This window comes from Mesorhizobium sp. P2_D6 (genome assembly GCF_056404315.1).
In genome coordinates, this window is record NZ_JBFUEG010000006.1 from 224,035 (window position 1) to 278,926 (window position 54,892).

Here is a 54,892-nt window from a genome sequence, read left to right on the forward strand (position 1 = left end):
TGCCGAGGCGCGGGCGGAGCCGTCAGGCACGATTCGCATTTCGGCCCCGGTCGGCTTTAGCGGCCATTTCCTTATCGGCGCCGTCATCGACTTCCTCGCAATGTATCCAAAGACCAAGGTCGAGCTCCGCCTGACCGACGACAGGCTCAATCTGGTCGAGGACGGTATCGATCTCGCTTTCCGCACCGGCGCCCTCCAGGATTCGACGCTGATCGCCCGCAAGCTCGGCTCCACGCACAGGCTGCTCTGCGCCAGCCCGGACTATCTCGCGCAACACGGCGTGCCGGAAGAGCCGGTGGATCTCGCGCGCCATCAATGCGTGGTCGCAGGTCCCTCGGCTTCAGGCGCTCATTGGGTGCTGGATGGGCCGCGCGGCCAGGAGACGGTCGCGGTGGCTGGCCGCTTCGCCGCAAACGAGATGCAGTCGGTCATTGCAGCCGCGCTTGCGGGCTTCGGCATCGCCCAATTGCCCCACGTGCTTGCCGAGGGGTTGATCAATGAAGGGCGGTTGCTGCGCGTTCTCAAGGAGCACACGACACCGGCCGGCGGCCTCCACGTCCTCTATCCGAGCAGCCGCCACCTTTCGCCTCTGGTCAAGGCCTTCATCGAGCTGGCAGCCGTGCGAATCTCCAGTCAGGTAAACACGGCTTAAAGGCATGCGTGCTATCCAATCGACCAACAACCCTTGAGCACGAGACCCGAATGACCGAGCGGATTGTCAGTTTTGTCATGAGCGGCGGCGTCGGCTCGCGGCTTTGGCCGCTGTCGCGCGAGGACAATCCCAAGCAGTTCCACGATCTCTCCGGCGACGGCTCGATGCTCGCCAAGACGTTGCGGCGGTTGACGGACAGGCCTGATGGCGAAACGCCGATCTTCCTGATCGCCTCGGAACGGCATGCCGAGCGCGTCCGTGCCGACCTCGCCGGTATCGACCTGTCCGGCGGCGGCCCGTTGTTCGAGCCGACCGGTCGCAACACCGCCGCCGCCGTGGCGCTGGCCGCGCTGCGCACATTGTCGGAGTTCGGCGACAGCCTGGTTCTGGTGGTACCGTCCGACCACGAGATCGCCACGCCGAAACAGTTCTGGCAGAGCATCGAGGCGGGCAGCGAGGCAGCCCTTGCCGGCCGGCTGGTGGTCTTCGGCATCAGGCCGACGCAGCCCGAGACCGGCTACGGCTATATCGAAGTCGCGGCCCACAAGGATGGCGTCTTCGACGTCTCGCGCTTCGTCGAAAAGCCCGACCTCGCCACTGCGCAAAGCTACCTCGAGGCTGGCACCTTCTACTGGAACACCGGCATCTTTCTGTTTCGCGCCGGCGCCATGCGTGATGCCTTCACTGCCTTTCAGCCTGATATCTGGCAAGCCACCGAAGCGGCCTATAAGGCAGCGACATCGGACCTGTCCGGCCTCTATATGCCGCTGGAGCTTTACGCCGCCATCCCGTCGAACTCGATCGACTACGCCATCATGGAGCGTGCAAAAGACATCGCCATGGTGCCGGCCGGCTTCCGCTGGAACGATCTCGGCTCCTGGCAGTCGCTGCTCGATGTCGGTCCGTCGGACAGCGCGGGCAATGTCATCGTCGGCGACGTCGTCGCCATCGACTGCGAAAACTCCTACATCCGCAGCGACGGCAGGTTGCTGTCGGCCATCGGCATGAAGGACGTCGCCATCGTCTCGACCACCGACGCCACTTTCGTCGCTCCCGTCAGCCATAGCCAGCACGTCAAGAAGATCGTCGAGCAGCTGGAAAAATCCGGCCGGCTGGAGACACGGTTCACGCCGGCGCATGACCGCGTCATCGAGAGCGGCGCCTGGCGCCGCCGCGTCCGTCACTGGCTGTTTCAGGAGACCTTGCCACTCTGGTCGACGGTTGGCGTCGACGAGCGTCATGGCGGTTTCCACGAGGCTCTGGGCTTCGACGCCACGCCGCTGATGAAGCCCAAGCGCATGCGGACCCAAGCCCGTCAGATCTATGCCTTCGCCGTTGCCAAGGAACACGGCTGGGACGGTCCCGCCGACCGGCTGATCAGCCACGGCATCGACTTCATCGCCGGCAAGGGCCGCACGGGCAGGGGCGGCTGGGTGCGCACGCTCAATGTCGATGGCAGCGTCGCCGACGCCACGGAAGATGCCTACGATCATTCCTGCGTGCTGCTGGCGCTGGCGCACGCCCATCTCTCGGGCAATCCGGATGCGCTGTGGCTTGGTGAGGAAACCTTCTCCTTCCTCGACGCGCATCTCGAGGACAGCCGCATGACCGGCTTTCTCGAGACATCGGACGGTGAGGGCGAACGGCGCTCCAACCCGCACATGCATCTGCTCGAGGCCTTCCTGGCCTGGCATCAGGCGACCGGCGAGCGCACCTATCTGCGCCGCGCCGCTCGCATCATCGACCTGTTTCGCAGCCATTTCTTCGACCCGGAAAGCTGGACGCTCGGCGAATACTTTGACGCGGAATGGAAACCGGCGGCTGGCGAGAAGGGGGCCTGGACCGAGCCTGGCCACCATTTCGAATGGGCCTCGCTGCTTACGGATTTTGCCGCCCGCAGTGGCCAGAGCGAGTTGAGCAATTTTGCCCGCAAGCTCTATGCTTCGGCCATCGCCAACGGCCTCAACCGCGCCACCGGCCTTGCTTATGGTGCGGTCTCCCGGCAAGGCCTGCCGCTCGACCTGGTGTCGCGCAGCTGGCCGCAGGCGGAAGCGATCAAGGCGGCGATCGCGCTTGACGGTTCAGGTGGGCCTGATCTCAAGCCGGAAATCGAGGCGCGTGTCGGCCGCCTGTTCCGCTGGCACATCGACCCGGCCCCGCTCGGCCTCTGGATCGACCGCATCGACGAACGCGGCCGCTCGCTGGCATCGGACGTGCCGGCCAGCATCTTCTATCATCTGGTCTGCGCGCTGACGCAGTATCTTGATGGGACAGCGCAGAAGGGGTGAGGCCCTAATACGGGCTCGCCACGTCCCCGGTCTCGACATACACCGACTTCAACTGCGAATAGAGCGCCAGCGCCGCCAGCGAATTCTCGCGCCCGATACCGGACTGCTTCACCCCGCCGAACGGGATTTCCACCGGCGTCAGATTGTAGGCGTTGATCCAGCACGTGCCGGCCTGCAGCTCGGCGATCACCCGATGCGCACGCCGCAGGTCGCGAGTAAACACGCCGGCGGCAAGGCCGAATTCGGTGTCGTTGGCGCGGTCGATGACCTCGTCCTCGCCGTCGAACTTCAGCACGCTCATCACCGGGCCGAAAATCTCCTCACGCGCAATGCGCATGTTGTCCGTGACGCCGGTGAACACCGTCGGCTCGACAAAGAAGCCGCCATCAAAGCCTTGCAGCGACGGCACATTGCCGCCGAAGGCGAGCGTCGCGCCATCCTGCTGGCCGGCCTTGATGTAGGAGATCACCTTCTCCTGTTGCGCCTTGTTGACCAGCGGACCCATCTGCGTTTCCGGATCGAGCGGATCGCCGATGCGGATCTTCTTCGTCCGCTCGACCAGCCGGTCGACGAAGCGGTCGTGAATGCCGCTCTGCACGAAGACGCGTGTTCCATTCGAGCAGATCTGTCCGGTGGAGTAGAAATTACCGAGCATGGCGCCGCCAATGGCGTTTTCGAGATCGGCATCGTCGAAGACAATCAGCGGCGACTTGCCGCCGAGCTCCATAGTCGCGTGCTTCATCTTGGAGCCGGCGAGCGACAGCACCTTGCGGCCGGTCGGCACCGAGCCGGTCACCGAAACCTTGGCAACGACATCATGGCCGACAAGGCCGGCGCCGACATCGCCATAGCCCTGCACAACGTTGAACAGCCCGTCGGGCAGGCCAGCCTCTGAGTAGATTTCGGCCAGCGCCAGCGCCGACAGCGGGGTGTTCTCCGACGGCTTGAACACCATGGCATTGCCCATGGCGAGCGCCGGCGCGGATTTCCAGCCGGCGATCTGGATAGGATAGTTCCAGGCGCCGATGCCGACGCACACGCCAAGCGCCTCGCGGCGCGTATAGGCAAAGGGTCCGCCGAGATCGATGGCCTCGCCGTTGAAGGCAGCGACCGCGCCGCCGAAATATTCGAGGCAGTCGGCCGCCGACGGCGCGTCCGCCACCAGCGTTTCCTGGATCGCCTTGCCGGTATCCAGCGTCTCGATGCGCGCGAGATCGGCGTTGCGGGCGCGCAAAATGTCGGCGGCGCGGCGCAGGATGCGGCCGCGCTCAACCGGCTTCATCCGCGCCCAGGCCGGTTGTGCCGCGCGTGCGGCTTCGATCGCCAGCTCCTGCACGTTCGGCGTCGCCGAATACAAGGTGGCGATGATCTCGCCCGTCGCCGGATAGATCACTGGCAGCGGCGCACCACCTTCATCCTCGATGTAGCGGCCGTTGACATAGTGCGATGCCGTTGGCTGGGCGCGCATATGAAGTCTCCAATGATCTTCGCTGGACAATGCCCTATCGATCCGCGACCTGCCAGCGGGGATTGATCCAGGGTTCCAGGTTGGACGGCGCCAGCGGCGTGCGGCCGAGAATGTGGTCGGATGCCTTCTCGCCGGCCATGATCGACGGCGCGTTGAGATTGCCGTTGGTGACGCGCGGGAAGATCGATGAGTCCGCGACGCGCAACCCTTCGACGCCGATGACGCGGCATTCCGGATCGACCACGCTCATGATGTCGTCGGCGCGGCCCATCTTGCAGGTGCCGCACGGGTGGTAGGCGCTCTCGGCATGATCGCGGATGAAGGCATCGAGATCCTCGTCCGACTGGACGTGCGAGCCCGGCGAGATTTCCTTGCCTCGAAAACTGTCGAAAGCCTTTTGGCCGAAGATCTCGCGGGTCAGCCTGATGCAGTGGCGGAACTCCGTCCAGTCGTCTGGATGCGACATGTAGTTGAAGCGGATGACCGGCGTCGCTTTGGGGTCGGGCGAGCGCAGCGTCACCGAGCCGCGCGACTTCGAGCGCATCGGTCCGACATGCGCCTGGAAGCCATGCGCCTTGGCCGCCGCCTTGCCGTCATAGCGTACCGCCGCCGGGATAAAGTGGTACTGGATGTCGGGGTAGTCGACGCCGGCTTGCGAGCGCACGAAGGCCGCGGCCTCGAAATGGTTGGTGGCGCCGAGGCCGGTCTTGAAGAACAGCCACTGCGCCCCGATCAGCGCCTTGGAGAACGGGTTGAGCACCGAGTTCAGCGTGATTGGCTGCGTGGATTCCTGCTGGATGTAGAGCTCCATATGATCCTGCAGATTGCGGCCGACACCTGGCCGGTCGGCCACGACCTGGACGCCGTTTTCGGCGAGATGCGCTGCCGGGCCGATGCCGGACAGCATCAGGATCTTGGGCGAATTGATCGACGATGCGGCGACGATTACCTCACGTCGTGCCTTAACGACCTGAATCTGTTTGTGAGCTTCGATCTCGACGCCGACTGCGCGCTGATTCTCGATGATCACGCGGCGGGCGAAACCTTTGACCACACTGACATTTTGCCGTTTGAGAGCCGGCTTCAGATAGGCTGATGCCGCCGACCAGCGGCGACCGCCGCGGATGGTCTGCTCCATCGGCCCGAAGCCTTCTTGCTTCGAACCATTGTAGTCGTCGGTCAGCTCGAAGCCGGCCTGGCGGCCGGCCTCGACGAAAGCGCCGTAGAGCGGATTTTTGCGCGGGCCGCGCTGGACGTGCAGCGGCCCGCCATGGCCCCGCCAGCCATCCTCGCCGCCGTCATTGTCTTCCATCCGCTTGAAGTAGGGCAGCACGTCGGCGAAGCTCCAGCCAGTCGCGCCCTCTTCGGCCCAATGGTCGAAGTCGCGGGCATGGCCGCGCACGTAGACCATGCCGTTGATCGAGGACGAACCGCCGATCACCTTGCCGCGCGGCGTCGCCAGCACGCGGCCGCCGAGATGCGGCTCCGGCTCGCTGGCAAAGCCCCAGTCGTAAAGGCTCATGTTGAGCGGGATCGACAGCGCCGACGGCATCTGGATCAGCGGTCCGATATCGGTGCCGCCAAACTCGATGACGATGACCGAATGCTTGCCGTCTTCCGACAGCCGGTAGGCCATGGCCGAGCCGGCCGAGCCGGAGCCGATAATGACGAAATCTGCTTCAAGCATGGTTCATATGCGCCATGAAATCGGCGAGCGAGACATTGCCGCCAGTAGCCACAACCAGGACGGTCTTACCCGCCACATTCACCTTGCCGCCGAGCAGTGCCGCCAGCGACGCTGCGCCCGACGGTTCCAGCACCAGCTTCATCCGCTCGAAGGCGATCTTCATTGCCCGCCGCACAGATGCATCGTCGACGGTGATGCCGCGCACGCCGGCGGTCTTGACCGCCGCGAACGGCGCATCGCCCGGCCGCCGCGACATCAGCCCGTCGCAGATCGATTTCGGCGCGATCGGCATGGTCTCGATGGCGCCGTGATCCAGTGACGCTCCCATGCCGTTGAACCCTTCCGGCTCGACGCCGATGATCTCGGTCGCCGGCGACAAATAGTGGAAGGCGAGCGACACACCGCCGATCAGTCCGCCACCACCGACCGAGCAGAACAAGAGGTCGGCACTGGCGTCCTTTGCCTCAAGTTGTTCGAGCGCTTCGAGCCCGGCGCCGGCCTGGCCAGCAACGATCTCCGGATCGTCGAATGGATGCAGCAACGCCAGCCCTTCGGTCTCGGCAATCTCGCGCGCCTTGGCGGCCGCGACCTCTTCACGGGCGCGCTCGCCATGATCGGTCAGCACGACGCGCGCGCCATAGCCAGCGGTGGCATCCCGCTTGGCGGCCGGCGCATCGATCGGCATGACGATGGTGACGGGAATGCCGAGCGCCTGGCCGGCAGCCGCCAGCCCTTGCGCGAAATTGCCGGAGGAGTAGGCGACGACGCCTTTCGTGGCTTCGTCAGGCGACAGCCGCTTCAGCCGCCAATAGGCGCCGCGCACCTTGAAGGAGCCCGCCCATTGCAGCGATTCCGGCTTGATGAACACGCGCGCAGCACCGGTCTCCTTGGCGAGCGCCGCGGATTCCAGCAACGGCGTGATCTGCGTCGCCCTGGAGGTGACGGCATAGGCCTGCTTGAGATGATCGAGGGAGGGAACGAACGTTGTTGTCATCATTCGCCTCGCGGATACCTTTTGCTCTCTTCGAGATTGTCGAGATTCATGTGGTTGCGCATGTACCGCTCCGATGCTTTTTGCAGCGGCTGGAAATCCCACGGGTAATAGGCGCCATTGCGCAGCGCCGGGTAGACGACCCACCGGCGCGCCTGGCTCTCGCGCACCGCGGCGTCGAAGGCGACCATGTCCCAACGCGCCCGGACTGCTCTTGTGAAAGCTGTCACGAGAGCAGTGTGCGCCGGATCGTTGGCGAGGTTGTCGCGCTCGAGCGGGTCGGCTTCGAGATCGAACAGTTGCGGCGGGTCGAGCTCGCAATGGACGAATTTGTATTTGCTGTCGCGGATCGCCACCAGCGGCGCGTAGGAGCCTTCGGCTGCGTACTCGATCAACACGGGCGTGGTGCGCTGCCCGCCCTTGGCAAGCGGCAGCAGCGACTGGCCGTCGGTCCATGGCGCGATCGCCCCGATGTCGATTCCGGCGAGGTCGCAAAGCGTCGGCGTGACGTCGAGATTGGAAACCGGAGCCTCGATCAGCCCTGATGGCACGCCATTGCCGGCGATCATCAGCGGCACCCGCACCGAGCCCTCGAAGAAGCTCATCTTGAACCACAGGCCGCGCTCGCCCAGCATGTCGCCATGGTCCGAGCAGAACAGGATGGTGGTGTCGTCGAGCATGCGCGTGCGCTTGAGAACGTCCAGAAGCTCGCCAAGCTTGTCGTCGACATAGGAAATGTTGGCGAAATAGCCGCGCCGTGAACGACGCACCTGCTCACGGGTAATGTCGAAGGAGGGGTAGTCGGAGGCATGATAGAGACGCTGCGAATGCGCGTCCTGATCGTCACGCGCGATGAAGCCCGTTTCCGGGTCCAGCGCCTGGCTGTGTTCATAGAGATCCCAGTACTGCTTGCGCGCGACGTAGGGGTCGTGCGGGTGCGACAGCGAAACGGTAAGGCACCAGGGCCGATGCTCCGCATCGTCCTGCTCGCGCGAAAGCTGATAGAGCTTCTGCGTGGCGAGGAACACGACCTCGTCGTCATACTCCATCTGGTTAGTGGTCTCGGCGACACCGGCGCCGGTCACCGAGCCGAGATTATGGTACCACCATTCGATGCGCTCGCCGGGCTTGCGGTAATCCGGCGTCCAGCCGAAATCGGCCGGATAGATGTCGGTGGTCAGCCGCTCCTCGAAACCGTGCAACTGGTCGGGCCCGACGAAATGCATCTTGCCCGACAGGCAGGTGTAGTAGCCGGCGGCGCGCAGATGATGGGCGAAGGTCGGGATCGAGGAGGCGAACTCCGCCGCATTGTCGTAGACCCCGGTGCGCGACGGCAATTGCCCGCTCATGAATGAGGCGCGGCCGGGCGCACAGAGTGGCGAGGCCGTGTAATTGTTGGCAAAGCGAGCCGAGCGGGCGGCTAGCGCCTTCAGATGCGGCACATGCAGGAAGTCGGCCGGCCCGTCGGGGAACAGCGTGCCGTTGAGCTGATCGACCATGACGATCAGGAAATTGGGTCGCCTTGATGTCACTGAGGCTGTCACTGTGTCTGTCGCCCGCCGAGTTTGATTTCCAGATAGTCTTCGACCAGCGCGATCGCGGTCGCCGCGTCCGGCACGCCGTCCTTCAGCGCGCGCCTGATATAGAGGCCGTCGATCAGCGCTGCGGTTGCTTCCGCCGCACGGTCGGCTTCGTGCCTGGCCAAGATGCCGGTCAGGCCGCTCATCAGGTTCGAATGCAGCCGCCGCGCATAGACCCTGAGCAGCCGGCGCAAAGCCGATGATTTCTGCGCCTCGACATAGAAGGCGAGCCAGGCGGCGATGGTTTCCGGCTGGAACTGGATGTCGGAGAAGTTGACGGCTACCACGGCTGAGACGCGTTCGCGCGGCGTGGCGGCGGATTGAAGAGCACGCCGCATGTCGATCGTCAGCTCAGCCAATATGTGCCGCATCGTCGCCAGCAGCAGTTCGTCCTTGGCGCCGAAATAATGATGGGCAAGTGCTGATGAGACGCCGGCGCGGCCGGCGATCTCCGACATGGTCACGTCAAGCGAGCCGCGCTCGCCGATCGCCGAGATCGTCGCGTCGATGAGCGCCTTGCGGCGCAATGGCTCCATTCCGACTTTCGGCATTGTTGTTCCCGGCTCTTTGCCGCATGATTATTTTTTATTGATCCGTCAATCAACAAAAAATCGACTCGATTGCAGCCTGCACCAAGCGATTGTCGGCTTGCAGCCCTTTTCGATGCAGGAGGGATTGTTTATATTTGAACAATGAAGGCGAACTGCGCCATGAGCCCACATGCTAGGCTGGCGCCAAGGATGGAGACCGCCATGACCGCATGTATCGTTGGCTGGGCGCATTCGCGCTTCGGCAAGCTCGAAGGCGAGACGCTGGAAGGCCTGATCACCAAGGTCGCGGTCGACGCGCTCGACCATGCCGGGATCGGCCCGGACGAGGTCGACGAGATCGTGCTTGGCCACTTCAATGCCGGCTTCTCGCCGCAAGATTTTACCGCAAGCCTGGTGCTGCAGGCCGACGACCGGCTGCGCTTCAAGCCGGCGACCCGGGTCGAGAACGCCTGCGCAACCGGCTCCGCCGCGGTCCGGCAAGGGATCCGCGCCATCGACGCCAACGCCGCCCGCATCGTGCTGGTGGTCGGCGCTGAGCAGATGACGACGACGCCCGGTCCCGAGATCGGCAAGAACCTGCTCAAGGCGTCCTATCTGCCGGAGGACGGCGACACACCGGCGGGTTTCGCCGGCGTCTTCGGCAAGATCGCGCAGGCCTATTTCCAGCGTTATGGCGACCAGTCCGATGCGCTGGCGATGATCGCCGCCAAGAACCACAAGAACGGCGTCGACAATCCGTACGCGCAGATGCGCAAGGATTTCGGCTACGAGTTCTGCCGCCAGGAAAGCGAGAAGAACCCCTTCGTTGCCGGTCCGCTGAAGCGCACCGACTGTTCGCTGGTTTCCGACGGCGCGGCAGCCCTTGTGCTGACCGACACATCGACGGCGCTGAAGATGCGCCGCGCTGTCGCCTTCCGCGCCAACGAGCATGTTCAGGATTTCCTGCCGATGTCGAAGCGCGATATCCTGTCGTTCGAAGGCTGCGAGCAGGCCTGGAATCAGGCCTTGAAGAAGGCAGGCGTGACGCTCGACGACCTCTCCTTCGTCGAGACGCATGACTGCTTCACCATCGCCGAACTGATCGAATATGAAGCGATGGGCCTGGCCAAGCCGGGCGAGGGCGCCAAGCTCGCGCTGGACGGCACGACGGCCAAGGACGGCAGGCTGCCGGTCAATCCGTCCGGCGGGCTGAAGGCCAAGGGCCACCCGATCGGCGCCACCGGCGTGTCGATGCATGTGCTGTCAGCCATGCAGTTGACCGGCGAGGCCGGTGGCATCCAGGTGCCTGGCGCAAAGCTCGGCGGCATCTTCAACATGGGCGGCGCGGCGGTCGCCAACTACGTTTCCATTCTCGACCGGATCAGGTAGAAGCAGCCCGTATTTTCAGGGCGTAGTCATGACGAATCCGGTTCTGGTCGAAGTCTTGCGCGGGGCGATCGTCGAGAGCGCCCATCGCGGCGCTGTCGCGGTCTTCGATAGCGACGGCAAGCCTGTATGGGAAATCGGCGATACGGCGAAGCCGGTGTTTCCGCGCTCCGCGGTGAAGGCAATCCAGGCCTTGCCGCTGGTCGAAACGGGTACCGCTGACGCCTATGGCTTCGGTGACCGCGAACTGGCGCTCGCCTGCGCCTCGCATTCCGGCGAACCCGCGCACGTCGAATTGGCGCAGGCGATGCTGGCCAAGGCCGGCCTCGACAAATCAGCGCTGGAATGCGGCGCGCACTGGCCGTCCAGTCATGACGCGACCATCGCGCTGGCCCGCGCCGGCAATTCGCCGAACCCGCTGCACAACAATTGCTCCGGCAAGCATTCCGGCTTTCTCTGCACCTGTGTCCACGCGGGGATCGCCCACCAAGGCTACGTCAAGGCCGTCCACGGCCTGCAGGAGATGGTGCGTGCGGCGATGGAGACGGTGACCGGCGCCACCCACGATGCCGATGACCGGGCCATCGATGGCTGCTCGATCCCGACCTATGCCGTGCCGCTGAAAAGCTTTGCGCTGGGTTTTGCCCGCATGGCGACGGGCAGGAGCTTTGGCCCTGAGCGCGCGAAGGCTGCCAAACGTTTGCTGTCAGCTTGCATGGCCGAACCTTTCCTGGTTGCCGGCACCGGCAAGGCGGATGTCGCGCTGATGCAGGCCGCGCCCGGCCGCATCTTCGTCAAGACCGGCGCCGAAGGCGTCTATTGCGCGGCATTGCCTGAGCTCGGCCTCGGCATCGCGTTGAAATGCGACGACGGCGCCGGCCGCGCCGCCGAGGTGATGATAGCCACGGTGCTGGCAAAACTTCTCGGGGCTGACAAGGCGCTGGCGGCGAACCTTTTGGAACAGGCCAATCCGCCGATCGAAAGCCGCATCGGCGCCAAGGTCGGCGCGCTGCGGCCGACAGCGTCGCTCAGCTGACGCGGTTTCGCTCAACCGTCAGATGGGCATAGCCGGTATCGCTTGATTTGGCGAGATCGCCGGTTGCCGGCTCGGCCCAGCGCTGGCCGATGATGGCGCCGTTCCTGGCGCCGTCGATGACGTTGTCGGAAATGATGGCGTTTCCCGCCCCGTCGACCACCGTGACGGCAATGCCGGTTCCCGCGTTGCGGATGATGTTTCCGGTTGCCACCACATTGCGCATATAGGCGCCCCAGCCGATCTGCATGCCGTAGACCGGCGCGTTCTCGATGATGTTGCCGGTAACAGTGGTGTCGGCCTCGACGCTGATGCCGACGCCGAAGCCCGGCGCATCTGCGGGGTAGGGGCCTGTAGTCGACAAATTGCGCACGATGTTGTTCGAGCAGATGCCTATGCGGCCGCCTTCGTTGAAATTGACGATCGAGATGCCGTTGGCCGCACCATCGACGATATTGTTGGCGATAACAGCGCCCTCAAAGGAAAACTCCGAGTAGAGCGCCGTTTCGCCCGAGCGCGAGCAGGTATTGCCGGTCATCTGCAGATTGCTGGAACTGTTGGCGCGGATCGCCGAGAAGGCGCAGTCCGAGACGATGTTGCCGGAGATGGAGACATTGCCGGCGCGGAACGCGTTGATGCCGTTGCCGTTCTGACCGGTGCCGCCGCTGTGCGCACCAATCCGCTGAACGCGGTTGCCGCTGACGATGGTGCCGTCCTCGGCCTGCTGCCAGCGATGCACGAGAATGCCGCCATTGCCGCAGTCGGACACGGTGTTGTCCGATATCGCTAAACCGCCCGCCTCGACGGAGTAGATGCCGGCGTCCGCTGCTCCCGAAATATCCGAACGCTCGACGCGGCCGGATGCATGCTCCAACGCCAGCCCGTGCTTGCCGCTGCCGGTGATTATGCAGTTGTCGATGACCAGGTGGGCGACGCGGCGCAGGTCGAGCAACCCTTGCGCATCGTCGGCCAGAGAGCCGCTGGCTCCGTCGAAGACCAATGCGGTGAACTCGATATGCTCGGCCTGTTCGGCCGTGAGCAAACGGCCACCACCGCCGTAGATAATGCGTGAGGCGCCGGGCACGCCGGAAAGCCTGACACGGGCAGGCAAGCTCAGGTTGGATACGACATAGTTGCCCGGCGGCAGAAACACCGACGCGTTGCGCTCGCTCGCCTCGGCAAGCATCCTGTCGAAGGCTTTGCTCTGGTCGTCCGCTGCGTCCGGCTGCACGCCAAGCTCGGCGGCGTTGATCGAGCCGCGCGCTGCCGTCTTAGCCAAGGCGTTGTCCGACGAAAGACCGAGCACGGCAAAACCGGCCGTCCCCTTCAGAAGCGCTCGTCTGTTCAACATCGGCACATCCCTTGCGATCCCCGACTAACCGCAGGAATCATGCCAGCCGCAGCGGTCTTCGCTCGGCCCATAGTCCGGCCAATGACCGGGTCCGGCAAGTGGCTTGTACAGTCGCCGAAGCGGGCCTAAGTTTGTCCGATGAGCAGAGCTTTCACCCGTGAGGAAGACAGCGAAAACGCCATCGCCGGCATTGGCGAGCGGCCGATCAGCCCGCACCGCAATCTGGTGACGGAGCGCGGGCTGGCGCAGATCGAGGACAATCTGACCGATCTGCGCGACATATTGGCGAAAGCCGAGCGAAAAGCCGACCGCGAGCGTATCGCCGTCGTGTCGCGCGATCTGCGCTACTGGACCGCGCGCCGCGAAAGCGCCGAACTCTCGGTGCCGGAACCGGGCAGCGACCAGGTGCGCTTCGGCATGGGCGTCACGCTGGAAAGTGATGACGGCAAGAAGGTGCACTGGAAGATCGTCGGCGAGGACGAGGCCGATCCGTCAAAGGGCAGCATTTCCCACGTCTCGCCGATGGCGGTGGCGCTGTTCGGCAAGAAGGTCGGCGACGTCGCAAGCGTCAACGGCAAGGAATGGGAAATCGTCAAGCTGTCGGATGTCTGACGCCAGCTGACCCTATCTGCTCAGCCAGCTTTTGCAACGCGGGCTCATACTTGTCCATGACATCGCGAGCGGCACGCATTTGCCTTTCGAGATCGTCACACGGCACCGGCTTTAGAATGATGCCGTCATCGGTTTCGATGATCTGGAATTCATCGCCGACTTGCAGCCCCAAGCTGTCGAGCATCTCTCGCGGCAAGATTACAACGCCCGATCCGTCCTCAAGTCCGTGAATGATGGTGTCCATGTCTATACCGTAGGTTGCGCAATACACTATGACGCAACTCTGATAGGCACTGCAACTGTTTCGTTCAGCCCGCCAGCAGCCGGTCCAGCAGCCTATCCGCCGCCTCCGGAATAACCGTGCCCGGCGGGAAGATTTCCGCAGCACCTGCTTCCAGCACCGCATCATAATCCTGTGGTGGGATGACCCCCCCGGCGACGATCAATATGTCGGCGCGGCCGAGTTTCTTCAGCGCATCGCGCAGTTCGGGGATCAGCGTCAAATGTCCCGCCGCCAGTGACGAGGCGCCGATGATATGGACGTCCTGCGCGACCGCCAGTTTCGCGATCTCATCCGGTGTCTGGAACATCGCGCCGACGGTGACGTCGAAGCCGAGATCGGCGAAGGCTGTAGCAATGACTTTTTGGCCACGGTCGTGGCCGTCTTGGCCCATCTTGGCGACCAGGATGCGCGGCTTGCCGCCGGACTTCTTTTCGAAGGCTTCGAGCTTCTCCAAGAGCCGGTCGACCGTCAGATTGTCGCCAAGCGCGTTGCGATAGACGCCTGAGATCGTCTGCACCGAGGCGACGTGACGGCCAAAGACCTTTTCCAGCGCCAGCGAAATCTCGCCGACCGTGGCGTTGGCCCGCGCGGCGCGGATGGCGAATTCCAGCAGGTTTTCGTTACCTTGCGCCGCACGGGTCAGCGCATCGAGTGCGCTCTCGACCGCGCCGACATTGCGCGTGCCTTTGAGGTTCTGCAGCTTCGACAACTGCCGGGCTCGGACCTCGGCATTGTCGATCTTCAAGACGTCGACCTCGATGTCGTTCTCCGGCCGATGCGCGTTGACGCCGACCAGCATCTGCTCGCCGGAATCGATGCGAGCCTGCGTGCGCGCTGCCGCCTCTTCGATGCGTAGTTTCGGAATGCCCTGTTCGATCGCAGCGGCCATGCCACCAAGGCTCTCGACCTCTTCGATATGGGCAAGCGCGCGCGCCGCCAGATCATGAGTCAGCCGCTCCAGATAGGCCGAGCCACCCCACGGGTCGACAATGCGCGTGGTGCCGGATTCCTTTTGCAGGATGAGCTGCGTGTTGCGGGCGATACGGGCCGAATGGTCTGTCGGCAGCGCCATCGCCTCGTCGAAGGAATTGGTGTGCAGCGACTGCGTATGGCCTTGCGTCGCCGCCATCGCCTCGATCATGGTGCGGGTGATGTTGTTGTAGGGGTCCTGCGCCGTCAGTGACCAGCCGGAGGTCTGGCAATGGGTGCGCAGCGACAGCGAGCGCTCGTCCTTCGGCGCAAAATTCTTCTGCATCAGGCTCGACCACAGAAGCCGCGCGGCGCGGAGCTTGGCGACCTCCATGAAGAAGTTCATGCCGATCGCCCAGAAGAAGGAAAGCCGTGGCGCGAAACGGTCGATGTCGAGACCGGCAGCGACGCCGGCGCGGGCATATTCGATGCCGTCGGCAATGGTGTAGGCGAGCTCCAGGTCCGCCGTCGCGCCGGCCTCCTGCATGTGATAGCCGGAGATCGAGATCGAATTGAACTTCGGCATGTTCTTCGAGGTGTAGGAGAAGATGTCCGACACGATCCGCATCGAAGGCTTCGGCGGATAAATGTAGGTGTTGCGGACCATGAACTCCTTCAGAATGTCGTTCTGAATGGTGCCGGCGAGATCCTTCTGCGCAACGCCCTGTTCTTCAGCTGCCACGATGTAGAGCGCCATGATCGGCAGCACGGCGCCGTTCATGGTCATCGACACCGTCATTTCGTCGAGCGGGATGCCGTCGAACAATTGCCGCATGTCGAGGATGGAATCGATAGCCACGCCCGCCATGCCGACATCGCCGGCAACGCGCGGATGATCGCTGTCATAGCCGCGATGGGTGGGCAGATCGAAGGCGACCGATAGGCCCTTCTGGCCGGCGGCGAGATTGCGCCGGTAGAAGGCGTTGGATTCTTCGGCCGTCGAGAAGCCGGCATATTGCCGGATCGTCCACGGCTGCTGGACATACATGGTCGGGTAGGGGCCGCGCACAAAGGGCGGCATGCCCGGATAGGTGTCGAGATGGGTGAGGCCCTTGAGGTCGCCCTGACTATAGAGATGCTTGACGGCAATGCCTTCCGGCGTCAGCCGCTGGCCCTTGACCTCGACGGGTGCGCGCCGTGGCGCCGACCAGCCGAGCTCTGAGAAATCCGGGATCAAGGTGCGGCTCCGATCGACTGGTCGATGCGGACCGGAAACAGGGCCTCGCACACCGCCACGCCCTCGGTGAAAGGAGGCCGCCGCTCGGCCGCCAGCGTCTCGACCGGGGTCTCGCTTTTGAGCGGATAAAGCGTGGTGCCGATGATTGCCCGTTCACCCGACCGGTAGGCCTCGGCGCGGCGCTCGGATGCTGCCTTGACGCGCGCCTGGATATGGCCGTGCTGCAGGCTTGCCAGAACGCCGCCTTCCGCTTCGATCCTCTGGAATTCTGCCCACGCCGCTTCGCACAGGCCTAAGGTCAGCGCCTCGACCGCGCCCGAGCCATAGGTGGGGTCGGCGACGTGGTCGATATGGCTTTCATTGGCCATGATCAGCTGCGCGTTGCGGGCGACACGGCGGGCAAAAGGCGCCGGCAGGCCATGCGCGATCGTGTGCGGCAGGATGGAGATCGAATCGGCGCCCCCGGCGGCTGCGGCAAAACCGGCGATCGCAGTGCGTAGAATATTGGTCTCGGGGTCGGCTGCCGTCATCATGCGGAACGACGTCTCGGCATGGATATTGGCGGTCGCGGCCGGGATCGAGCACGTCTCCTGGATTCGCCCCCACAACCTGCGCAGCGCCCGAACCTTGGCCGTCGACAGGAATTGGTCCTGGTCGACGCTCAGGGCAAAGCCGATATGCGGTGCGGCGTAGACAAGCGGCTGGCGCGCGTCCTCGAACATTCTGAGATAGGAGACCGCGGAAGCGAGCATGGTGCCGAGCTCCTGCGCCTCGGTGGCGCCGGCATTGTGGAACACCCGCCCGTCCGCCTCGAGCAATACGCCCGGCACGCCAAGCGAGAAGAAATGTGCCAGCGATTGCGGCATCGATGCCTGCAAGGCCTCGATCGACATCCGCAACCGGCCGGTTCCGGCAAAGATTGCCGCCGGGTCGATGCCGAAGGAGAGGTTGAGTTTCGCCGGGTCGGAGCGGCGCTTGCTCAGGAACGCCACCAGCCAGTCGGCGACGGCGCGGCTCCAGGGATGGGCGTCGATGCGGATCTGCGTGCGGTTGAGCGGTATGCCGTCGAGCACCGTCTCCAGCGCCTGCGCCGTCCGCGGCAGGCCGTAGCCGAACGCATTCGGCGCGCCCTCGAAGACCAGCGACAGGCCCGTCGCGCCTTGCGCTACATCATCCAGAGCCTGGGCCTTGGCGCGGCCGATATCGGGATCGTCGATGCGCTGGCTGACGATCCAGGGCAGTTTGGGGTTGGCGCGCACAAGCGGTTCGGCCCCGCCGGCGCGCTCATAGAGCGGTTCGATGCGAATGGCGTCGTCGGTGTGCGACACCAGCCTGTCCTCGAAGGATGCGCCGGCCAACGCCTTTTCCGTCAAGGCCAGCCATCGCTGGCGCTCGACGTTTGTGGGTTCGACTTCCTTGGTCAAGGCTCCGGCGCCCATCCATTTTCCTCGTTCTTATGCGGCCGCACCAGCCTGGAGCGGTTCAGTCTACGGTCCCCTGTCCGATATCGCAATGCAATGCGCCTCCAGGGTCCGAACTCGATCCCTCTGATATAGGTCAGCCTGCGTGGACGAACCATGAACGATTGCCAAACACCGGCAAAATCCGCAAGCTCCAAAAGGCCGATTTGGAGCATTGGTCCAGTTTAGACAATTGGCCCATCTGAGGATTTGGATTGTCGCTGTGCAACGGCCTCACTATACGTGCGGCAAGGCCATTGGCTTAAGACCAGTTTGCGGAGACATGGACATATGGCTGACGAGACCAGCATTTTCCTCGGCGCCAGCCGCAAGCCCGACGACAGCTATCAGCGCGCCGAACAGCTTTTGCTGCAATATGGCAACCGCCACGGCCTGATTACCGGCGCCACTGGCACCGGCAAGACGGTCAGCCTGCAGATCCTGGCCGAAGGCTTTTCCAATGCCGGCGTGCCAGTGTTCTGCGCCGATATCAAGGGTGACCTGTCCGGCATCGCCATGATGGGCAAGGCGCAGGATTTTCTGGTCAGGCGAGCCGAACAGGTCAAGCTCGACCCTTACGACTTCCAGGAATTTCCGGTCATCTTCTGGGACCTGTTCGGTGAGCAGGGCCATCCGATCCGCGCCACCGTCTCGGAAATGGGACCGCTGCTTTTGTCGCGGCTGATGAACCTGTCCGAAGCGCAGGAGGGCATCATGAACATCGCCTTCCGCATCGCCGACGAGGACGGCTTGCTGCTGCTCGACATGAAGGATCTGCAGGCGCTGCTGGCCAACATCGCCGAACGTGCCGAGGAGATAAGCTCCCGTTACGGCAATGTCACCAAGCCGTCGGTCGGCGCCATCCAGCGCACGCTGCTGGTGCTGGAACAGCAGGGGGCGGCGAATTTCTTCGGCGAGCCGGCTTTGCGCATCGCCGACATCATGCGCACCACCCGCGACGGCCGCGGCGCCATCAGCGTGCTTGCCGCTGACAAACTGATGATGAACCCCAGGCTTTACGCCACCTTCCTGCTCTGGCTGATGTCGGAGCTGTTTGAGGAACTGCCCGAGGTCGGCGACCCCGACAAGCCGAAGCTGGTCTTCTTCTTCGACGAAGCGCATCTGCTTTTCGACGAAGCGCCGAAGGTGCTGATCGACCGCGTCGAGCAGGTGGTGCGGCTGATCCGCTCGAAGGGCGTCGGCGTCTATTTCGTCACGCAGAACCCCTTGGATATCCCTGAAAAGGTTCTCGCCCAGCTCGGCAATCGCGTGCAGCACGCGCTGCGCGCCTACACGCCACGTGAACAGCAGGCGGTGAGGACGGCGGCCGAAACGTTCCGGCCCAACCCGGATTTCGACTGCATGACCGCGATCACTCAACTCGGCACCGGCGAGGCGCTGGTCTCGACGCTGGAGGCCAAGGGCGTGCCGTCCATGGTGCAGCGAACGCTGATCCGGCCGCCGTCGTCCAGGCTTGGCCCGATCACAGTGGATGAGCGCCGCAAGCTGATCGACCAGAGCCCGGTAGCCGGCCAGTATGATCAGACCATCGACCGCGAATCGGCCTTCGAGATGCTGCAGAAGAAGGCCAAGGGAGCGCAGGAGGCGGATGAGCAGGCGCAGCAGGCCGGCAGTGGCCGCTCACGCTGGACCATTCCCGGCTTTGGCAACGATACGCCGCCGCAGTCCGGTGGCCGCCGCGCGCCGGCGCCGAGACCCTCCAACCGCCAGACCGTCGCCGAAGCCGCGATCAAAGCTGTCGTGCGCTCGGTCGGCTCGTCGGTCGGACGGGCGATCGTGCGCGGGATTCTGGGCAGCCTATCCAGGGGGCGGTAGGAAGAACCTAACCGAAGCGGTTGCTAGGTTGGCCTCGCTCCCCCGGTCGGAGCGCAAACAGTCCGCCCTCATGTGGGTGCGCGTCAAGGTGGCCGGTGGTCATGGTGAAGCGCGCCGAGGTGACGAAGAGCGTATCGAGATCGGCGCCGCCAAAGGTGCAGCTCGTCGGCCAGGAGCAGGGCACTTCGACGATCCGCTGCCGCGAAGCTGGGTGAACAACGCTTTCGACGGATGGGACCGCCGCGCCAGGATCACCAGGCCTAAGGACAGGATCACCATCTCGCTCACGGCCTCACGGGCGCTCGACGTCTTCATCCTCCATTCGCCGTCGCAGGACGCCGATTTCTTCTGCTTCGAGCCGGTGTCGCATTCCGTCGATGCCCATCACGGTGAGGGGCTGACCCCGCTTGAGCACGGTGCCATGTTGAGTGCAAACATGCGGCTTGATTGGAGTTCGATCGCTTTGGGTTGATGTGAAACAGGCCCGCACAACCGTTCTCCGCCCCCTTGGCGATCGGCTGGGTGAAAAAGCCCTTCAGCCCCAGCAGGGCCTCATGTACACACCCATTCGCGGATCTTGCATTTCTGTCCGCTTCGCTCGCAGACCTGCAGCGTCAGGTCTTCGGCCTCGCGGCGTGTCTGAGCCGTCTCCGATCCCCAGCTGGTCAGCCGTCCCTCCGCCTTCTCGCCCACCGCGAGCGCGCCGCAATGATTGTAGGGAAAGCCCGTGTTGTCGTCGTCGTTCCAGTGGCGATGATTGCGAAACACGCTCACCACGGCGCAGCTGTCGCCGCCAGCGTTCTGGCAATGCTTGAGGGCGATGTCCATCGCCTCCTGACGCTTGTCGGCGCCCCAGAAGAAGCCGTGCTTGCCGTCTGGGTTCGAATAAGCGATCGCCGCCCAGATTCCTTTCTCCTCCTGGGCCGGCGGCTCGGGTACGTCCGCCGCGGGGGCGAGGTCCGCCGCAGCGAGCCGCCCGGCGCAGGCCAACAGCATGCCGATTGCCGCAATGGTGGAATTCACCCTCATTGTACGCCTCCTTGTTTTCCTGCTGCCGAGGCCACGGAAATGACGACGCAGCTGTTGCCTGTCGGCAGCAGCATCGCGTTGCCCCCTCCATTGGCCAGTTCATAGACGCTGATTTGTCCAAGATTGTTGGCAAGCTTGCTGCCTTTCGGAAGCAGGGCCGGAACATCGGCGCAATTGGCCGCGAACGGCGCCACCCTGACCATCTTACCTTCGCAAACAGATGCGGTGGGTGCTGCGAACACCAGGCCCGCGGCCGGGCCGCTGTAGCCCTGCGTGGCGTAGTTCATGCCGACCAGGGCTTCCACGACGTGTTTGTCGGGGGCCTCGTTGTTCCAGATCGACTGGACGCTGTAGGTCGTGCCGGTCGTCAGCATCTGCCCAAGGGCCGGGAAAATGTTGGAACAAGACTGCAAGCCTGCCTGTTTGGCGTGTTGCAGAAATGGCGTGTCGGCCAAGGCCGGATCGGGCTCGTTGGTCTCCGCGACCGCCGGTTGCGGCAATAGATTGCGGACCAGGCCGTAGCGCATGGCTGCGAAGCCGGCCGCGGCGACGACGGCAATGGCGAGCAACGAGAAGACAGCGGTCTTCGCCAGGTTTCGTTTCGGTCTGCTCCGGTCATCGATGCCGACCTGAACAGCATCCTTTCCCTGGTTGCGGGACATTATCCGGTCATGGATCGATTGCTGGTTCATCGCAATGCCTTTGTCAATTGATCGCCTCGACGGCCGCGGCCAAGCCCTTGAGGGTTGCGGTCACGTTGATCGTTCTGCCATCCGTCGTCGGAAAGGAGATGACAGATGCCGCAGCCTTCGAAATCTGTTCGCGCATGATCGGACCAACCGGCAGCATGCCGACGCAGACGGCTTGATTGCATCCGTCGAGTTGAATTTTTATCGGCTCCTTGCGCCCCTCGAATGTCAGCGAGACAGGACTGTCGCTCTTGGCGATCGGCGGGGTGCGCAAGATCATGTAGGGGTTGCCTTCCTTGGTGGCGGCCAGCGACCAGCTGAACGCAACCTGTCCAGCCTGGTCTTCGATGATCTGGGTGACGTTGCAGACCTTTTGGCGCGCCTTCAGGTTCTCGTCGCAGATCAGCGTCCAGTTCTCGAACGGACGGGTGGTCCGTTGATATTCGCCAAGCTTCGCATCCGCAGGCACCGCGACGTCGGAAGGTTTTACCCTGTAGCCGGAAGGGATCGTTTCCTGCCCGGCCGCAAACGAGCCGGACAGGAGCATTGAAGTCATGGATATCGCGACAGCAAGGACTGCCTGCCTGATCATAGCCGGCCTCTAGTTCAGCGTAAGGCTGACGCCCGCGCCGACACCCCAGTTCCCGCCTGCTGTCGTGCCGGACAGGTTTGCTCGAACACGTCCCTCCTCGCTGGTGTAGCCGGCGCCGAAGGCGACGGCGCCTTCGCCGCGCCAATAGCCTCCGCCGGCCGCCACGCTCAGCTTGCCGGGACGGTCGTCATAGCGCAGCGAAGCGGCGGCCAGGCCGATCGCGGCGGCCTGGCGTGCTTCGCCCCGAACCTCGCCCATGTCCATGTTGAGCTGGCTGAGTTTGGAGTCCGCATATGCATTGGCCTGCTGCAGCGTCGTGGTCGCCACCTGGTTGGTATAGGTCTTGGAATCCGCCAGCGTGGTCGACAGGCTGTTGTTGAGCTGCTGCACGTTGACCGCATCAGTGTTGGCAACGCCCGCCCCGACATTGTGGATGACGACCGGCGTGTTGGGGTCGCCGCCGGCAAGCGTTATCGAGTTGGATTTGCTGCCGTCGCCGTTCTTGTCGTATTGGACGGCGAACTCGTTGAGATCGCCGACGCTCCCCTGCATGGCTTCGACGGCCTGGTTGGTCGCGTAGAGCTGGCTGCCGTTGATGGCGTCGGTGGAGGTGCCGCTGATCCTGCCCGCGGCGACATTGGTGACGGTGCGCTCCTTGCCGACGTCGCCGACGCTCACCGTGCTCGTCGGAGTTGTTCCGGCAAACGTGTAGTTGACGCCGTTGATCGTGGTGCCGGTGGTGGCGACCGCCGCCGCCGTCGTTGAGCCCGCGCCGAGCGCGACGCTGCCCGGCTCGTTGGCCGTCGCGCCTGCGCCGAGCGCCACTGCCTGCGCGCCATTGGTGGTCGAGTTGGTGCCGAGCGCGATGCTGTCGGCCTGGTTGACGGTCGAGTTCTGGCCGATCGCGATGCCCCCCGGCGCCGTCTGCTGCACGATGGCGCCGTTGCCGATGCCGATGCCGTTGTCGCCGTTGACGGTGGTGCGCGGACCGACCGCAACCGAATCGACGCCGACCGCAAGCGAGTCGGGAGCCGTCGAATTGGCGTGGAAATACAGGCTTCCCGTCACCGCGAACGAGCTCAGCGCGCCCTTCAACTGGCGAAGCGTCACCGCGTCCTGGTCCTGGGTGCCGTCGGCCACGTTGATGATCTGACGATAGGAGGTGGAGGTTCCGACCGAGACGGCGCCGAGCAGGCTCATATCCGCAGTGTTGTAGGGAATGAGACCGGTGCCGGAGAGGATCGATCCCGATGCGGGCGCGACCGCCCGGTCCGAGATCGAGCCGGCGCCAAGCGCCACGCCGCCAAGGACGGTGGCCTGGGTGCCGCGGCCGAGCGCCAGCGCGTCGCCGGCGGAGGCGGTCGCCTGGTAGCCGAGGGCGGAGGAGCCGACCCCTTGAGCGAAGGCGTCGGTGATCGGCAGGGTGCTGTCGTTGGTGCGCACATAGCGGATGCCGTCGCCATTGGCGTCGGTGTAGGCCGTGGAGGTGTCGCCGGCAAAATTGTTGATCGTGTTGCCGAGAGTGGTGATGTTGGCGGTGTTGGTGGCGATGTCGGCGGTGTTGGCCGCGATATCGGTCGTGTTCTGCGTCACCTGCTGGTTGGTCGCAAACAGCTGCGAGCCGTTGACCGCATCGGTCGAGGAGCCGTTCAACTGCCCGGCCGCGACATTCTGGATCTGGCGCTCCGCGCCCACCGAGCCGACCGAGAACGCGCCGGCCGGCGTCGCGCCCGCGAAGGCATAGTTGACGCCGCCGATCGTCGTGCCGCCAACCGCGGTCGTGGCGCCGGAGATCGAATTCAGGCCGATCGCCACGTCGCCGGCATTGTTGGCCACAGCATTCGGGCCGACCGCGACGGAATCCGTGCCCAGCGCCTGGGAGTCCGCAAGTGTCGAGTTGGCGTGGAAATACTTGATGCCGCCGCCGGTGCTGATGCTGTTGATCGTGTTGCCGAGAGTGGTGATGTCGGCGGTGTTGGCGGCGATATCGGTAGTGTTCTGCGTCACCTGCTGGTTGGTCGCGAACAGCTGCGAGCCATTGACGGCGTCGGTCGACGAGTTGCTCAACCGTCCGGCCGCGACGTTCTGGATCTGGCGCTCCGCGCCGACCGAGCCGACCGAGAACGCACCGGCCGGTGTGGTTCCGGCGAAGGCATAGTTGACGCCGCCGATCGTCGTGCCACCAACCGCCGTCGTGGTGCCCGAGACCGAATTCAGGCCGAGCGCGACGTCGCCGGCATTGTTGGCCACCGCGTTCGGGCCGACCGCGACGGAATCCGTGCCCAGCGCCTGGGAATCCGGCAGCGTCGAATTGGCGTGAAAATACTTGATGCCGCCGCCGGTGCTGATGCTGTTGATCGTGTTGCCGAGATTGGTGATGTCGGCGGTGTTGGCGGCGATATCGGTGGTGTTCTGCGTCACCTGCTGGTTGGTCGCAAACAGCTGCGAGCCGTTGATCGCGTCGGTCGACGAGTTGCTGAGGCGGCCCGCCGCGACATTGGTGATGGTCCGCTCCGCGCCAAGCGCGCCGACGCTGACGGTGCTCGTCGGCGTCGTGCCGGCGAAGCTGTAGGCCGTACCGCCGATCGTCGTGCCGCTGGTGCCGACCGCGGTCGCGGTCACCGAGCCAGAGCCCAGCGCGACATCGCCGGAGCTAGCCGCCGCGGTCGCGCCATTGCCCAGCGCGACATTGCCGACGAAGCCGGCCGCACCCGCGGTGGAGCCATTCCCCAGCGCCACGGAGCCTTGCCCGATCGCCTTGTTGTTGTTGCCGATGGCGACGGCGCCATTGGCCATATTGGCCGCGGTGGCGCTCGCCGTCCCATCGCTGTTGGCGATGTTGTTGGCGCCGCCGGTGAAGGCGCCGGTGCCGCTGGCGTAGCTCGGATCGCCGATGGCCACCGCGCCGTCGCCATAGGCAACGTTGTCCGCGCCGATTGCCACCGCCTTGCCGCCGCTTGCGTACGCGCTGGTGCCGATGGCGATCGCGTCGGCAGTGTCCGCGCCGGCGGCGGTGCCGATGGCGATCGCATTGACGTCGAGCGTCACCGCGCCCGCTCCGATTGCTGTCGAGCTCGCCGCTGTCGCGATGGATGTCGTGCCGATGGCGATGGAATCGTCGCCTTGGGCAGTGGTGGAACGGCCACCCGCGAACGCACGGGCGCCGGTCGCCTTGGAGGTGGAACCAAGTGAAGTAGCGTATGTTCCGCTAGCCGTGGCGCCCAATCCCAGTGCGCTGGCATTTGCCGCTGTTGCTGCAGCGTTGTTACCGAGGGCAGTGGTGGAGACGTCCGTGGCCTGGGCTCCAGATCCCGCCGCGACCGACCCTACTCCACTCGATACAGCCGAATTGCCCAGAGCCAGTGCAAAATTGCCCGAAGCCGTGGCGACGTTGCCGAACGCCGCCGAGTTTGCTGCCGATGCATTTGCCTGAGGCCCCATGGCGACGGCGTTGGTGCCGGCGGCCTGGGCCTGGAAGCCGACGGCTGCCGAACTGGCGCCGCCGGCCGAGGTACCGATGCCGAGCGCGGTGCTGCCGACTCCACCGGCGTTGGCGCTGACGCCGGCGGCGAGAGAATTGTCTCCTATCGCATTGGCTCCGGACCCGAAGGAGGAGGCGTTTATGCCGCTGGCAGCGGCCTGACGCCCTACGGCAGTGGAATTGGCGCCGCTGGCGACGGATCCCCAGCCCGCAGCTGTCGCATAGTTGTTGCTGGCCGTCGAGCTGACGCCGACCGCCGTGGCATTGCCTCCAGAAGCAACGGCCAACGTGCCTAGCGCACTGGCGCCGGCTCCGGTGGCACTGGCCTGAACGCCGAGTGCGACCGAATTGACGTTGTTCGAGATCGTGCCTTGGCCCAGCGCCATCGCGCCACCCGGTCCTGTAGCCTTCGCATTCAGGCCGATGGCGACCGCGTATTGCGCCGACGAAACGGACGAACGTCCCATCGCAATGGCATCGACCTGGGATGCTGTCACATCTGTGCCGACGCCGATCGCGCCTTGGGCCAGCGCTCCCGTTCCGGCCGCGGTACGCGAGCCGAGATAGACGGAGTTTATCGCCGTAGCAGTCGACTGGAAGCCGATGGCGACGGCATTCTGGTTGCTTGCGATTGCGGTGTTACCTTGGGCAATCGAATCCACGCCGGATGCTGTTGCCCCGAACCCGAGCGCGGTGGCCCGCAGCCCGGTCGCCCGGGTAACAGAGCCGATCGCCGTCGAGTTCACTCCGTCGGCACGCGCATTATTGCCAAAGGCGGCCGCGCTTGTGGTTGCGACCGAATTGACGCCAATGGAGCTTGCTCCGTCCCCGTTGGCCTTGGCGTTCCCGCCCAGGGCGAGGGCATTGACGCCGGTTGCGCCCGCGAAGACACCTATGCCTATGGAATTGAGGCCATTGACACTCATCGCATAGCCGATGGCGATCGTGCCATCGCCCGTTGCACTGTTGGAGCTGCCCAATGCCACGCTGTTATTGCCATTCGTCGCGGCGCCATTACCGATGGCGACGGCGTTGCCGCCGGTCGCGGATCCGCCACCGGCTTGATATTGTGCCTGCGCGGGCGTAGCGAGCCCGAGCGCGGCGATCGCGGCCAGGCCGCCGAGCATGCTGGCCGGACTCACGCCGCAGGCCAGAGCCGAACGCGCGCTGCCGCCGCTGCCCAGTGTTCCCAGACCCATATTCTTGCGACCGAGGCCAAGAACCCGGTGAGCCATGCGCAGCACCGCCATCAGGCGGCGACGAACCGAACGGCTGCCGGCCGCGCCCGCGATCCAGTTTCCGATAAATCCTGGATGAGATTCGATCCTTCTCCGCCTTTCGACGCTTCTGGTCATGCTACTTTTTCCCTCGCAATTGCCGAGGCGTCCTGATGTGCCGCATCATTCGCCTCGGCGGCAAAAAAATCTTCGAAATTACGCGTCTTATCCCGCAACGAGAGACCGACCTTGGCGCCTTGTTTTTCAATCAGCTGATAGGCGCTCGCGACCCATGGCTGCGTCGGCTCGGGAACCGAGTGCAAGGCGGCTTCGGTCCGCTCCGGCGGCAGACTTATCGCCACCAGCGCGCGGCAGAGATCGAAATGAAGAGCCGGTTCCCCCTCGCCATACGCCGGGGTGGTCAATCCGAGCACGAAGGAGGCAAGCAGATGATCGATCTCCGCACCGCTGATCCGGCTGGCATATTGGCGCTGCAACGCGGCCCAAGCCGCTTCGGCCTTGGGTGCGAAGACTTCGATTTCCGCGAATTGAATGTCCATGGGACAATCCGACATGCTGCTTCATCTGGTTGCCCCCGCCCCAAATGACTTCCCATCGCGACCATGAGCACGTTCGCGGTGTATGTATTTTGGAAAAGTCTGGAATCTTTGTAGGAAAATCCGGTCTTTGAGCGCTGAGCGGGCAGGTGTGGCCGCTCTGCCACGCAACTTTTGGCTGCGGAGACGCGCCTGCGGCAAATATCACCGCTGCAGCTTCACCTGCTTAGGGGTTCTGCTGCGGTATTTGGACATGGTGACGGTCAGGTGGCTCTGATCTGAAAAGCCGCTCAGATGAGCAACTTCGGCTATCGACAGCTCGCTTTCGACGAGAAGTTTCTCGGCGAAATCGAGACGCAGCCGCAGCAGATATTTGTGCGGCGGCTCGCCAAAGGTTTTCGTGAATGCCTGGATGAAATGGCTTGGCGAAAGGCCGGAGAGTGCGGCTAGCTCGGCCACCGCGATCTTGCTGGAAAAATTTACGTCCAGGAATTCCCGCACCCGCCGGGCGCTGCGGTTCGACAGACCGCCTTTTGGGCCTTGTGGCAACTTTCGCGCTCCTGCGTAGTTCCGAAGCATATGGACGCCGAACATGGTGACCAGCGAATCGACATAGAACTCGTTTGGAGTTTCCCGATCCGTCAGTTCCACCTTCAGCAACTGCGCGAGTTGCAGCGCCTGGAAATCGACGGTCCCGAACGGCGGCGGTTGAAGCTCGGCATGGCCGGTGCCGAATTCACGCGTTGCCAGCTCGAAGAGACTCTCGGGGGTGAGCGCCACGATTACGCTCTCCGTAGTGGATGACCGGGTCACCTTGCCGCCGAGATCGGCTGGGACGATCACGATCATCCCGACGTCGCCGTCGCATTCGTGGACTTTGTCGCTGCCCAGCGATGCCGCTATCCCGGGTGAGGGCGCTAGCAAAACCGAACCGAAATGTTCCCCCGCTTTGAATGTGTGTGATCCCGGCCCATGAACGGCATGAGCCGCTCCGCCTCGAAAGGTGACCAGGCGCCGCCCCGCGCTTTCGGGGATTCCATCGAAGATGCGCCGATCCGTGCGCCGCCGGTCTGTCCCGGCGCTTTCCAGGACGTCGCCTCCGTGTTGCGTCTTCGTCTCTGTCACAGCCGCGCGCCGATCGATCTAATCCTGTGTTGTACGGAGGTGCCCAGAATTCACGCTTGTTCCTAGGCGTTCTTTCGAACCTTAGAGTCGTTGCTTTATATTGAAAAGGAGATTTTMAGCCGAAATGAAAATTTCGTCAGGATTTGGCCTATAAATCTACAGATTTTGCTCTTTTAGCACGAACTAATCTGACGATTTGCCGATCTTATCTTACCATTTTGTGCCTAGTTGTTGTGCATCGTGCGCCCGCTTTGCAATCCAGCGTTGCATGCAGAATATAGGTCGCGCGGCTATTGCCGAACCTGCTCGGCCTAATGCCGCCATTGCGACGGACCCGCTCCCCGCATGGTGGCCCTTCTCCGACCGGCGCTTTCGAGGATTATGTCCAGGACGAGCCGAGCTACCCGATCGGTGACCGTGCAGTGACCCGATACAGAATTACCCGGTCACGCGGGGCTGCTAAAGATCGCCTCGACGCTTCTCATATAGATCCCAGGACAGCTCAACCATGGCGAGAAGAACATCCTCCCGGCTCCACCCGGCGGCAACCGCGGCTTCGACAATTCCGCGGACGAGCGGCAGCAATTGGCGCTCGCATTCGGCCGACAAATTGACCTCGGCGCTGTCGGCAGGCGGACTATCGAAATCAAATCCCACCATTGGCGTTCCCCCGCCATCAATGATCTAATTAAACGTATATCTCTGCAATTCTATTCCAGCCTAATATACATGCATCCGGGAACGAAATACAGGAGCGCCGGAATTGACGGTTTTGGGTGCGTCGATTGCATCGGCTCCATAGCTCGTCAGGAAGTCTTCCTTGGCCTCCTGCTGCCGGCATTGCATGTCTTGGATGCAGACCCTAGGCGTTCGCGTAAAGCTATCGGAATCTGCCGGAATGTCCCAAATGGATCATCGGCTCACCGGTGACGCATGGAGCGCGAAATCCGGTGCTCAGGCCGCCGAAAATGACGAGGGTTTGGGACGATCCGGACCGGGAAAAGCAGGGACAGCCGGAATCCCACTTCTTGACCCAGAATCGGAAAAGCTGCCGATCAGTTCACCGGGCCGAGCAGGACAGAACCGTCCGGCACGCCGCCGTCGATCGGAATGGCTGTGCGGTTTGCGCTCGCCACCATCGGCTGGCCGATATCGGACGTCACGATGACCGGGCTCTTCGAGGGCACGCGGTCGTAGAGGTCGATGATGTCCTGATTTATCAGGCGCACGCAGCCTGACGAGACGGATTTGCCGATCGAGTTCCATTCCGGCGAGCCGTGCAGGCGGTAGAGCGTGTCGACATTGTCGTGGAACAGATAGAGCGCGCGTGCGCCGAGCGGGTTCTTGAGGCCGCCGGGCATGCCGCCATTCTTGGCGCTGTATTGCTCCAGTTCCGGTTGCCGGGCGACCATCTCATCCGGCGGCGTCCATTTCGGCCATTTCTGCTTCCATTGAACGACGGCGTCTCCCGACCATTCGAAGCCGGCGCGGCCGAGGCCGACGCCGTAACGGATCGCCTGGCCGCCCTCGCGTACAAGATAGAGGAAATGGTTGGTCGTATCGACGATGATGGTGCCCGGTCTCTGGCCGGTCGGATCGGGAACGATCTGGCGCAGGAACTGCGGGTCCATCTTCTTGATCGGGATAGCTGGGAGGTCGAAGCCGCTGTCCGAAATCGGGCCGTACATCGTCGCGTAGTCGCCGAGCGGCGGATCGACATAGGTCGGCGGCGGCTCGACCGGCGCCGGCGCCGGTTCGGTTGTGGTGCAGGCGGAGACCGCAATCGAGGCGGCGCCAAGGGCTGCGGCGTTCAGAAAGCCGCGACGGCTCAGGCGATAGGAGTCGATTTCGGTCTTCAACATGGTTGCCTTTTTTAAGTCTCAAGTCGCAAGAAAGCGTGAATGCTTCCAGGCGGCGCAGTGTTGGTCTCCCCCAATGCCTGGGGCGATAGGCGGTTCCGATTCTGGCCTGAGGGTGGACAAACAAAGGCGAAGCTGTGACCGTCATGCCACTGTTGCTTTGAGGCAACAGAGCCCTTGAGCAGTTCATCGTTTCACAGAAACGCCGACTGCTCTGCGTCTTTCCTTCTGCGCAATTTTCCGGACGGAAAACCGTTTCACACTTTTCCTGGAATTGCTCTAGCCGCCTGTCAACAATCCTTCCAGCGACGGCAGGATCAGCGCCGGCGGGAAGTCCCGGTACTCCTCGGGCTGGTTGGCGCGGTTGATCCACACGGTGCGAAAACCGAATTTGGTCGCGCCGGCAATATCCCAGCGGTTGGAGGACTGGAACGAGACCGCGCCGGGATAGAGACGCCAGCCCGTCGCCACCATGTCGTAGGTCGACGGGTCGGTCTTGAAGCGCTTGACGGCATCGACCGAAAAGATGTCGTCCAGCACCTGGTCGAGGGCCGCCGATTTGACCGCCGCTTCCAGCATCTCGGGCGAGCCGTTGGAGAGGATTGCCAACTTGGCGCCGGACGCTTTGAGCGCCTTCAGAACGGCCGGCACTTCCGGATAGCAGTCGAGCCGCCAATAAGCTTCGAGCAGCTTGGCCTTCAGCCCCTTGTCTGCCGAAGGGACCTTGCGCAAGGCAAAGTCGAGCGCCTGTTCGGTGAGTTGCCAGAAATCGGCATAGCCGCCCATCAGCGTGCGCACCCAGGAATATTCCAGCTGCTTGGCGCGCCAGATTTCCGACAGAAGCTGGCCGTCCGGCCCGATCTCGCCGTCGTGACGGCGCACGGCGGCGTGCACGTCGAACAACGTGCCGTAGGCGTCGAAGACGTAAGCCGCGTAATGCATGGCGACAGTTTTGAGGGCAGGCGGGGCAAGGTGCAAGCATCGATTGCAGACTTGATCGCTTTCTTGGGCTCGCTGGCCTCAACAAAATCCGCCTGATGCCGGTTGACGGCGCCTGCCAAAGCATCTTCCAATGATACCAGACACGCAGCATCGAAGCGGAACCGAGCAATGACACTGGCGACTGCGGCGCAATCGGCGACATGGACCTTCGTCGACGGCGACTGGTACGAAGGCAACGTCGCCATCCTTGGCCCGCGCAGCCATGCCATGTGGCTTGCCACCAGCGTCTTCGATGGCGCCCGCTGGTTCGAGGGCGTCGCCCCCGACCTCGAACTGCATGCCGCCAGGGTGAATGCTTCCGCAATCGCGCTAGGTCTCAAACCGTCGATGAGCGTCGACAAGATCGTCGGTCTGACCTGGGACGGGCTGAAGAAGTTCGACGGCAAGACGGCGGTCTATATCCGGCCGATGTACTGGGCCGAGCACGGCGGCTATATGGGCGTGCCGGCCGATCCGGCATCGACCCGCTTCTGCCTTTGCCTCTACGAATCGCCGATGATCTCGCCGGCCGGCTTTTCGATCACGGTCTCGCCGTTCCGGCGGCCGACGATCGAAACCATGCCGACCAATGCCAAGGCAGGCTGCCTCTACCCCAACAATGGCCGCGCCATTCTCGAAGCCAAGATGCGCGGCTTCGACAATGCACTTGTGCTCGACATGCTGGGCAATGTCGCCGAGACCGGAACCTCCAACATCTTCCTGGTCAAGGACAGCCATGTGCTGACGCCGGCGCCGAACGGCACCTTCCTGTCCGGCATCACCCGCTCGCGCACCATGACGCTGCTTGGCGACTACGGTTTCAAGACCACCGAAAAGATGCTGTCGGTGCGCGATTTTCTCGAGGCCGACGAGATCTTTTCGACCGGAAACCATTCCAAGGTCGTGCCGATCACCCGCATCGAGGACCGCAACCTCCAGCCCGGGCCGGTGGCCAAGAAGGCGCGCGAACTCTATTGGGAATGGGCGCATTCGACGCCTGCCGGCTGAGCCGCCGCCGCTTCGTTTGCTGGGCGTTCTTTTTTGACGCAGCATCCTGTCCGCAAAACCGTGTGACACTTTTCCGGAACCCGCTTAGAAAGGAACCGGCGCTTCATTCCGGAGTTGTTCCAGAACAATCCAGCCCTATCTTAATCCGGTATCCGCACCGGATTTTTCCATGAGGAGTATGACCGATGGCTTTTGAATTGCCCGCCTTGCCCTATGACTACGAGGCCCTGCAGCCCTACATGTCGAAAGAGACGCTGGAGTATCACCACGACAAGCACCACAAGGCCTATGTCGACAACGGCAACAAGCTGGCCGCTGAAGCCGGTCTTGGCGACCTGTCGGTCGAAGAGGTGGTCAAGCAGTCGTTCGGCAAGAATGCCGGCCTCTTCAACAACGCCGCCCAGCACTACAACCACATTCATTTCTGGAAGTGGATGAAGAAGGGCGGCGGCAGCAACAAGCTTCCGGGCGCCCTGCAGAAGGCGGTCGATGCCGACCTCGGCGGCTACGACAAGTTCAAGGCCGACTTCATAGCCGCCGGCACCACCCAGTTCGGTTCGGGCTGGGCCTGGGTCTCGGTCAAGGACGGCAAGTTGGCAATCTCCAAGACGCCGAACGGCGAGAACCCACTGGTCCATGGCGCCTCGCCGATCCTCGGCGTCGATGTCTGGGAGCACTCCTATTACATCGACTATCGCAACGCGCGGCCGAAATATCTCGAGGCCTTCGTCGACAGCCTGATCAACTGGGACCATGTCCTCGAAATGTACGAAAAGGCGAAAGCCTGATCGATCCATAAAGCCCCGGCATCCCCGGGGCTTTTCTTTTTTCAGATCGAAACGGAGGCACACTGCAAAGCGGCAGTTTCCGTGCGGCGAGCACGGAATAATCTCAGCCCGCCATCCGTTAACGTCAGGTCGCGACCTCTCATCATCCTGGAGCCAATTGAATGAGAAAGCTTGTCATCGCCATCTCTATGCTCAGCCTGGCCGCCTCGGCCGCCTTTGCCGACCCGATCCTCGACCGACAGGGACTGATGAAGGAGCGCGGAAAACTCGTCGGCGGCCTGTCGAAAATCGCCAAGGGGGAAGCAGACTTCGATGCCGCCGCCGTGTTGACGGCGCTGCAGGCGCTGCAGGTCAATGCCGAGAAGGTCGATGTCGATGCGCTGTTCCCGGCCGGCAGCGACAGTGGTGACACCACCGCTTCGCCGAAAATCTGGCAAGACATGGCGGGCTTCAAGACCACGAACGAGAAATATGTCGCCGACGTCAAGGCCGCTGTCGCCGCCGCACCTGCCGATGTCGATGCGCTCAAGGCGCAGATCGGCACCCTCGGCAACGATTGCGGCACCTGCCACCAGACCTATCGGGTGAAGAAGGGCTGATCCCGGGCAATGGCCCTGTTGAAAAAACTCGTCGGCGCCGCCCTTGTCCTGGGCGTCGTCGGCGCCGGCGCCGGCTGGTTATTGTCGGCGCCAGTGAAACTCGACACTGAAACCCTGGCACAGCTTGGCCCCGGCGACGCCGCCAGGGGCAAACGCATTTTCTATGCCGCCGGCTGCACCTCCTGTCACGCCAAGCCGGGCTCGCAAGGCGAGGCCCGTCTCCAACTCGTCGGTGGCCTTGAACTCAAGACGCCGTTCGGCACCTTCGTGCCGCCCAACATCTCGCAGGATCCCAAGGACGGCATCGGCGCCTGGACGGTCGAGGACCTCGCCAACGCTATGCTGAAAGGCGTGTCGCCTTCCGGCGAGCATTTCTATCCGGCCTTTCCCTACGCGTCCTACGCCCGCATGAAGCCCGCTGACATTGCCGATCTCTATGCGTTCCTCAAGACGCTGCCGGCGGTCGCCGGCAAGGCGCCGGACAATTCCTTGAGCTTCCCCTTCAACATCCGCCGCGGTCTCGGCTTGTGGAAGCGGCTCTATCTCAGCAACCAACCGGTGATCGCCTTGGCCGACGGCACGCCTGACCCGGTGCTGGCCGGCCGCTATCTGGTCGAGGGACCCGGCCATTGCGGCGAATGCCACACGCCGCGCGACCTCAGCGGCGGCACCAGGAAAAGCCAGTGGCTGGCGGGTGCCACCGCCGCCGAAGGCAGCGGCATCGTGCCGAACATCACCTCGGGCGAGGGCGGCATCGGCGACTGGTCGGAAGCCGACATCACCAATTATCTCGAAACCGGTTTTACGCCCGATTTCGATTCGGTCGGCGGCGCCATGGTCGACGTCCAGCGCAACATGGCCCAGCTGACGCCGGAAGATCGCACGGCAATAGCCGCCTATCTCAAGGCAGTGCCGCCGCATCCCAATGGCTATCCGGCGCGAAGCAAGCCGGCTAAGTGATCCGACTAAAGGTGGCGGTCACCGAGGAAGTCGAAGCCCGTTTCGAAGAAGTGACTGTAATTGCAGGTCAGTTCCTCGCCGGGCGCGATGTCGCGCAAGGCATAGGTCTCCTCGGGCGAGGAAACATCGCAATTCGGTTCGTCGTCATGGTTCATGTAGCGGGCATCGTCGGCTTCGAAGACGATGTAGTTCGGATCGCGGCGGTCGGGATAGGAATAGCGGTCGAGGTAGCTCTTCACCGGCCCGCTCTCGCCCTCATAGGTTTCAACGTTGATCAGCCGGTCAAAGCGCGGGTCGAGCTTCCAGACCAGCGTGCCCTTGGCAATGTGGGTCTTGGCGAAAACACCGATGCCCTGGATCGGCGATTTCTCGAGATAGGTGTCGACGAGCAACATAGTGGCCCCTTTGCGTATGTCATTGTCTTGAAGGTGGCGCGCATTGGGTAGCGCGCAGCCATTACAATTGCGAGTGAAAATGAGCAGCGCGGAATTCAAAAAGTGATGATCGGCACGCCTCGACGGGGCGCGCCTTTCGCTCCGATATCAGCGCTGCTGCAAGGCCAGACGAACGCCCAACGCGCAGTAGATACCGCCGACCACCTTGCCTTGCCATTTCACCACTGATGGATTGCGGCGCAGGAACGTGCCGAGCCGGCCCGCGCTTACGGCAAAGACGACTGTGCTGAAAAGGCCGAGCAGAACAAAGATTATGCCCAACGTCATCAGCTGGAGCATTACCGATCCGTTTTCAGGCCGCACGAACTGGGGCAGGAAGGCGAGGAAGAAAAGCGCGGTCTTTGGATTGAGCACTTCGGTCAAGACAGCCTGTCGAAACGCCTTGCCGGCGGAGATCGCAACCGCTCCGGCAGTAGGGTTGGCCGGTGTTCTCTCGATGATCGCGCGAATGCCGAGGTAAACCAGATACGCCGCGCCAATGTATTTAACGATGCTGAACAGCGTTGCCGACGTGGCGATGATCGCCGAAATGCCGACCATCGCCATGACGGTATGGAACACATCGCCAGCCGCGACGCCGGCGCCCGTCGCGATGCCAACCCGGGTCCCGGAACTCGTCGCTCGCGCCACCGTCAAAAGTGTGGCTGGGCCTGGAATGAACACAAAGCCAAGCACAACCGCCACGTAGGCCGTCAAGGTGGATAGATCGATCATGACGCCTCCTTTGCAATCTCGGCCTTGCCCATCACCTTCAGCGCAAAGGAATAGGTATAGGCGATCTCCTCCAGCCTGGAAAACCGGCCCGACGCGCCGGCATGGCCGGAATCCATGTTGATCTTGAACAGCACCGGATTGGTCCCGCTCTTGCGCTCGCGCAGCCGCGCCACCCACTTGGCCGGTTCCCAATAGGTGACGCGCGGATCGGTGAGGCCGGCCAGCGCCAGGATGGGCGGGTAGTCGTGATCAGCGACATTGTCATAGGGCGAATAGGCGGCGATGATCCGATAGTCCTCCGCTGATGCGATCGGATTGCCCCATTCCGGCCATTCCGGCGGCGTCAGCGGCAAGCTTGCATCGAGCATGGTGGTCATCACATCGACAAAAGGAACCTCGGCAACGATGGCGCCGAAATCGTGCGGCGCCATGTTGGCGATTGCGCCCATCAGCATGCCACCGGCCGAGCCGCCTTGCGCGACGATGCGGTCGTGTTGTGTGTAGCGCTCGGCGACGAGGTGCTGCGCGACAACGATGAAATCGGTGAACGTGTTTATCTTGTGCGCCCGCTTGCCGTCGTCATACCAGCCATAGCCCTTGTCCTTGCCGCCGCGGACATGGGCGATGGCAAAGACAAAGCCCCGGTCGACCAGCGAGAACCAGTTGGTGTTGAAGGCGGCCGGAATGGCGATACCGTAAGAGCCGTAACCGTAGAGCAGGCATGGTGCCGAGCCATCGAGCGGCGTGTCGCGGTGATGCAGGAGCGAGATCGGCACAAGTTCGCCATCGGCGGCGGGCGCCATCAGCCGGCGCGTGACATAGTGCTCCGGATCATGGCCGGAGGGCACTTCCTGGGTCTTCAGGAGCACGCGCTCGCGGCTGCGCATATTGTAGTCGAAGACCTGCGCCGGCGTCGTCATCGACGAATAGGTGAAGCGCATGATCTCGGTGCCGTATTCATAGGATCCCGAAAGGCCGAGCGAGAACGCCTCTTCGTCGAACGAGATCAGGTGTTCCTCGCCGTTGCGGCGGTCGCGCACGACGATGCGCGGCAGGCCCTCCTTGCGCTCGAGTCTGACCATATGGTCCTTGAAGCCAACCACTGACAGGATCAGCCGGCCCGGCTCATGTGCCACCAGCTCTTGCCAGTTCGCGCGCACCGGGTCATCAGCCGGCGCCGTCATGATCTTGAAGTCCTTGGCACCGTCGGCATTGGTGAGGATGAAGAAGATGTCACCGCCTTCTTCCAGATCATATTGCAGGCCAGTCTCGCGCGCCGCCACCAGCTTGGGCTCGGCGACGGGCTCATCGGCGCGCATCAGGCGATATTCCGAGGTTTCGTGATCGTTGATGCCGATCATGATCCATTCATTGGAGCGCGTGCCGCCGACATCCATGAAGAAGCCGGGATCGGTTTCCTCATAGATCAGCCGGTCATTCTCAGGGCTGTCGCCGAGCGCGTGGAACAGCACCTTGGACGGACGATGATTGTCGTCGAGCCTGGTGTAGAAGAAGCCGTCATCGGTAGCATTCCAGGTGCCGCCACCACTGGTGGCGCCTATCTGGTCAGGCAATTCCTTGCCGCTGGTGAGGTCACGCACGCGCAGCGTGAAGAATTCGGAGCCCTTGTCGTCGAACGCCCACAAAAGCTTACGGTGATCGGCCGAATGATCGACGCCGCCGAGGCGGAAATAGGGTTTGCCCTCGGCTTCCGCGTCGCCGTCGAGCAGGATCTGCTCATCGCCGCCATCGCGCGGCATGCGGAAATAGCGTGGCTGTTCGCCGCCAAGCTTGAAGGATGAGCCATAGGCATAGGGGCCATCCTTCATCGGAACCGTCGAATCGTCTTCCTTGATGCGGCCTTTCATCTCGCCGAACAGCTGCTTCTGGAGCTCCAGCGTGTCGCCCATCAGCACTGTCTGATACGCGTTCTCGGCTTCGAGATGGGCGCGGATGCGGCCGTCGAGCAGGGACGGGTCCCTGAACATCGCCTGCCAATTGTCGGCCCTAAGCCAGGCGTAATCGTCGGTGCGGGTAATGCCGTGATGCGTGTCGAAGACAGGGTGTTTCTCAGGATTGGGCGGGCTAGCGGTGGGAAAGGCAGGGGTCTTGGTCATTGCGTCTCACTGAAGAAGTTACTTGAATGGCAAATGAACACGCCGATCAGCGCGGGTTCAAGGGCCGGGATGCATTGGCAGCGGCGGGCTCGGGACGATGAGCCCGGAAGATGTACAGGAGGAGAGGATGACGAATTTCTATGTCAACACCGCTGCGGCTCTCGCCGTCGCTTCGACCGTTCTGGCTTTCACCGGCCAGTCTCATGCAACCGCGTTCGCCGCTTGGCAAGTGGCTGGCGTGCCGTTCGGCGACACGCTCAACGTTCGAAAATATCCGTCCAACGCATCCCAGAAGCAGGCCGCCTATCCCAACGGGACGATCCTGCAGATGACCGGCAAGTGCACGGGAGGGCTCAACCTTCTGGAAATCGCCGGTCGGCCGCACTGGAAGCAGAAACAGGCAATTCGCTACCAATGGTGTCAAGTTTGGCACGACCCGGCGCAAAATGGCGGTTTTGTTGCTGGCTGGGTCTACGGAAAATATCTCGTTCCCTATTGAATCCGGTCTAAAGCAGGTCTTCCTTCGGCGGGCGTCGTAAACACCTTGCAACTTCTGATTTTGTACGAATCCAGCAATTCAGCTATTCGAGCCTACAAAGCATAGGCTAAGCATCGCAATCCACTTTATGAGTCCTTGCTGATTTAGTGATGCATGACCCTACGTCATGCCAGTCCTGGTCCGACCAGAAAATATCGCGAAGTTACAGAGTGCACGAAAGATTGAAGCTGAAGAGCGACTATTCGATGAATATCGTTGAATATAGCGCAAGATGCGAATTGACTTACTTGGTCCGTAGGCTCATTAAGATGCCCGGACGCGAATCCATGAAGCTCTTCCGCGTGAAATTCGCGCCATGCCCGATCTTTCAAAAAGGGCGCAAACAGAAACATCTTTCGTTGGGGCCTGAACACCATGGATATCGTCGAAACACCTTCCAGAAATAGCGATGCGCTGATCGAGTTGACCGCCGATGTGGTGGCCGCCTACGTCAGCAACAATCCCGTGCCAGTCGGCGAACTGCCGAATCTTATCGCCGACGTCCATGCTGCTCTCGGGCGTGTGGGCGGAGCAAGCGAACAGCCTCCTGCCGACAAGCAGAAGCCTGCTGTAAACCCGAAGCGTTCTGTCCATGACGACTACATCGTCTGCCTTGAAGACGGCAAGAAGTTCAAGTCGCTGAAGCGTCATCTGATGACCCACTATGGTCTGACGCCTGATGAATACCGCGAGAAGTGGAATCTCGACGCCAGCTATCCGATGGTTGCCCCCAACTATGCCGCTGCCCGTTCGCAGCTGGCGAAGAAGATGGGCCTCGGACGCAAGCGCAAGGGGCGGTAACACCGGCCCAATTCCACACATCAACGGCGCCTTCGAGGCGCCGTTTTTTGTTTCCGGAATTAAGCGGTCTGCTTGAGTGCCATCTCGGCATCGCGCTTGATGCGCTTGACCATCGAGCGCAGGCCATTGGCCCGCTGCGGCGACAGATGTTCGTCGAGGCCGAGCGACTTCAGCGTTGCCTCGGCGTCGGTTTCCAGGATCTGGCTGGCGGACCGTCCCGAAAACAACGCCAGCATGATGGCGACCAGGCCGCGCACGATATGGGCGTCCGAATCGCCAGTGAAGGTGATGGCGGGATCGGCGCCTGGCGCTCGGCTCGTGGTCAGCCAGACCTGGCTGACGCAGCCGGGCACCTTGTTCACGGCATTGCGTTCGGCGTCGGGAAATGGCGGCAGCGCTTCGCCGAGCTCGATCACATAGCGATAGCGGTCTTCCCACTCGTCGAGCAGGGAAAAGTCGTCGCGGATCGTCTGGATCGTCGTGGCCATTGCTTGGGATATAGTCATCCGCGGCTGCGGCGTCACGGAAAAAGAAGAAAAACCCCGCAGGCGCCGAGAGGTCCGACCGGCCTGCGGTGTCGCTGTAGAGACAGCGGAAACGGTGTTAGTTCTTCGCCACCAGCTTGGCAGGTATGTTGACGGTCGCCGGCAGCACGATGTCCTCGGCGACGCTGCCGGTGGCCAGTGAGGTATCGGGCGACGTCTCGGGCTCGGTGCCCTTGTCGTCTAGCATGGCGGCGGCGATCTTGGCGGTTTCCTTGGCCCGGGCGGTGATCGTATGCATCGCCGACTTGCCGGTCTCGCAGACATCGGGCTTGCGCTCGCAAATGCCGGCGATGTCGCCGACCGCCTCGCGCGCCGCAAACAGTGCCTGGATCGGCCCGACGCTCTCGTGGCCCTCTTCGTCGGAACCGACGCTCAGTGGCAGCGCCAGCAGCACCAGCGAAAACCAGAACGCCATTCTTATCAGAAAGCCCATCGAATTGCCCTCTCGTCCATGACCGGATCATGCGTCCATGCGCCATGACCTCTTTTATCTCAGCGACAATGACACATGACGCGCAAAGGACGGCTTGCTTGCTCAGCGAAAATTTTCCTCAAATTTTAGGCAAATTCGAAACGAAGCATTTTGCAAAGCATTGGTTTCAAACGCCGGCGATTCTCTTCACCTTGCACTAACCATCTAAGCGATTGTTATGAATGGATATATCCAGAGATGCTGGCATGCCGGCGCAGGATTTTGCCGCCGCAGGCACGCCTTTTGCACATAACGCTCCGTTTACTATGGCCGCAAATGACGGTGCATTCTGGCGCCTGCGCCGCAATTTTTGTGGCAGGGAGGTCGTTGTTCCGGTCAGCCTTATTCATTCCTTAAACGCTCGATGCGAGTTTCAAACAAACAAAAACGACCTGCAAAGCAGGGGCAGTCACGACCGGGTGCGAGTGCGTTGAGTTGAGTTTGATAAAGGCCAGATATCTTGAACTGCCTGGCGCGCTGGCGGCCGGTTGCGAACGCATGGTCCATCCGGCCATCGTCGGCCGGGACGACCGCCTGCGCCAGCGCCGGTTCATCGGCATCATGCTTGCCGCTCCGTTCTTTGCCGCGGGTGCTGCGGTGACACTGGTCACCTCGGGCATGGGTGCCGCCGTCACCGTCGCAACAATCTTCGCCGCCTTCGGTCTTTGCTGGTTCGCCGCCTTGCTGGTGGCGGCGTCGGGCAAGATGGCGCTGGCCGCGCAGGTCGCGCTTGCCGCCGGCGGTCTTGCCCTTGCCGGCGCCATAGCGGCAGCGGGCGGCCTGGCGTCGCCGGTTGCGCTGCTGGCTCTGGCGCTGCCATTCGAAGCCTGGTGGATCGCCGGTTCAAAGCGCGCGGCACTTTGGGGCGGCATTTCCGCCCTTGCCGCAGTGCTGCTGCAGCCCTTTGTCGGCACTATCGTCCCGCTCGGCGCGGTGCAAGTCGCGGTGTGGCACTGGCTTCTGCCGCTGGCCTGGGGGCTGACGCTGGTTCCCCGGCTTGCAGCCCTTGGCGATGCGGCACGCGCGCCCGCGCTCCTTCCAAGCGACCGCCTCGAGGACATGATCGACGCCGTTGTCCTGCATGTTGCCCGGCATGGCGAGGTCCTGGATGCCTCGGCCAAGGCGCGCACCATCCTGAAGCTGCCGCCGGAACTGCTTTTCGGCGCCGGCCTGTTTGACCGCATCCATCTGTCCGATCGCGTTGCTTATCTGAGCGCGCTTGCCGACCTGCGCGATGGCGCCCTGGCGCGGCGGCTCGATCTTCGGGTACGGCTGCCGCAGGACGGCAATGCTCCGATGGCCGACAATTACCGGCCATTCCAGCTCGAACTGGTTCGGGCCGAAGAGCAGCAGGAAACCTTCACCCTGCTGCTGCGCGAGAACGACGAGATCGCCGAACTGCGCGACGAGCTTGCCGCCGCCAATGAGGCGGCAGCGTCGGCCGAGGTGGCGAAAGGCCGCTTCCTGGCCGTGGTCAGCCACGAGCTTCGCACGCCGCTCAACGCCATCATCGGTTTTTCCGATATGCTGCTGCACGAGATGTTCGGCGGCTTCAAGGACCCGCGCCAGAAGGAATATGTCGGCCTGGTCAGGGATTCGGGCCAGCATCTGCTTGCCGTCGTCACCTCGATCCTGGACGTCTCGAGGATCGAGGCCGGCGCCTACGCAACCGAGCCCGAACCGTTCCGCTTCATCGAGGCGGTCGAGATGTGCCGGTCGATGATGAAGTTGCAGGCCAACGCCAAGAATATCGACCTCCAGGCGCAGATTGCGCCGGACGCCGGCGAGATCAATGCCGACCGTCGCGCCGTGCAGCAGATCCTGATCAACCTCGTCTCCAATGCGATCAAGTTTACGCCAGATGGCGGCGATGTCGTCGTCGGCGCCAAGCGGATCGGCACGCGGCTGCATTTCTGGGTCAGGGACACCGGCATCGGTATCGCCGAAGAGGATTTCGCCAATCTCGGCAAGCCGTTCATGCAGATCCAGAACGACTATACGCGCCGCTTTGAGGGCACCGGGCTCGGCCTGTCGCTGGTCAAGGGCCTGGCGGCCTTGCACGACGGCACGATGTCGATCGAGAGCATGCCGGGCGAGGGGACCACGGTCACGATCAGCCTGCCGGTGAACGGGCCGAAGAAGCGCGCGACCGACAGGAACGGCGTGCTGCCGATGCCCGCGACCAGGACAAAGGGCGACGCGAAAGGGGACAGGAATGGCTCGCTCCGCAAAACAGCCTAAGGCGGTCAAGCGCCGCAGCGGCGCTTTCGAGGCCGGCGCGATTGCGCTCGGCGGCGCGATCTCGCGCAATCCGGTCCTGGTCGGCGGCTCGACAGCCTTTCTGGTGACGCTGTTCTACGTTTCCGCCAACGCGCTGTGGTACCAGCCGTTTCCGCATGCCGGTGCCTTCTTCGCCACTCGCAGCATCGAGGGTTTTCCGCACCCCGGCACGGACGAACCCGAAACCACCATCAACATACTGCGGCCTGGCCCGGCGCCGGCCAAGAGCGACCCGACGGTCGAGCAGGTGCAAGGCATCCTCAAGGACCTCGATTTCTACACCGGCACCGTGGACGGCATTTCCGGGCCGAATACCCAGAAGGCCATCCAGGCCTACCAGCAGAAGGTCGGTCTGCCGGCATCCGGCGAGATCGACGCCGTCCTGCTCGACCAGCTCGGCGCCAGGCAGACGACGGCCGGTATTCCCCATCCGGCGCCACGGCCCGTGGATATGGCCGCTGCTCCCGCTGCCGCGCCGGAGGCTGCCCCCGCGCCAATTCCGGTCTCAGCACCGGCATCCGCCCAGGCGCCCGATCCCCGCATCGTCAAGATCCAGGCCGGGTTGAAGGCATTCGGCAATGACGACATGCAGCTCGACGGCGTCGTCGGCGCCCGCACCAAGGCCGCGATCAAGGAATTCCAGTCGCTGTTCGGCCTGCCACAGACCGGCGAGCCGGACGAGGTCGTCTACGTCAAGATGCGCGAGATTGGGCTGACCAACTGACGAGACGACCGCTCGCGGATCGGCGAAAATCCGGTTAAGACGCTGCGCATGTCCTCCGGAACCCTCCCATGCGCGTAACCACTGATCTTTGGGTGTCGGCCCTGCTGCGCCGTGTGTTCGGCGCCGGCGGCTTTGCGGCCGTCGTCAAGCGCGGCGCGACGGAGGCCGGCACTGTCTTCGTGCTGTCGCGCGGCCGGCTGGGCGAGGTCTCCCTGTTCGGCCCGGCGCCGCAGACGAGCTACGATTCGGCCAAACCGGATGACCGGTTTTTCACGCTGCTCGGCTCTGGTGAAGACGCCAGCGTGCTCGACGCCAGGCTGGAGCGAGAGAAAAAATTCGATCCCGATATCTGGGTGGTCGAGATCGAGGCCGGTTCGGTTCCCGTCGAGGAGCTTCTCGCCGTCAAGATGCCTTGAGGCTGGCCTTTTCGCCATCCGGCACCTGGTCGGCGTTCGCGGCGGCGGGTGCGTTGCCGCGCACCGCTCGCGACACTGTTTCGGCCTTCCAGCCGCGGAGCTTTTCGAGAGCCGCCTCGTGGTGCAGCAGCCGGTAGCGGTCGAGGAAGATACGGATCGCCTGCGGGTGCGGGAACTCCCGGGGGTAGACCGCGACCGTGATCAGGAACGCCCTGTCCTCGCTGAGGTCGAGCGCCCGCAAGGCGGCAAGCAGCGAGAGGTAGCTCGACTGTTCGGTCAGCGCGCGCGCCGTCGAAAAGTCGATGTCGAGCGCGTCGGCAAGCGCGGTCTGGAAGAAAGCGGCGTTGCCGGTCAGCGCCGTCTCCCGCAGCTTGCCGTAGGTTGCTAAGCCGACGAAGGGATTGACCGATGTCGCCTCGCCCTCGGCGACCATCATCGAGCGTAGCCGGCGCCTGGCGTTTTCGGCAGCGCTGCCGGGCAGTTTGGGTGGACTGGGAGCGGTGGGAGCGGATTCGGCGCTGTCGCCCGCCACTTCGGCGATAGGCTCGGGCTGCCGCACCCGCACCAGGGTTGGTTTCTCCAGCGCCTTGATCAGCTGCGCGATGGTCGGGTTCAAATCCTTGCGGCGGGCAATGGCGCGCGCGTGCGGCAGGCCGTGACGGCCGATCAGCGCAATCAGGTCGATATCGCTCAGGGCGCGGGAACGGACCAGCAAGGGCGCGCAGACATCGACCGGCTCTTCGCAAAGCCGCCGCACCAGGGCAGTCGGCGCATATTCGCATTCGGAGAGGGCGGCGGCGACATAGCGGCGCGATTCGACCGACACACTGTCGAACAGCGGCAGCGTCAAATCCTCGAGCTGGGCGATCTCGCGACGCGACGGGCGGGTCAGCGAGCAGAACGCCGACACCGCGGCGCGAAACAGCCTTTCGGCTTTTCCCGACTCCGTCCGTATAGCGATTTGCCTGAAATCCGAAACTGACACGGAAGATACGCCCGACACTCGACACGACCCGGACCATGCTCAACCGCAACTGTGTCGGTTTCGCGTGAGGCCTGGAACAAACATCAAATTAGCGGCGATCCGTTAGCGCTCCGTTAACCCTCTGCCTGCCTTAATCACATTTGGAGGCGTTGCGTTGTGCTCCGGGGCAACCGAGAGGAATACGCGAACCATGGGCATGGTACTGTCTTTTGTGCCGCGACGGGCACCAGTCAATCGAGCAGTTCAGGACACCGGCACGCCGGCGGCGGTGATCATTTTCCCCGGCGTCCGCTACGAGCATCCGCCGGTGGCGGGCGGGGCGCGGCCGGCCGGTTCGGACAAGCCAGGCACACCAAACATGCCTGTTCCGCACCACTGAGCCGCCTCCTGATCAGGGCTGAAAATCAGTAGTCCTGCAGCTCGCAGGAACTCTGGTCCAGAAACTGCGACACAACCGGCTTCCAGCTGTCGTCAGGCACGAAGGCGCGGATGACGAAGATGCCTTCCTCGATCGGCGCTTCGACGAATATCGCCCCTTGCAGGTCTTCCGGAAGCTCCCGGCGCACGTCGATCATCTGTGCCGGCGTCAGCACCACGGTGTCGAGCTTGTTGCCGGTCGCTGTGTGGTCGTTGAAGGAATAGAAATTGTGGCCGTTGCGGTCGTAGACCGAGACCGACCAGAACGGTACGCTGCCCGGCGCCTTGATGCGCACCACGCCTTCGGCAAGGTCGAAGCGGCAGGCGGCGGCGTAAAACAGCGGATCGACCGACTTGACCACCGGCGCGCCGCCGGCCTCGGCGTCGAGCCTGGTCATCTTGTAGAGGTCTGAAGCCATCGCCAGCCGCGACCAGGCGTCGCGCTCGGTAAACTCCGGCACCAGCAAAAGCACCACGATGTGGACGATGCCGGCACCGAGCAGGCCGAGCAGGATCGCGTGCAGCAGCCTACGCATTGCAGCCCGCCTTGACGATACGGGGCAGCGTCACGTCGGAAAGGCCGGTGCTTGAGGCGATCGGCGTGTCGTAGAAGGTGAGCACAAAATACATCCGGCCAAAGCCTTCGGTCAGAAGCCAGTTGCCGGGCGCCGGGCGATTGCCGACGGCAATGATCACCGAATTGTCGGGCTGGCGCAGCACCTGGTAGGATTGCAGCGCCGCCAGGCGCGGTTTGCCGGTGTCGACCACGCCGAGCGACTGATCGGCGGCATAAAGCGTCCAGAACCGGGCGGTCGGGAAACTGCCTTCGATCCTGTAGTCGCATTGCCGCTGAAGCTCATCGCCGGCCGCATCGCGTTCGGCGATGAAGGACAAGCCTTCCGCCTTGCCGAGCGCCAGTACGCCCTCGCGCGCCACGCGCGCCTTCGAATAGGGGTCGGCATCTTGCGTGCCGATCTCGGGGAAGGCGGTCCATTGGCCGATGCTGATCGCGCCGACACCGCTCTGCGCCTGCAGCGCATACCAGACGCTGCCGCCGCCGCCGCCGATGGCAATGGCAAGCGAAAGCAGCGTGAAAAAGGCGGTCTTGAGCATGAAGAACCGGGACGAAGGAGGAGTTGTTGGTCGGGATATCGCGGGCGAGGGGTTTGTGGCAAGCCAGTAGCGAAATTGCAGATAGGCAGTAGGTGGGCGGCGCTCCCCCTTCTCCCCTTGTGGGAGAAGGTGGCCTCGCGAAGCGAGGTCGGATGAGGGGTGCTCCAGCTTGGCGGCGACGGCTCTCCGTCACCCACCCCTCAACCGTCTCGGCGCTGCGCGCCGATCCACCTTCTCCCACAAGGGGAGAAGGAAAAGCCGCGTTGGTCAGAGCGCCGAGAGGGTCTCCGGCGCCGATGGTGCGCTGAGCACGGGTGCTGTCTGGAACACCTTGGTCATCTCGCGCAGTGTCTGCGTCGTGCGGCTGGACAGCACAGGCGGGCGCTCGGCGGCGGCATCCGCGGCCGCCTCATCGGCATTTTTCTTCTCCGCCTCCTCGGCCTTGGCCGCGATTTCTTCGTCGACAAAGGGTTTGTCGAGGCCGGGGATCGGCTTCAGGTCGATGTTCTGGTGCGCGTAGAGCATAAGCCGCTGCCAAACCATCGCCGGCAGCGTACCGCCGGTCATGTTGCGGGTCGGGGTGAAGTCGTCATTGCCGAGCCAGACAGCGGCCGTGTAGTTGCCGGTGAAGCCGACGAACCAGGCGTCGCGGTAGGATTGCGTCGTTCCAGTCTTGCCGGCAACGACGATGTTGGGCAGCTGCGCGCGCCGCGCCGTACCGATCGCCGGCACCGCAGCCAGCATGGTGTTCATGTATTTCAACGCCTGTTCCGACAAAACCCGATGCGGCGCAGGCGCATCCTTGGCGAAGTCGTAGACGACATCGCCGGTGCGGGTGACGAGCTGGGTAATGCCGTGGCGGGAGCCGGCGAAGCCGTCCTGCGCGAACACGCTGTAGCCCGTCGCCTGGTCCATCACCGTCATGCCCGATGTGCCGAGCACCATGGTCTTGTGCGATTCCAGCGGCGATTCCACGCCGAATGATTCCGCCATCGCCTTGATCGGACCGATGCCGAGATAGTCCTTGGCCAGCCGCACCGGCACGGTGTTGATCGACTTGGCGATCGCCGTGATCAGCGTCACATTGCCGGCCGAGCCGCCATTGTAATTGTGCGGCGACCAGCCGCCCCAACTGATCGGCCCGCCCGAGACGACGGAGTCCGGGGTGAAGCCATGCTCCATCGCGGTGGCGTAAACGTAGGGTTTGAAGGATGAACCCGTCTGGCGCAGCGCTTTGGTGGCGCGGTTGAACTGGCTGGCGCCATAGTCGCGGCCGCCAACAATGGCGCGCACCGCGCCATTGGTCTCGATCACTACAACGGCGCCTTCGGTGACGTTGTATTCCTTGCCGAACTGGCGGAGGTGGAATTCGACGGATTCTTCCGCCGCCTTCTGGATGTTGGCGTCGAATGTGGTGTGCGCGACCAGCGAATGCTGGCCGGGCTTGGCGATCTTCTTGACCTCGTCGAAGGCCCAGTCGAGGAAATAATCCGGGCTCTTCTGCTCGCCGCGGTCGACGATCTCGGCTGGGTGCAGCCGTGCCTGCAACACCTGGCCTTCTGTCATGAAGCCGGAATCAACGAGGTTGGACAGCACCACATTGGCGCGGGCGCGGGCAGCCGGCAGGTTGATGTGCGGGGCGTATTTGGTCGGCGCCTTGAACAGGCCGGCCAGCATCGCCGCCTCGGCGAGGTTCAGATCCTTGACGCTCTTGCCAAAATAGAAATCCGCCGCCGCCTCGATGCCGAACGTGCCGCCGCCCATATAGGCGCGGTCGAGATAGAGCTGCAGGATCTCCTTCTTCGACAGATTGGCCTCCAGCCACAGCGAAAGGAAAGCTTCCTTGATCTTGCGCTGCAAGGTCCGCTCATTCGACAGGAACAGGTTCTTGGCCAGCTGCTGGGTGATGCTGGAGCCACCCTGGACGACGGAATTGGCCCGCACATTCTCGAAGATGGCGCGCGACAGGCCGAGCACGTCGATGCCGTAATGCTCGAAGAAACGCCGGTCCTCGGTCGCGAGCACCGCCTTGATGACATGGTCCGGCATCTCGTCGACCGGCACCGAATCGCGCTGGATGATGCCGCGCTGGCCGATCTCGTTGCCGTAGCGGTCGAGGAAGGTGACGGCGAAATCGCCCTGGCTGCGCCAGTCGCCCGTGGTGATCTGGAAGGCCGGCATGGCCAGCGCCAGGAGCACCACGAAGCCGCCGGCGCCCATGGTGAAACCTTCGCTCAGCACCTCGATTATGCCGCGCCGCCAGCCGGTGACGCGGAAGCGCCGCGAAAAAATGGTTGCCGATTCCCAGAACTGGCCGGCCTTGAAGCGGATTTCGTAGAGTGAGGAATCGATCCACGCATCCACCGCCAGCAATGCGGCGGCGATTGGACCTCTTCTTCTTGGACGTCGTTCTAAAGGACTGGCCATTCCCGAAACTCACCCCACCACGACCTGAAGACCGCAAGCGGGCAATTTCAGGGCGGGGGTACCCGGCGAAGACTATTCGTCCATTTCAGCCCGGCTCACAAGGGCAGCAAGGCCACACCGCACGGTTTGTTGACCGCCAACCGCTATTCTATCAGCGCGCAGCGATGAAGTGCATAAAATGCGCTACATCCGCATCGCTCGGCTCCTGGCCGGTGAAGGCGCGCAGATAGGCGGCGAGATGGCGCTGAAGGAGCGTGATGCCGGCGTCACACGACGGATCGTGACGCTGGAAGTCGACGCCGTCGATGCCGACGCCGGCGGTTTCGAGCCGGTCTGGCACAAGGGTCGGCGCGTCGGCTTCGTCACCTCCGGTGGCTATGGTTACACGATTGGCAAAAGCGTCGCGCTGGCGTTGGTCGACGACGATTTCGCCGGGGAGGGAACCGACCTTTCGGTGCACATTGTCGGCGTCGAGCGGCCTGCACGTGTGATCGCGGCTTCACCCTACGACCCTGACGGCAAGGCAATGAGGCAATGAGGAGTGGTGGCCATGGTCGATGATGTCATAAGGGAGACCAGGCGCGACCGCCGGCGCGGACACACCGGTGAGGCCGGCAGCGGGTCGAGCCGCCACCCGAATTATCGTTCGCTTAAAAACCCCTTCCTGCCGCAGCCGGTGTTTTCGGACGATCGCGTCGTCGCCATCCACGACACGGCGCTGCGCGTACTAGAAGAGCTCGGCATCAAGGTGCTGCTGCCCGAGGCGCGCGCGATTTACGCGAAAGCCGGTGCGCTGGTCGATGAGGACAGCCAGATGGTGCGCATCGGTCGAGACATCGTCGCGGCCGCACTGGCCTCGGCGCCAAAGTCGATCCCGGCGCTGGCCGGCGATCGCAGCCGAGACCTCACGCTCGAACTCGGCTCCATGACCTTCCTCGCCGGCGCTGGCGCACCTAACGTCACCGATCTCGAACGCGGCCGCCGGCCGGGCACGCTCGCCGCCTTCGAGGAATTGACCAAGCTCATCCAGCATTTCGACGTACTGCATATGCTTTGCCCCTGCATCGAGCCGCAGGATGTCGACAACCGTTTACGCCACTATGCCGTCAACCGCGCGCAGTTGACGCTGTCCGACAAGTTCCCCTTTGTCTTCGCTCGTGGAACGCCGCAGGTCGAGGATGGGTTTGAGATGATCCGGCTGGCGCGCGGGCTGTCAGAGGATGAATTCCGCGCTGGCGCCCATTGCTACACCATCATCAACACCAATTCACCGCGCCAGCTCGACATTCCGATGGCGCAAGGCATCATCGACTTCGCCCGCGCCGGGCAGGTCCTGGTCATCACGCCGTTCTGCCTCGCCGGGGCCATGGCGCCGATCACGGTCGCCGGCGCGCTGACGCTGCAGCATGCCGAGGCGCTCGCCGGTCTGGCACTGGCGCAGATCGTGCGCCCGGGCGCACCCGTGCTTTACGGTTCCTTCTCCTCCAATGTCGACATGAAGTCGGGCGCGCCGGCATTCGGCACGCCCGAACACGTCAAGGCGACACTTGGGGCCGGCCAACTGGCGCGCTTCATCGGCCTTCCCTGGCGTTCGGGTGCCGGCAGTGCCGCCAACATTTCCGATGCGCAGGCAGCTCATGAGTCGCAATTCGCCCTTTGGGGTTCGGTGCTTGCCGGCGCCACCGTCTGCATCCACGCCGCGGGCTGGCTAGAGGGTGGCCTGAGTGTCTCTTTCGAGAAACTGATCACCGACATCGAGGCAGTGCAGTCGATTGCCGAGCTTTGCGCGGCAACTCCTGGTGACGACGACGCGATCGGTTTCGAGGCCATCGCCGAAGTCCAGCCGGGCGGACATTTCTTCTCCGCCGGCCACACCATGGCGCGCTACCGCACCGCCTTCTACGAGCCGCTGGTTGCCGACTGGTCGAGTTTCGGCAACTGGACGCAGTCCGGTTCGAAGTCGGCCACCGAACGCGCCACCGGCATCTGGAAGCGGGTGCTTGCCGACTTCCAGCCACCGGCTTCGGCGGCTGCTACATCAGGTATTCTCGATGAATTCATAACGCGGCGCACCGAACAGGGCGGGGCAGCACCGGTTTCGTGAAGGGAGCGCAACCGCCAATGATGGTCTGTTGCGGCCGCCGGGATATTGACCGGGCGGTCCTGTTTTTCACGCTATATGCACGCGGCCTGGCTCACGGGCCGGCGCATCGCTCTCAGCGATCAGCGGAGCCCGCCGCTCACGCGCCGGGCCCCTCCTTTGTCGTCACCGATCACGCATGCGCGTGCGGGTGATGAACGTCCCAGACTGCCCAGGCCGATGCGAGAACCACCAGCACGCCAAGAACCACATGGGTTCCCATTGCGTTTGCGTTCGCCATAAAACCAAGCAGCCAGGGCGAGACGATCAGCCAGAGCCCGAGAGCAAGATTCACCCACTCTTCCCACTCGGCGAATACGGAAAGCGTCGCGAAAGCCAGCGCACCGAGCACAACGCCAACAATCCAGGCGTTGTAAGCGGCAGTGGTTTCAGCGGCGAAGCCGACTATCCAGGGTGAGACGAACAGGCAAACGGCAAGGATCAGATTAATCAGATCCTGGCCACGTTTTCCTTCCATGAGTTTATTGGCCATGACAACCTCCATAGAGAAGCTTGACCAAAGCACTACGTTTCGCGTGCACCGCACGCTTAGTTGTTGATATAATTACGCTTCAAATGACCTTCAAGGACCTGCCCCAGGGCGGCCGATGGCTGCGAATTCATAGCGCAATACACCGAACAGGGTCGAGGCAGCCCCGGCCTCAGCGCAGGATGCTGACCCGCCCGAATGCCATCGCCGTGGTGGAACTCACCGGTTGCGGCGCCGTTGCCCAGCCTGGGTGGCCGCATGATGGTCCAGTCGAGGCTGGATTGGACGATAAGCTTTCCTTCGCCTCCTGGAGGGCTTCGGCCCGGCTTGCGCCCGACGGTGAAGGCGACAGGCGCCCCGGCGTGGGTGTTGGCGCAGCCGGTCACCGGTATCCTCGGCACGTAGGGCGTGCCGGCCTCTTGAGGGAACGCGGCGCGCGCCTCACATGGGCCGCTTGTCGCCGGTCTTCGGTGGTTCGCGGCGTATCGTGCCGGCATCGGTCTGCCTCTGCTTGTCGGCGGCAAGCCGGCGAATGCGATCGAAGCGGCTTTCCTCGGCCGGCTTGGTCGCGGGCACAGCATTTGGCTTCGGGGCGAAATTGATCATCTATCGATCTCCCTGTCGTTGCTGACTGCTGACTGACGGAAATCCTTGGGCGCGCCGGGGAAATGCCCCGGCGGCCGCTGTTCTGTTTACGCCCGTCCGGCTTTCCCGGGCGGGCCTTTCAGGCGACGGGTCAGTAGCCGCCCATGCCGCCGCCAGCGCCCGCGGGTGCTGCATCCTTGGCCGGGACGTCGGTGATCATCGCTTCGGCGGTGATCAGAAGCGCTGCGATCGAGCCGGCATCCTGCAGTGCGGTGCGCACCACTTTCGCCGGATCGACGATGCCGGCCTTGATCATGTCGACATAGGTCTCGTTCTGGGCGTCAAAGCCCTGATTGTGATCCTTGCTGTCGGAGAGCTTGCCGACGACGATCGAGCCTTCGACACCGGAATTCTCGGCGATCTGGCGGATAGGTGCTTCGAGTGCCCTGAGCACGATCGAAATGCCCGCCGTCACATCGTCATTGGCGCCGGTCAGTCCGGCAAGCGCCGACCTGGCACGCAGAAGCGCCACGCCGCCGCCGGGCACGATGCCTTCCTCGACCGCCGCCCGCGTCGCATTCAGTGCGTCGTCGATGCGGTCCTTCTTTTCCTTCACTTCCGACTCGGTGACGCCGCCGACGCGGATGACGGCAACGCCGCCGGCGAGCTTGGCCAGCCGCTCCTGCAGCTTCTCCTTGTCATAGTCGGACGTCGTCTCCTCGATCTGGCCCTTGATCTGGGCGATCCGCGCCTGGATGGTCGCCTTGGTGCCGGCGCCGTCGATGATCGTGGTGGTGTCCTTCTCGATCAGAACGCGCTTGGCGCGGCCGAGCATCTCGATGGTGACATTTTCCAGCTTGATGCCGAGATCCTCGGAAATCATCTGCCCCGATGTCAGCACGGCGATGTCTTCCAGCATCGCCTTGCGGCGGTCGCCGAAGCCTGGCGCCTTGACGGCCGCGACCTTGAGGCCGCCGCGCAGCTTGTTGACGACCAACGTCGCCAGCGCTTCGCCCTCCACGTCTTCCGAAATGATCAGCAGCGGCCGGCCGCTCTGCACCACCGCTTCGAGGATCGGCAGCATCGCCTGCAGATTGCCGAGCTTCTTCTCGTGGATGAGCACATAGGGCTCTTCCAATTCGACGCGCATCTTGTCGGCATTGGTGACGAAGTAGGGTGAGAGATAGCCGCGGTCGAACTGCATGCCTTCGACGACGTCGAGTTCGGTGTCGGCGGTCTTGGCTTCCTCGACGGTGATGACGCCGTCATTGCCGACCTTGTCCATCGCCTTGGCGATCATGGCGCCGACGGTGGCGTCGCCATTGGCGGCGATGGTGCCGACTTGGGCGATCTCGGCCGACGACTTGACCTTCTTGGCCTTCGCCTTGATGTCCTTGACCACGGCGGCGACAGCCTGGTCGATGCCGCGCTTGAGATCCATCGGGTTCATGCCGGCGGCAACGAGCTTGGCGCCTTCGCGCAGAATCGAGGCGGCCAGCACCGTGGCGGTGGTGGTGCCGTCACCGGCGAGGTCGTTGGTCTTCGAAGCAACTTCGCGCACCATCTGCGCGCCCATGTTCTCGAACTTGTCGGCAAGCTCGATTTCCTTGGCGACGGTGACGCCGTCCTTGGTGATGCGAGGCGCGCCATAGGCCTTGTCGATGATGACGTTGCGGCCCTTGGGGCCGAGCGTGACCTTCACCGCGTTGTTGAGGGTCTCGACGCCGCGCAGCATGCGGTCGCGCGCGTCGGTGGAGAATTTGATTTCCTTGGCAGACATTTTTTTCATCCAGTTCGCATTTGGAGTGGACCGTCACCGCGCAGATGCGCGGCGCTTCGTCAGGCGGCCTTCTTGGCTTCGACTGCCTTTTCGATAACGCCCATGATGTCGGCTTCCTTCATGATCAGAAGGTCCTCGCCGTCGATCTTGACCTCGGTGCCCGACCATTTGCCGAACAGGATCAAGTCGCCTGCCTTGACGTCGAGCGGAACAAGCGCGCCGTTTTCGTCGCGTGCGCCGGGGCCGACGGCGATGACTTCGCCTTCCTGCGGCTTTTCCTTGGCATTGTCGGGAATGATGATGCCGCCCTTGGATTTGGTATCGCCTTCGGCGCGCCGGATGACGACGCGGTCGTGGAGTGGCCGAAACTTCATGAGAACTTCTTTCTGGGGCCTGCACAGGCGGCCACACCGCTCTTATAGGCGCGTTGGCACTCGATAGATAGGAGTGCCAAAAATTATTCGCGGGCAGCTCAAAATATTAAAAAGTATTATGTGGCCTGTGGATTTCCAGATATCGCGATCCGTCTAAATAATTCAAAAAATTGAATTTCTGCGCCAAAGCGACTATTTATATGGAAAGTTTCATTTCAACGGTTTCAGGCACAAGGGAGATTTAAGCGATGGCCGACGGCAATCAGAGCATCATGGAAAAAGCTGAGGCCCGCTTCATGGACAAGCAGAAGAAGACGGCCGAGCGCAACAAGGCAACCTCCGATTACGTATCCGAGGCCAGAGCCAGGGAGATCAAGACCGCAAGGCTCAGGGGATTGCGCCTGGCCAAGGAAGAAGCCGACCGCGTTGAGGAAGCCCTGAACCCGACACCGAAGAAGAAGCGGGCGACAGTCAAGAAGGCTGCCGCCGCACCCAAGGGAGCCAAGTCATGAGCCTGACATTCCCCAATCCAAGCCGCAGCTATGACGAGGCCGGCAAGCGCATCCGCTTTGTCGGCCATGACGGCATGTTCCAGATTTCCTTCTCTGTCGCCGCCGATGCAATCTCGAAGGCGCCGTCGGGGACGGCGACCTCGGAAGCCACCTATCTGGCAGCCTTCGATACGGCGTCCAGATCCATCCATGACATCGCCAGCAAGGCCTATGCGCGCACCCGCAAGAGCATATATGTGCTCACCGCCGCGGATTTCAGTTAGCTCCCGGCTGCGATCGACCTGGATCAGGATTTGCGGTCCGCTTTTGCCCGCCGCTTGACGTCCCGGCTGTTCAGGCGGTCGGCCATCGCTTCCGCATCGCGTATAGTCATGTCCACCATGACCTGATGCTTGAGCTCGACAGGCTGGCCGGTGAAGATGTCGAAGATGGTCCAGCTTTCGGGCTCGTCCATGCGCAAGGCGTAGCGGTTTGCCATCGCGGCGTCAGGCCCGTGACATGAAAAATGCCGCCGCCAGGATCAGGATCGTCCAGACCAGCACCGACAGCTTCAAGACGAGGCCGCCATGCACGGAAAGAACCTCCCGCATGCGCAAAGCCATGGCATTCATGCCCTTCGACGGGGTGGGTGCTGCCGCAATCGCGACCGCGGGCTTGACGCCAAGCTTTCCAAAAGCCGGCAGCAGCGATGGCGTTCGCATGAAATGACCTCGAATTGTCTGAGAAAACAGCCCTCCTCATAACACCCTTCTTGAAACTCCCTGCATGCCAAATAGAAACCGGTCCGTGAAACGGCCATGCCGCCCGATTCGCAACTTG

General features: G+C 63.2%; 54 protein-coding genes and 1 pseudogene (1 of these 55 cut by a window edge). 21 read left to right on the forward strand and 34 right to left on the reverse strand.

The window, feature by feature from the left end; translation table 11 throughout:
• Positions 1–652, forward strand: the 3' portion of a protein-coding gene (locus AC1D1L_RS15430) for a LysR family transcriptional regulator (protein WP_477342447.1). 248 nt of this gene lie to the left of the window's left edge; 652 of the gene's 900 nt are visible here — the last part of the coding sequence; the start codon falls outside the window, past its left edge; the stop codon is at positions 650–652.
• A 50-nt stretch (positions 653–702) separates the two neighbouring features.
• Positions 703–2,940: a mannose-1-phosphate guanylyltransferase/mannose-6-phosphate isomerase gene (locus AC1D1L_RS15435; protein ID WP_477342448.1), complete on the forward strand. Its 2,238-nt coding sequence runs from the start codon at positions 703–705 to the stop codon at positions 2,938–2,940.
• Positions 2,941–2,944: 4 nt separating this feature from the next.
• Here AC1D1L_RS15435 and betB read toward each other — a convergent pair whose 3' ends face one another.
• The 5 genes from betB to betI are packed head-to-tail and all read right to left on the reverse strand — an operon-like array spanning position 2,945 to position 9,217.
• Entirely contained in the window at positions 2,945–4,408 is a 1,464-nt protein-coding gene (gene betB, locus AC1D1L_RS15440; RefSeq protein ID WP_477342449.1) for a betaine-aldehyde dehydrogenase, read from the reverse strand.
• A gap of 34 nt (positions 4,409–4,442) precedes the next feature.
• Entirely contained in the window at positions 4,443–6,095 is a 1,653-nt protein-coding gene (gene betA / locus AC1D1L_RS15445; protein WP_477342450.1) for a choline dehydrogenase, read from the reverse strand.
• Positions 6,088–7,089: a threonine/serine dehydratase gene (locus tag AC1D1L_RS15450; protein WP_477342451.1), complete on the reverse strand. Its 1,002-nt coding sequence runs from the start codon at positions 7,087–7,089 to the stop codon at positions 6,088–6,090. The genes betA and AC1D1L_RS15450 overlap by 8 nt, the downstream gene beginning before the upstream one ends.
• Positions 7,089–8,618, reverse strand: a complete 1,530-nt coding sequence (gene betC, locus AC1D1L_RS15455; RefSeq protein ID WP_477342452.1) for a choline-sulfatase — start codon at positions 8,616–8,618, stop codon at positions 7,089–7,091. The genes AC1D1L_RS15450 and betC overlap by 1 nt, the downstream gene beginning before the upstream one ends.
• An 8-nt stretch (positions 8,619–8,626) precedes the next feature.
• Positions 8,627–9,217, reverse strand: a complete 591-nt coding sequence (betI, locus tag AC1D1L_RS15460; protein WP_477234117.1) for a choline-binding transcriptional repressor BetI — start codon at positions 9,215–9,217, stop codon at positions 8,627–8,629.
• Positions 9,218–9,418: 201 nt separating this feature from the next.
• Here betI and AC1D1L_RS15465 point away from each other — a divergent pair, with 201 nt between their 5' ends.
• Positions 9,419–10,585, forward strand: coding sequence for an acetyl-CoA acetyltransferase (locus tag AC1D1L_RS15465; RefSeq protein ID WP_477342453.1), 1,167 nt, complete (start codon positions 9,419–9,421; stop codon positions 10,583–10,585).
• Positions 10,586–10,613: 28 nt separating this feature from the next.
• Positions 10,614–11,618: an asparaginase gene (locus AC1D1L_RS15470; RefSeq protein ID WP_477342454.1), complete on the forward strand. Its 1,005-nt coding sequence runs from the start codon at positions 10,614–10,616 to the stop codon at positions 11,616–11,618.
• Here the strand turns inward: AC1D1L_RS15470 and AC1D1L_RS15475 are convergent.
• Positions 11,611–12,966, reverse strand: a complete 1,356-nt coding sequence (locus AC1D1L_RS15475; protein WP_477342455.1) for a TIGR03808 family TAT-translocated repetitive protein — start codon at positions 12,964–12,966, stop codon at positions 11,611–11,613. The two genes, AC1D1L_RS15470 and AC1D1L_RS15475, sit on opposite strands and share 8 nt — an antisense overlap.
• A gap of 138 nt (positions 12,967–13,104) precedes the next feature.
• On the opposite strand from AC1D1L_RS15475, the gene greA reads away from it, so the two are divergent.
• The gene (greA, locus tag AC1D1L_RS15480) at positions 13,105–13,578 is read left to right on the forward strand and encodes a transcription elongation factor GreA (protein WP_352559406.1); all 474 of its coding nucleotides are present in this window, start codon (positions 13,105–13,107) and stop codon (positions 13,576–13,578) included.
• On the opposite strand, the gene AC1D1L_RS15485 is transcribed toward greA, so the two are convergent.
• The 3 genes from AC1D1L_RS15485 to AC1D1L_RS15495 all read right to left on the reverse strand — a co-directional run bounded on the left by AC1D1L_RS15485 (position 13,559) and on the right by AC1D1L_RS15495 (position 17,446).
• Positions 13,559–13,822, reverse strand: coding sequence for an AbrB/MazE/SpoVT family DNA-binding domain-containing protein (locus tag AC1D1L_RS15485; RefSeq protein ID WP_477342456.1), 264 nt, complete (start codon positions 13,820–13,822; stop codon positions 13,559–13,561). The genes greA and AC1D1L_RS15485 overlap by 20 nt on opposite strands.
• A gap of 64 nt (positions 13,823–13,886) precedes the next feature.
• Positions 13,887–16,007, reverse strand: coding sequence for a methylmalonyl-CoA mutase (gene scpA, locus AC1D1L_RS15490; protein ID WP_477342457.1), 2,121 nt, complete (start codon positions 16,005–16,007; stop codon positions 13,887–13,889).
• Positions 16,004–17,446 (reverse strand): methylmalonyl-CoA mutase subunit beta, encoded by a 1,443-nt coding sequence (locus tag AC1D1L_RS15495; RefSeq protein WP_477342458.1) that lies wholly within the window; start codon positions 17,444–17,446, stop codon positions 16,004–16,006. Before AC1D1L_RS15495 ends, scpA begins: the two co-directional genes overlap by 4 nt.
• 312 nt (positions 17,447–17,758) lie before the next feature.
• Between AC1D1L_RS15495 and AC1D1L_RS15500 the strand changes: the two genes are divergently transcribed.
• On the forward strand, positions 17,759–19,303 hold the full coding sequence (locus AC1D1L_RS15500; RefSeq protein ID WP_477342459.1) for a helicase HerA-like C-terminal domain-containing protein: 1,545 nt from the start codon (positions 17,759–17,761) through the stop codon (positions 19,301–19,303).
• A gap of 7 nt (positions 19,304–19,310) precedes the next feature.
• On the opposite strand, the gene AC1D1L_RS15505 is transcribed toward AC1D1L_RS15500, so the two are convergent.
• A complete protein-coding gene (locus AC1D1L_RS15505; RefSeq protein ID WP_477342460.1) occupies positions 19,311–19,487 on the reverse strand; it encodes an SMP-30/gluconolactonase/LRE family protein in 177 nt (58 codons plus the stop codon).
• A 27-nt stretch (positions 19,488–19,514) separates the two neighbouring features.
• Between AC1D1L_RS15505 and AC1D1L_RS15510 the strand changes: the two genes are divergently transcribed.
• The gene (locus tag AC1D1L_RS15510; protein WP_477342461.1) at positions 19,515–19,775 is read left to right on the forward strand and encodes a hypothetical protein; all 261 of its coding nucleotides are present in this window, start codon (positions 19,515–19,517) and stop codon (positions 19,773–19,775) included.
• Positions 19,776–19,855: 80 nt separating this feature from the next.
• Here the strand turns inward: AC1D1L_RS15510 and AC1D1L_RS15515 are convergent, their stop codons facing one another.
• The 9 genes from AC1D1L_RS15515 to AC1D1L_RS15555 form a co-directional block, all read right to left on the reverse strand.
• On the reverse strand, positions 19,856–20,332 hold the full coding sequence (locus tag AC1D1L_RS15515) for a DUF4189 domain-containing protein (RefSeq protein ID WP_477342462.1): 477 nt from the start codon (positions 20,330–20,332) through the stop codon (positions 19,856–19,858).
• Positions 20,329–21,024 (reverse strand): hypothetical protein, encoded by a 696-nt coding sequence (locus AC1D1L_RS15520; protein WP_477342463.1) that lies wholly within the window; start codon positions 21,022–21,024, stop codon positions 20,329–20,331. The genes AC1D1L_RS15515 and AC1D1L_RS15520 overlap by 4 nt, the downstream gene beginning before the upstream one ends.
• A 13-nt stretch (positions 21,025–21,037) precedes the next feature.
• Positions 21,038–21,613 carry an invasion associated locus B family protein gene (locus AC1D1L_RS15525; protein WP_477342464.1) on the reverse strand — a complete coding sequence of 192 codons (576 nt, stop codon included), beginning with the start codon at positions 21,611–21,613 and terminating at the stop codon, positions 21,038–21,040.
• Positions 21,614–21,622: 9 nt separating this feature from the next.
• Positions 21,623–26,449: a YadA-like family protein gene (locus AC1D1L_RS15530; protein ID WP_477342465.1), complete on the reverse strand. Its 4,827-nt coding sequence runs from the start codon at positions 26,447–26,449 to the stop codon at positions 21,623–21,625.
• A complete protein-coding gene (locus AC1D1L_RS15535; RefSeq protein WP_477342466.1) occupies positions 26,446–26,871 on the reverse strand; it encodes a hypothetical protein in 426 nt (141 codons plus the stop codon). The genes AC1D1L_RS15530 and AC1D1L_RS15535 overlap by 4 nt, the downstream gene beginning before the upstream one ends.
• Positions 26,872–27,072: 201 nt before the next feature.
• Positions 27,073–27,717, reverse strand: a complete 645-nt coding sequence (locus tag AC1D1L_RS15540; protein ID WP_477342467.1) for a helix-turn-helix domain-containing protein — start codon at positions 27,715–27,717, stop codon at positions 27,073–27,075.
• A 735-nt stretch (positions 27,718–28,452) separates the two neighbouring features.
• On the reverse strand, positions 28,453–28,653 hold the full coding sequence (locus AC1D1L_RS15545) for a hypothetical protein (protein ID WP_352584834.1): 201 nt from the start codon (positions 28,651–28,653) through the stop codon (positions 28,453–28,455).
• Positions 28,654–29,048: 395 nt separating this feature from the next.
• On the reverse strand, positions 29,049–29,855 hold the full coding sequence (locus AC1D1L_RS15550) for a L,D-transpeptidase (protein ID WP_477342468.1): 807 nt from the start codon (positions 29,853–29,855) through the stop codon (positions 29,049–29,051).
• 276 nt (positions 29,856–30,131) lie between these two features.
• Positions 30,132–30,794, reverse strand: a complete 663-nt coding sequence (locus AC1D1L_RS15555) for a haloacid dehalogenase type II (RefSeq protein WP_142866649.1) — start codon at positions 30,792–30,794, stop codon at positions 30,132–30,134.
• A 168-nt stretch (positions 30,795–30,962) separates the two neighbouring features.
• Between AC1D1L_RS15555 and AC1D1L_RS15560 the strand changes: the two genes are divergently transcribed.
• From AC1D1L_RS15560 to AC1D1L_RS15575, 4 genes are all read left to right on the forward strand, one after another.
• A complete protein-coding gene (locus AC1D1L_RS15560; RefSeq protein WP_112564120.1) occupies positions 30,963–31,841 on the forward strand; it encodes a branched-chain amino acid aminotransferase in 879 nt (292 codons plus the stop codon).
• 185 nt (positions 31,842–32,026) lie between these two features.
• A complete protein-coding gene (locus AC1D1L_RS15565) occupies positions 32,027–32,629 on the forward strand; it encodes a superoxide dismutase (protein WP_477342469.1) in 603 nt (200 codons plus the stop codon).
• Positions 32,630–32,790: 161 nt separating this feature from the next.
• On the forward strand, positions 32,791–33,228 hold the full coding sequence (locus AC1D1L_RS15570; RefSeq protein ID WP_112564124.1) for a cytochrome c: 438 nt from the start codon (positions 32,791–32,793) through the stop codon (positions 33,226–33,228).
• Between the two features lie 9 nt (positions 33,229–33,237).
• Positions 33,238–34,188 carry a cytochrome c gene (locus AC1D1L_RS15575; RefSeq protein WP_477342470.1) on the forward strand — a complete coding sequence of 317 codons (951 nt, stop codon included), beginning with the start codon at positions 33,238–33,240 and terminating at the stop codon, positions 34,186–34,188.
• Between the two features lie 5 nt (positions 34,189–34,193).
• On the opposite strand, the gene AC1D1L_RS15580 is transcribed toward AC1D1L_RS15575, so the two are convergent.
• The 3 genes from AC1D1L_RS15580 to AC1D1L_RS15590 all read right to left on the reverse strand — a co-directional run bounded on the left by AC1D1L_RS15580 (position 34,194) and on the right by AC1D1L_RS15590 (position 37,474).
• A complete protein-coding gene (locus AC1D1L_RS15580; RefSeq protein ID WP_477342471.1) occupies positions 34,194–34,583 on the reverse strand; it encodes an SET domain-containing protein in 390 nt (129 codons plus the stop codon).
• Positions 34,584–34,730: 147 nt separating this feature from the next.
• Positions 34,731–35,357, reverse strand: coding sequence for a LysE family translocator (locus tag AC1D1L_RS15585; protein ID WP_477342472.1), 627 nt, complete (start codon positions 35,355–35,357; stop codon positions 34,731–34,733).
• On the reverse strand, positions 35,354–37,474 hold the full coding sequence (locus tag AC1D1L_RS15590) for a S9 family peptidase (RefSeq protein ID WP_477342473.1): 2,121 nt from the start codon (positions 37,472–37,474) through the stop codon (positions 35,354–35,356). The genes AC1D1L_RS15585 and AC1D1L_RS15590 overlap by 4 nt, the downstream gene beginning before the upstream one ends.
• A gap of 127 nt (positions 37,475–37,601) precedes the next feature.
• Between AC1D1L_RS15590 and AC1D1L_RS15595 the strand changes: the two genes are divergently transcribed.
• Positions 37,602–37,973, forward strand: a complete 372-nt coding sequence (locus tag AC1D1L_RS15595; protein ID WP_477342474.1) for an SH3 domain-containing protein — start codon at positions 37,602–37,604, stop codon at positions 37,971–37,973.
• Positions 37,974–38,387: 414 nt separating this feature from the next.
• On the forward strand, positions 38,388–38,813 hold the full coding sequence (locus tag AC1D1L_RS15600) for a Ros/MucR family transcriptional regulator (RefSeq protein WP_023673680.1): 426 nt from the start codon (positions 38,388–38,390) through the stop codon (positions 38,811–38,813).
• 59 nt (positions 38,814–38,872) lie between these two features.
• On the opposite strand, the gene AC1D1L_RS15605 is transcribed toward AC1D1L_RS15600, so the two are convergent.
• The gene (locus AC1D1L_RS15605; RefSeq protein ID WP_477302932.1) at positions 38,873–39,301 is read right to left on the reverse strand and encodes a SufE family protein; all 429 of its coding nucleotides are present in this window, start codon (positions 39,299–39,301) and stop codon (positions 38,873–38,875) included.
• Positions 39,302–39,416: 115 nt separating this feature from the next.
• Positions 39,417–39,791 (reverse strand): DUF5330 domain-containing protein, encoded by a 375-nt coding sequence (locus AC1D1L_RS15610; protein ID WP_142866640.1) that lies wholly within the window; start codon positions 39,789–39,791, stop codon positions 39,417–39,419.
• A gap of 245 nt (positions 39,792–40,036) precedes the next feature.
• On the opposite strand from AC1D1L_RS15610, the gene AC1D1L_RS15615 reads away from it, so the two are divergent.
• The 4 genes from AC1D1L_RS15615 (at position 40,037) to AC1D1L_RS15630 (ending at position 43,250) form a co-directional block, all read left to right on the forward strand.
• Positions 40,037–40,264, forward strand: coding sequence for a hypothetical protein (locus tag AC1D1L_RS15615; RefSeq protein WP_477342475.1), 228 nt, complete (start codon positions 40,037–40,039; stop codon positions 40,262–40,264).
• A 64-nt stretch (positions 40,265–40,328) separates the two neighbouring features.
• Positions 40,329–42,071 carry a PAS domain-containing sensor histidine kinase gene (locus AC1D1L_RS15620; protein WP_477342566.1) on the forward strand — a complete coding sequence of 581 codons (1,743 nt, stop codon included), beginning with the start codon at positions 40,329–40,331 and terminating at the stop codon, positions 42,069–42,071.
• A complete protein-coding gene (locus AC1D1L_RS15625) occupies positions 42,046–42,834 on the forward strand; it encodes a peptidoglycan-binding domain-containing protein (protein WP_477342476.1) in 789 nt (262 codons plus the stop codon). Before AC1D1L_RS15620 ends, AC1D1L_RS15625 begins: the two co-directional genes overlap by 26 nt.
• A 68-nt stretch (positions 42,835–42,902) precedes the next feature.
• Positions 42,903–43,250, forward strand: a complete 348-nt coding sequence (locus AC1D1L_RS15630) for a DUF1491 family protein (protein ID WP_477342477.1) — start codon at positions 42,903–42,905, stop codon at positions 43,248–43,250.
• Here AC1D1L_RS15630 and AC1D1L_RS15635 read toward each other — a convergent pair.
• From AC1D1L_RS15635 to AC1D1L_RS15650, 4 genes are all read right to left on the reverse strand, one after another.
• Positions 43,237–44,235: a hypothetical protein gene (locus AC1D1L_RS15635; RefSeq protein ID WP_477342478.1), complete on the reverse strand. Its 999-nt coding sequence runs from the start codon at positions 44,233–44,235 to the stop codon at positions 43,237–43,239. The genes AC1D1L_RS15630 and AC1D1L_RS15635 overlap by 14 nt on opposite strands.
• Before the next feature lie 404 nt (positions 44,236–44,639).
• A complete protein-coding gene (locus tag AC1D1L_RS15640) occupies positions 44,640–45,188 on the reverse strand; it encodes a DUF1254 domain-containing protein (protein ID WP_352584857.1) in 549 nt (182 codons plus the stop codon).
• Positions 45,181–45,765, reverse strand: a complete 585-nt coding sequence (locus AC1D1L_RS15645; RefSeq protein WP_112564152.1) for a DUF1214 domain-containing protein — start codon at positions 45,763–45,765, stop codon at positions 45,181–45,183. The genes AC1D1L_RS15640 and AC1D1L_RS15645 overlap by 8 nt, the downstream gene beginning before the upstream one ends.
• 267 nt (positions 45,766–46,032) lie before the next feature.
• Positions 46,033–48,192, reverse strand: a complete 2,160-nt coding sequence (locus tag AC1D1L_RS15650) for a transglycosylase domain-containing protein (RefSeq protein ID WP_477342479.1) — start codon at positions 48,190–48,192, stop codon at positions 46,033–46,035.
• 214 nt (positions 48,193–48,406) lie between these two features.
• On the opposite strand from AC1D1L_RS15650, the pseudogene AC1D1L_RS15655 reads away from it, so the two are divergent.
• Both AC1D1L_RS15655 and AC1D1L_RS15660 read left to right on the forward strand, forming a co-directional pair.
• A pseudogene (locus AC1D1L_RS15655) lies at positions 48,407–48,730 on the forward strand (glycine cleavage T C-terminal barrel domain-containing protein); the annotation flags it as partial.
• Positions 48,731–48,742: 12 nt separating this feature from the next.
• The gene (locus tag AC1D1L_RS15660; RefSeq protein ID WP_477342480.1) at positions 48,743–50,296 is read left to right on the forward strand and encodes a trimethylamine methyltransferase family protein; all 1,554 of its coding nucleotides are present in this window, start codon (positions 48,743–48,745) and stop codon (positions 50,294–50,296) included.
• 169 nt (positions 50,297–50,465) lie between these two features.
• Here AC1D1L_RS15660 and AC1D1L_RS15665 read toward each other — a convergent pair whose 3' ends face one another.
• From AC1D1L_RS15665 to AC1D1L_RS15680, 4 genes are all read right to left on the reverse strand, one after another.
• Positions 50,466–50,825, reverse strand: coding sequence for an SPW repeat protein (locus AC1D1L_RS15665; protein WP_477342481.1), 360 nt, complete (start codon positions 50,823–50,825; stop codon positions 50,466–50,468).
• Positions 50,826–51,263: 438 nt separating this feature from the next.
• The gene (locus tag AC1D1L_RS15670; RefSeq protein ID WP_477342482.1) at positions 51,264–51,428 is read right to left on the reverse strand and encodes a hypothetical protein; all 165 of its coding nucleotides are present in this window, start codon (positions 51,426–51,428) and stop codon (positions 51,264–51,266) included.
• Between the two features lie 130 nt (positions 51,429–51,558).
• A complete protein-coding gene (gene groL, locus AC1D1L_RS15675; RefSeq protein WP_477342483.1) occupies positions 51,559–53,187 on the reverse strand; it encodes a chaperonin GroEL in 1,629 nt (542 codons plus the stop codon).
• 59 nt (positions 53,188–53,246) lie between these two features.
• A complete protein-coding gene (locus tag AC1D1L_RS15680; RefSeq protein ID WP_112564160.1) occupies positions 53,247–53,561 on the reverse strand; it encodes a co-chaperone GroES in 315 nt (104 codons plus the stop codon).
• A 248-nt stretch (positions 53,562–53,809) separates the two neighbouring features.
• Between AC1D1L_RS15680 and AC1D1L_RS15685 the strand changes: the two genes are divergently transcribed.
• The gene (locus AC1D1L_RS15685) at positions 53,810–54,073 is read left to right on the forward strand and encodes a hypothetical protein (protein WP_112564162.1); all 264 of its coding nucleotides are present in this window, start codon (positions 53,810–53,812) and stop codon (positions 54,071–54,073) included.
• Complete coding sequence (locus tag AC1D1L_RS15690; RefSeq protein ID WP_112564165.1) at positions 54,070–54,336, forward strand: DUF1488 family protein; 267 nt, start codon at positions 54,070–54,072, stop codon at positions 54,334–54,336. Before AC1D1L_RS15685 ends, AC1D1L_RS15690 begins: the two co-directional genes overlap by 4 nt.
• A gap of 23 nt (positions 54,337–54,359) precedes the next feature.
• On the opposite strand, the gene AC1D1L_RS15695 is transcribed toward AC1D1L_RS15690, so the two are convergent.
• Positions 54,360–54,551, reverse strand: a complete 192-nt coding sequence (locus AC1D1L_RS15695; RefSeq protein WP_477342484.1) for a hypothetical protein — start codon at positions 54,549–54,551, stop codon at positions 54,360–54,362.
• Between the two features lie 7 nt (positions 54,552–54,558).
• Complete coding sequence (locus AC1D1L_RS15700; RefSeq protein ID WP_477342485.1) at positions 54,559–54,774, reverse strand: hypothetical protein; 216 nt, start codon at positions 54,772–54,774, stop codon at positions 54,559–54,561.
• Positions 54,775–54,892: the final 118 nt, after the last annotated feature.

Coding starts and splice junctions, on each gene's coding strand:
- AC1D1L_RS15650 (WP_477342479.1), bottom strand. CDS start 48,192: ATGGCCAGTCCTTTAGAACGACGTCCAAGAAGAAGAGGTCCAATCGCC.
- betI (WP_477234117.1), bottom strand. CDS start 9,217: ATGCCGAAAGTCGGAATGGAGCCATTGCGCCGCAAGGCGCTCATCGAC.
- AC1D1L_RS15590 (WP_477342473.1), bottom strand. CDS start 37,474: ATGACCAAGACCCCTGCCTTTCCCACCGCTAGCCCGCCCAATCCTGAG.
- AC1D1L_RS15550 (WP_477342468.1), bottom strand. CDS start 29,855: ATGTTGAAGACCGAAATCGACTCCTATCGCCTGAGCCGTCGCGGCTTT.
- AC1D1L_RS15600 (WP_023673680.1), top strand. CDS start 38,388: ATGGATATCGTCGAAACACCTTCCAGAAATAGCGATGCGCTGATCGAG.
- AC1D1L_RS15595 (WP_477342474.1), top strand. CDS start 37,602: ATGACGAATTTCTATGTCAACACCGCTGCGGCTCTCGCCGTCGCTTCG.
- betB (WP_477342449.1), bottom strand. CDS start 4,408: ATGCGCGCCCAGCCAACGGCATCGCACTATGTCAACGGCCGCTACATC.
- AC1D1L_RS15700 (WP_477342485.1), bottom strand. CDS start 54,774: ATGCGAACGCCATCGCTGCTGCCGGCTTTTGGAAAGCTTGGCGTCAAG.
- AC1D1L_RS15645 (WP_112564152.1), bottom strand. CDS start 45,765: ATGCTCAAGACCGCCTTTTTCACGCTGCTTTCGCTTGCCATTGCCATC.
- AC1D1L_RS15610 (WP_142866640.1), bottom strand. CDS start 39,791: ATGGGCTTTCTGATAAGAATGGCGTTCTGGTTTTCGCTGGTGCTGCTG.
- AC1D1L_RS15660 (WP_477342480.1), top strand. CDS start 48,743: ATGGTCGATGATGTCATAAGGGAGACCAGGCGCGACCGCCGGCGCGGA.
- AC1D1L_RS15695 (WP_477342484.1), bottom strand. CDS start 54,551: ATGGCAAACCGCTACGCCTTGCGCATGGACGAGCCCGAAAGCTGGACC.
- AC1D1L_RS15555 (WP_142866649.1), bottom strand. CDS start 30,794: ATGCATTACGCGGCTTACGTCTTCGACGCCTACGGCACGTTGTTCGAC.
- AC1D1L_RS15680 (WP_112564160.1), bottom strand. CDS start 53,561: ATGAAGTTTCGGCCACTCCACGACCGCGTCGTCATCCGGCGCGCCGAA.
- AC1D1L_RS15435 (WP_477342448.1), top strand. CDS start 703: ATGACCGAGCGGATTGTCAGTTTTGTCATGAGCGGCGGCGTCGGCTCG.
- AC1D1L_RS15560 (WP_112564120.1), top strand. CDS start 30,963: ATGACACTGGCGACTGCGGCGCAATCGGCGACATGGACCTTCGTCGAC.
- AC1D1L_RS15450 (WP_477342451.1), bottom strand. CDS start 7,089: ATGACAACAACGTTCGTTCCCTCCCTCGATCATCTCAAGCAGGCCTAT.
- AC1D1L_RS15485 (WP_477342456.1), bottom strand. CDS start 13,822: ATGGACACCATCATTCACGGACTTGAGGACGGATCGGGCGTTGTAATC.
- AC1D1L_RS15640 (WP_352584857.1), bottom strand. CDS start 45,188: ATGCGTAGGCTGCTGCACGCGATCCTGCTCGGCCTGCTCGGTGCCGGC.
- AC1D1L_RS15545 (WP_352584834.1), bottom strand. CDS start 28,653: ATGGTGGGATTTGATTTCGATAGTCCGCCTGCCGACAGCGCCGAGGTC.
- AC1D1L_RS15525 (WP_477342464.1), bottom strand. CDS start 21,613: ATGATCAGGCAGGCAGTCCTTGCTGTCGCGATATCCATGACTTCAATG.
- AC1D1L_RS15540 (WP_477342467.1), bottom strand. CDS start 27,717: ATGATCGTGATCGTCCCAGCCGATCTCGGCGGCAAGGTGACCCGGTCA.
- AC1D1L_RS15520 (WP_477342463.1), bottom strand. CDS start 21,024: ATGAACCAGCAATCGATCCATGACCGGATAATGTCCCGCAACCAGGGA.
- AC1D1L_RS15665 (WP_477342481.1), bottom strand. CDS start 50,825: ATGGCCAATAAACTCATGGAAGGAAAACGTGGCCAGGATCTGATTAAT.
- groL (WP_477342483.1), bottom strand. CDS start 53,187: ATGTCTGCCAAGGAAATCAAATTCTCCACCGACGCGCGCGACCGCATG.
- AC1D1L_RS15580 (WP_477342471.1), bottom strand. CDS start 34,583: ATGTTGCTCGTCGACACCTATCTCGAGAAATCGCCGATCCAGGGCATC.
- betA (WP_477342450.1), bottom strand. CDS start 6,095: ATGCTTGAAGCAGATTTCGTCATTATCGGCTCCGGCTCGGCCGGCTCG.
- AC1D1L_RS15535 (WP_477342466.1), bottom strand. CDS start 26,871: ATGGACATTCAATTCGCGGAAATCGAAGTCTTCGCACCCAAGGCCGAA.
- AC1D1L_RS15630 (WP_477342477.1), top strand. CDS start 42,903: ATGCGCGTAACCACTGATCTTTGGGTGTCGGCCCTGCTGCGCCGTGTG.
- AC1D1L_RS15495 (WP_477342458.1), bottom strand. CDS start 17,446: ATGGGCGCCGGAGCCTTGACCAAGGAAGTCGAACCCACAAACGTCGAG.
- AC1D1L_RS15620 (WP_477342566.1), top strand. CDS start 40,329: ATGGTCCATCCGGCCATCGTCGGCCGGGACGACCGCCTGCGCCAGCGC.
- AC1D1L_RS15570 (WP_112564124.1), top strand. CDS start 32,791: ATGAGAAAGCTTGTCATCGCCATCTCTATGCTCAGCCTGGCCGCCTCG.
- AC1D1L_RS15615 (WP_477342475.1), top strand. CDS start 40,037: ATGCCGGCGCAGGATTTTGCCGCCGCAGGCACGCCTTTTGCACATAAC.
- AC1D1L_RS15500 (WP_477342459.1), top strand. CDS start 17,759: ATGGCTGACGAGACCAGCATTTTCCTCGGCGCCAGCCGCAAGCCCGAC.
- AC1D1L_RS15575 (WP_477342470.1), top strand. CDS start 33,238: ATGGCCCTGTTGAAAAAACTCGTCGGCGCCGCCCTTGTCCTGGGCGTC.
- AC1D1L_RS15515 (WP_477342462.1), bottom strand. CDS start 20,332: ATGAGGGTGAATTCCACCATTGCGGCAATCGGCATGCTGTTGGCCTGC.
- AC1D1L_RS15670 (WP_477342482.1), bottom strand. CDS start 51,428: ATGATCAATTTCGCCCCGAAGCCAAATGCTGTGCCCGCGACCAAGCCG.
- AC1D1L_RS15690 (WP_112564165.1), top strand. CDS start 54,070: ATGAGCCTGACATTCCCCAATCCAAGCCGCAGCTATGACGAGGCCGGC.
- AC1D1L_RS15585 (WP_477342472.1), bottom strand. CDS start 35,357: ATGATCGATCTATCCACCTTGACGGCCTACGTGGCGGTTGTGCTTGGC.
- AC1D1L_RS15685 (WP_112564162.1), top strand. CDS start 53,810: ATGGCCGACGGCAATCAGAGCATCATGGAAAAAGCTGAGGCCCGCTTC.
- AC1D1L_RS15605 (WP_477302932.1), bottom strand. CDS start 39,301: ATGGCCACGACGATCCAGACGATCCGCGACGACTTTTCCCTGCTCGAC.
- AC1D1L_RS15530 (WP_477342465.1), bottom strand. CDS start 26,449: ATGACCAGAAGCGTCGAAAGGCGGAGAAGGATCGAATCTCATCCAGGA.
- AC1D1L_RS15475 (WP_477342455.1), bottom strand. CDS start 12,966: ATGTTGAACAGACGAGCGCTTCTGAAGGGGACGGCCGGTTTTGCCGTG.
- AC1D1L_RS15470 (WP_477342454.1), top strand. CDS start 10,614: ATGACGAATCCGGTTCTGGTCGAAGTCTTGCGCGGGGCGATCGTCGAG.
- greA (WP_352559406.1), top strand. CDS start 13,105: ATGAGCAGAGCTTTCACCCGTGAGGAAGACAGCGAAAACGCCATCGCC.
- AC1D1L_RS15625 (WP_477342476.1), top strand. CDS start 42,046: ATGGCTCGCTCCGCAAAACAGCCTAAGGCGGTCAAGCGCCGCAGCGGC.
- AC1D1L_RS15465 (WP_477342453.1), top strand. CDS start 9,419: ATGACCGCATGTATCGTTGGCTGGGCGCATTCGCGCTTCGGCAAGCTC.
- AC1D1L_RS15565 (WP_477342469.1), top strand. CDS start 32,027: ATGGCTTTTGAATTGCCCGCCTTGCCCTATGACTACGAGGCCCTGCAG.